Raw genomic sequence first — 57,671 nt, forward strand, 5'->3', positions numbered from 1 at the left:
CGGGATGCTGTTGCCAACAGAACATGAGCGGCTGGCGAAGATTAACGACACCACCGTGGAGATCCCGTCCACTACGCTGAGCGCGCTGGTGGCGCAGCAGGCTGATAAAACGCCGGATGCCCCGGCGCTGGCCGATGCCCGTTATCAGTTTAGCTATCGCGAAATGCGCCAGCAGGTCGTGGCGCTGGCGCAGCTTCTGCGCGAGCGTGGCGTCCGCCCTGGCGACAGCGTAGCCGTGGCATTACCGCGTTCCGTGTTCCTGACGCTGGCATTGCACGGCATTGTTGAGGCGGGAGCCGCCTGGCTGCCATTGGATACCGGATACCCGGACGATCGCCTGCGGATGATGCTCGAAGACGCAAAACCGAAATTGCTGATCGCGACCGAAGAGCAACTGGCGCGCTTTAGCGATATTCCGGCGCTGGAAAGTCTGTGCTACAACGCGCCGCTGCCAGCAGAAGATGCAGCTCCGCTGGCGCTATCTCAACCCAATCATACGGCCTATATCATTTTTACTTCCGGTTCTACCGGCAGACCAAAAGGGGTAATGGTTGGGCAAACCGCCATCGTTAACCGTTTGCTGTGGATGCAAAATCACTACCCGCTGGCCGCAGATGATGTGGTGGCGCAAAAAACGCCATGCAGTTTTGACGTCTCGGTATGGGAGTTTTTCTGGCCGTTTATTGCCGGGGCAAAACTGGTAATGGCGGAACCTGAGGCGCACCGCGATCCGCTGGCGATGCAGCAATTCTTTGCCCAATACGGGGTGACGACCACGCACTTCGTTCCTTCGATGCTGGCCGCTTTTGTCGCTTCACTGACGCCGGAAACCGCGCGGGAGAGTTGCGCCTCGCTGAAACGGGTATTCTGCAGCGGTGAAGCCTTGCCTGCAGATTTATGTCGCGAGTGGGAGCAGTTGACTCGTGCGCCACTGCACAATTTATACGGGCCAACGGAAGCGGCGGTCGATGTGAGCTGGTATCCGGCCTGTGGGGATGAACTTGCCGCCGTAACCGGCAACAGCGTGCCGATTGGTTATCCGGTATGGAATACAGGTTTACGCATCCTGGATGCCATGATGCGCCCGGTGCCTTTCGGCGTGGCGGGTGACCTGTATCTGACGGGGATCCAACTGGCGCAAGGATACCTGGGGCGAGCGGATCTGACCGCAAGCCGCTTTATCGCCGATCCGTTTAACGCCGGCGAACGCATGTACCGTACCGGGGATGTGGCGCGCTGGCTGGAAAATGGCGCGGTGGAATACCTTGGGCGCAGCGATGACCAGCTTAAAATTCGCGGACAACGCATTGAGCTTGGTGAGATTGATCGGGTGATGCAGCAGTTGCCTGATGTCGAGCATGCCGTTGCCCATGCCTGCGTATTCAACCAGGCGGCGGCGACAGGCGGCGATGCGCGTCAACTGGTGGGGTATCTGGTGTCGCAATCGGGGTTACCGCTGGATACGTCCGCATTGCGGGACAGTCTGCGTGAAAAACTGCCTGCGCATATGGTGCCAACGGTATTGTTGCAACTGGCGGAGCTACCGCTTAGCGCGAACGGTAAACTGGATCGTAAAGCGCTGCCGATGCCGCAGTTGACGTCGCGTACTTCCGGGCGCGCGCCGCGTACAGGGACTGAAACTACCATCGCACAGTCTTTTGCGGCTTTGCTGAGTTGCGAGGTGAATGACGTGGAGGCGGACTTCTTTGCGCTTGGTGGTCATTCGTTGCTGGCGATGAAGCTGGCAGCGCAGTTGAGCCGGGCTTTTGAGCGTCAGGTGACGCCTGGGCAGATAATGGTGGCTTCTACCGTTGAACAACTGAGCGCACTGCTGGAGAGCAATGATGATGAGCAGTCGCAGCGTCTGGGATTTGAGACGCTGCTGCCGCTGCGCCAAAGTCACGGGCCAACGCTGTTTTGCTTCCATCCGGCGTCGGGTTTTGCCTGGCAGTTTAGCGTGCTGTCGCGCTACCTCAGCCCGCAATGGTCGATTACCGGCATTCAGTCTCCACGGCCGGATGGCCCTATGCAAACGGCGGAGAACCTTGATGCGGTATGTGAACATCATTTGGCAACGCTGCTCAGCCAGCAGCCTCATGGTCCCTACTATTTATTAGGTTACTCGCTGGGAGGCACGCTGGCGCAGGGGATTGCCGCGCGCTTACATGCCAGAGGAGAGACAGTTGCATTCCTGGGACTGCTCGATACCTGGCCGCCGGAAACGCAAAACTGGCAGGATAAAGAGGCCAATGGGTTAGATCCAGCGGTACTGGCGGAGATCGCGCGCGAGCGTGAAGCGTTTCTGGCTGCGCAGCAGGGTAATGCGTCAGAGACCTTATTTAACGCAATCGAAGGTAACTACGCCGATGCGGTTCGCCTGCTCACCACGGCACACAGCGTACCGTTTGCTGGTCACGCCACGCTGTTCGTCGCTGAGCGTACCTTAGTGCCGGGAGTCAGTCCGGAGCGCAGCTGGTCGCCGTGGATATCCAGTCTGGATGTCTATCGTCAGGACTGCGCGCACGTTGATATCATAACCCCTGAGGCGTTTGAGAAGATTGGGCCAGTCATGTGTGACCTGCTCAAAGACATTCAGTAAATGGTCTCGCCACCTCTGCGGAGGTGGCGGTGTTTACCTGTTCGCCGTACGTCCTAATGGCACCACTAACGGCGTTCCGGCAACCGGATCGTCGATAATCATACAGCGCAGACCGTAGATTTTTTCAATAAGCTGCGCGGTGACTATCTCCTTTGGCGCACCCTCGGCAATAATTTTTCCGTCACGCAGCGCAATCAGATGCGTCGCATAGCGACAGGCCTGATTGAGGTCGTGCAAAACGGCGGCCAGCGTATAACCTTTCTCCCGATTGAGCTCACTCAGCAGCTCCAGCAGATCAATCTGATGGCTGATATCCAGCCAGGTGGTGGGTTCATCAAGCAGCATAATCGACGTTTCCTGCGCCAGCACCATCGCAATCCATGCGCGCTGGCGTTGTCCACCGGAAAGGGTATCCACACTTTGTGATGCAAGATGTGTGATACCTGTCGCCTGCATTGCGTTGGAGACCGCGATTTCATCTTCATTGCGCCAGCGGGTAAACAATGGCTGGTGCGGGTAGCGCCCGCGGGCAACCAGTTCCTGTACCGTAATATCACCCGGCGTGGTGGCGTTTTGCGCCAGCAAACCTATTCTGCGGGCAACCTCTTTGCTGGCATAGTGCTGAATATGCTCGCCGTCGAGCCAGACCTTGCCATGCGCGGGCGTCATCAAACGACTCAGCGTGCGCAGTAGCGTTGATTTCCCGCAGCCGTTTGGCCCGATGATTGCGGTGAAGTGACCGTCGGGAATCGACACATTGAGGTTTTCCGCCACGGTAAACTTGCCATAACCCAGCGTTAACTGGTCGCCACGCAAACGGGCTACTGATTCGATCATTTTTTGCGGGACTCCTGAATTAACAAGACGATAAGATAAATACCGCCGAGGCTTACGGTGACAACGCCCACCGGAAGCTGATAAGGCATAAAGAGCTGTTGGGCGCATAAATCAGCCATCAGCAGCAGCAACGCGCCGCACAACGCCGACAGGGTTAATCCCCAGCGCGATGTGCCGCTAATCCGCCGCGCGATATGCGGGGCGACAAGGGCAATAAACGAGATTGGACCTGCCAGCGCGGTGGCGGAAGCGGTCAGTACAACCGCTACCAGCATCATCATCAGACGTGAACGTTCTACACTGACGCCAAGCGCGCAGGCGCTGTCATCACCCATTTCCAGCAAACGCATCCGGCGTACCAGCAGTGTGGCGCACACCAGCATGATGATAATCAGTGGGGCAGAAGGCCAGGTCTTGGCCCAGGTCAGGCCATTGAGCGAACCGGCGTTCCACAGCCCGGCCGTCAGCGCGGTTTCTAATGATGCTTTCAGCAATAGCCAGGTGTTGAACGCGACCAGCATAGCGCGTATGCCGATACCAATAATAATCAGCCGGAAGGTGTCGATACCATTGCGCCAGGCGAGCGCCCAGACTACCAGAGAGGTCAGGACCCCACCCAGCATGGCTGCCAGCGCGATAGCGGTAAGATGCTGTCCGAACAGTACCATCGCCACCAGCACGCCGCTCCAGGCCCCGGTATTGAAACCCATCACATCCGGGCTACCCAGCGGGTTGCGCATCAGCGACTGAAATATTGCGCCGCTCACGCCGAGCGCCGCGCCAATCAATAGCGCCATGAGCACGCGTGGCAAACGCCATTCGGTCACCACCAGTGTAATGCTACGCGGCGCATCGCCGAGCAGGGCAGCAATAATTTGCTGGGTTTCCAGCGTAACGACGCCGCTACGCAGGCTCCACAAGCCAACGGCGAGACATCCTACAACCAGCAGCAGGCTGCTGATTATCAGGCGGCGAGGGAGATGCGTCATGCGCCACCTCCACGCGGTTTCCGCCGTACCAGAAAGATAAGCACCGGCGCGCCGATGAAGGCGCTGACTACCGAAACGCGCAGCTCACCGGGGACAATCAGGCGACCGATGATATCGGCAATCAGTAACAGAGAAGGGGTTGCCAGCAGGGTTACGGGCAGTGACCAGCGGTGATCCGCCCCCACCAACCAGCGCGCCATATGCGGCATCATCAGGCCAATAAAAGCGATAGGGCCGACAATCGCGGTTGCACTGCCGCACAATACGGTAATCACCAGCAGGCCAATAAACTGCGTGCGAGCGACTTTACTGCCAAGCGCGGTAGCGGTGTCGCTGCCAAGGCTCAGACTATTCAGTGCCCGGCTGAGGAATAACGCGACAGCCGCAGCAATCAGTACCGGTACCAGAACAACCTTTAGCGTTTGCAGGCTACGGATATCCAGTGAACCGGCCTGCCAGAAACGCAACTGGTCGTAGACGTCCGGATTGAGCAGGGCGATGCCGGTAGATAATCCTTCCAGCACCGCGCCCAGCGCTACGCCCGCCAGCGTCAGACGTACCGGGCTTAACTGTCCGCCGCCCTGGCTACCGGTAAATGCCACGATCAGTGATGCGGCCAGCGCACCGCAAAAGGCCATCAGCAGTTGCTCTTGCGCAGAGGAAAAGCCGAACAGCGCGGCTCCCAGCACAATAGCGAAGCTGGCGCCAGAGTTGACGCCCAGAATACCGGGATCGGCGAGAGGGTTACGCGTGAGCGTTTGCATTAATGCGCCAGCCAGGCCCAGCGCGCCACCCGCGAGCAGCCCCGCCAGCGTGCGCGGCAGGCGCGCGTCCAGCACGATGGTGCAATCAGCGCTTTGACAACTGCCTGTGAGCGCATCCAGCACCACGGAGGCAGGTAGCGACTTGGCGCCAATAACCAGACTTAATACCGTGGTGAGAACAAGTAATAACAATAGTCCGGGCACGGCGAAGGCGCGTGTCGCGGAAACAGAGCATGACATATCAACTTCCCTGATAATGATAGTAATTATCGTTATCGATCTTATTTGGATATGTTAGCATGTGCAGCCATCGAATGGATATTGAAAAAGTACCTGGTAAGGCTCTGTAATGAATCGACAATCCTGGCTGCTCAATCTCAGCCTGTTAAAGACCCACCCTGCATTTCGCGCCGTCTTCCTCGCCCGTTTTATTTCCATTGTCTCTCTGGGGCTACTCGGCGTGGCGGTTCCGGTACAGATCCAGATGATGACTCAGTCGACCTGGCAGGTAGGTTTATCGGTGACGCTGACCGGCAGCGCAATGTTTATTGGCCTGATGGTGGGCGGGGTGCTGGCCGATCGCTATGAGCGTAAAAAAGTGATCCTGCTGGCGCGTGGAACCTGCGGCGTCGGCTTTATTGGTCTATGTCTGAATGCGCTGCTGCCCGAACCATCGTTACTGGCCATTTATCTGCTTGGCTTATGGGACGGTTTCTTTGCCTCGTTGGGCGTAACCGCTTTGCTGGCGGCAACGCCGGCACTGGTCGGGCGCGAGAATTTGATGCAGGCCGGGGCAATTACCATGCTGACGGTACGCCTGGGTTCGGTAATTTCGCCGATGCTTGGCGGGGTGCTGCTCGCGACCGGCGGCGTGGCCTGGAACTACGGGCTGGCGGCGGCGGGTACTTTCATTACCTTGCTGCCGTTGTTGAGTCTTCCCGCGTTGCCGCCTCCGCCACAGCCGCGTGAGCATCCGCTGAAATCGCTGCTGGCAGCATTTCGCTTTCTGCTTGCCAGCCCGTTAATTGGCGGCATTGCGCTGCTCGGCGGTCTGCTGACTATGGCGAGCGCCGTGCGCGTGCTGTATCCGGCGTTGGCAATTAACTGGCACATGTCGAGCGCGCAAATTGGTCTGCTGTATGCCGCCATTCCTCTTGGCGCGGCAGTGGGGGCATTGACCAGCGGACAGTTGGCGCACAGCGTTCGTCCGGGACTGATCATGCTGGCATCAACCGTAGCGTCGTTCCTGGCAATTGGTCTGTTTGGCTTGATGCCGGTCTGGCAGCTTGGGGTTGTCTGCCTGGCGCTGTTCGGCTGGTTGAGTGCGGTCAGCTCTTTGTTGCAATACACCCTGTTACAGACGCAGACGCCGGAAGCAATGCTTGGGCGAATTAACGGTTTGTGGACGGCGCAGAACGTTACCGGCGATGCGATTGGCGCGGCGCTGTTAGGTGGTCTGGGCGCGATAATGACGCCGGTCGCTTCGGCAAGCGTGAGTGGCTTTGGGCTGGTGATTATCGGTCTGCTACTGCTGCTGCTGTTGGGTGAAGTGCGCCGATTCCGACAAATGCCCGTGAATGCCAGCTAACGTTATGCCCAGGGGAGGCCGGATAAGGCATTAGCCGTATCCGGCGCGGGCGATTAAAACAGAGCCGACAGACGCTGCAGCAGCAACGTCGCGCTGTAGTAGTCGAGACGGAAGGTTTCCGTACCCAGAGCATAAACACGTTTATTCTGCACGGCTGGCAGATGCGCCAGAAGCGGATTGGCATAAATGGCATCGGCATCTTTGCTGTCGCCAGCAAACAGGAACAGCGCTTCGCCGTTCAGGCCAGCCGCCAGGTTCTCACCGCCAAGCTGGATGATATCGTGGCGTTTGCCCTGACTCTGGCTGGTGTGCAAACCGGCAGGCAGCGGGGCCAGAGTGAAACCTAATTGCTCCATCAGTTTGCCCTGCGCCGACTCAGGGGTCCACAGGTTGGCGCTGTGCGCGGCGGCGGTATACACCAGCGCGCTGACCGGTTGCGGCGGCAGGGTGATACGTTGCTTAACCGCCTGCAGTTGCTTATCAAACTCGGCAATACGGGATGCCGCCTGTTGTTCCTGACCGGTAATTTCACCTAACTGGGTCAGCAGCGACTGCCAGCTTTTATCGTCGTAATTAATGATGAGCGTTGGCGCAATGGTGGACAGCTGATCGTAAAGCGCGAGGGCTGAATCGCCCCCAGTGGCGCTTATCAGAATCAGATCCGGCATTTGTGCCGCTACGGCCTCAGCGCTCGGTTCCCCGATGTACAAACGGCTCAGTTTGCGCGCCTTTGCCACTTCGCTCCACTGGCGTAAAAAGCCCTGTGCATCGCCGATGCGGTTGTTCGGCGTAGTGGCACCGCTGGCGATGACCGGAGCATCAATCGCCAGCAGCGAGCCGGTGAGGGTGACGCTGGTGGAGACAATTCGCTGTGGCTTATGCTCCAGCGTATGCGTGCCGCGACTGTCGGTAACCTGACGCGGCCAGTCGGCGGCGTGCCCTGAAGAAATTCCTGAAATAGATAAACCAGCCAGTAAGAGCACGGTGCGACAAAAAGAGGGGAGACTCACGTATCAGCATCCTGTTATCAGTATAAGTAATGCTTCTCATTTTCATTGTTAGTGGGCAAGGATGCAAGCCAAAGTCGCACATTGTGCTACCACAAGAGTTGACATACCGGCGCTTTGCTTTTAGGTTAGCGACCGAAAATATAAATGATAATCATTATTAGAGCCTTTATCATTTTTGGAGGATGATATGGATACGTCACTGGCCGAGGAAAAAACGCAGACTATGCCGACGCTCGCTCCCGACAGTTTTTTCTTTATGTCGCCGTATCGTAGTTTTACGACGTCAGGATGCTTCGCCCGCTACGCGGAACCGGCAATTGATGGCGATTCGCCAGACAGCCCATTCCAACAAAAAATGCATGCACTGTTTGCGGATGCCAAATCGCAGGGCATCGCGAACCCCATCATGGTAGGGGCGATTCCTTTTGATACCCGCCAGCCGTCATCGCTGTTTATTCCCCGCTCGTGGCAGACGTTCTCCCGAACGGCTAAGCAGCAGTCATCACGTTACTTTAACGCGCATCAGTCGCTGAACGTTGTTGAACGTCAATCGATCCCGGAACAGGATTTCTTTGAAGATATGGTCAGCCGGGCGGCTGCGCTGACGGCAACCCCGGAAGTCGACAAAGTGGTGTTGTCACGCCTGATCGATATCACCACCGATGCCAACATTGACAGTGGCGCGCTGCTGGAGCGCCTGGTGGCGCAAAATCCGGCCAGCTACAACTTCCATGTGCCTCTGGAAGACGGCGGCGTATTGATTGGCGCCAGCCCGGAACTGCTGTTGCGCAAAGAAGGCGATCGTTTTAGCTCACTGCCGCTGGCCGGTTCGGCACGTCGTCAGCCAGATGATGTGCTGGATCGAGAGGCGGGGATCCGCCTGCTGGCCTCCGAGAAGGATCGCCATGAGCACGACCTGGTGACGCAGGCGATGAAAACCGTCCTGCGCGATCGCAGTCGTGAACTGCAATTGCCTTCTTCACCGCAACTGGTTACCACGCCAACGCTCTGGCACCTTGGCACACCGTTTGAAGGTAAAGCCAACGCGCAGGAAAACGCCCTGACGCTGGCGTGTCTGCTGCATCCGACGCCTGCGCTGAGCGGTTTCCCACATCAGGTTGCACGCAACATTATCGCCGAGCTGGAGCCGTTCGATCGCGAACTGTTCGGCGGCATTGTTGGCTGGTGCGATGCCGAAGGTAACGGTGAATGGGTGGTGACGATCCGCTGCGCGAAGCTGCTGCGTAATCAGGTTCGTTTCTTTGCTGGCGCCGGGATTGTTCCGGCCTCTTCCCCGGTTGCGGAATGGCGTGAAACGGGGGCCAAGCTCTCCACGATGTTGAATGTTTTTGGACTGCATTAAGAGCCTTATTGACCAGGCTTCTGAGGAGCGATAATGAGTATTCCTTTCACCCGCTGGCCGGAGGAGTTTGCCCGCCGCTATCGTGAAAAAGGTTACTGGCAGGATTTGCCGCTGACCGACATTCTGACCCGTCACGCAGAAAGCGATCATACGGCGGTAATTGATGGTGAACGCCATCTGAGCTATCGCCAGCTAAATCAGGCCGCTGACAATCTCGCCTGCAGCCTGCGCCGTCAGGGACTCAAACCCGGTGAAACCGCGCTGGTGCAACTGGGCAATGTGGCTGAGCTGTATATCACCTTCTTTGCGCTGCTCAAGCTGGGCGTAGCCCCGGTGCTGGCGTTATTCAGCCATCAGCGTAACGAACTAAACGCCTATGCCAAACAGATTGAACCGGCGCTGCTGATTGCCGATCGCCAGCATGCGCTGTTTAGCGGGGACGATTTTCTAAACGCTTTTGTGGCTGAACATAATTCAGTGCGCGTGGTGCAACTGCGTAATGATGAAGGTGAACACAATCTACAAACGGCGATAAGCCAACCTGCGACTGATTTTACCGCCACGCCGTCGCCCGCTGATGAGGTGGCGTACTTCCAGCTTTCCGGCGGGACGACCGGGACGCCAAAGCTAATACCTCGTACCCATAACGATTACTACTACAGTGTGCGTCGCAGCAATGAGATTTGCCGCTTCACCGGGGAAACGCGTTATCTGTGCGCGATCCCGGCGGCGCATAACTACGCCATGAGTTCGCCTGGCGCACTGGGCGTATTCCTGGCCGGCGGCACCGTGGTGCTGGCGGATGACCCGAGCGCAACCCTCTGTTTCCCGCTAATAGAACGGCATCAGGTTAACGTCACGGCGCTGGTACCGCCTGCGGTGAGCCTGTGGTTGCAGGCCATTGCGGAATGGGGCAGCAATGCGCAATTGGCTTCGCTGACGCTGTTGCAGGTTGGTGGGGCACGTCTTTCCGCCACGCTTGCGGCGCGTATTCCTGCAGAGATTGGCTGCCAGCTGCAGCAGGTCTTCGGCATGGCGGAAGGGCTGGTGAACTACACCCGTCTGGATGATAGCCCGGAGCGCATCATCAATACCCAGGGTCGCCCAATGTGTCCCGATGATGAAGTCTGGGTGGCGGACGCTGATGGCAATCCATTAGCCCAGGGTGAAACCGGACGCCTGATGACGCGTGGCCCTTACACCTTCCGCGGCTACTTCAAAAGTCCAGAGCACAATGCCAGCGCCTTTGACGCCAACGGTTTTTATTGTTCCGGCGATCTGATCGCTATCGATCCGGATGGTTATATCACCGTTCAGGGACGCGAGAAGGATCAGATCAACCGTGGTGGGGAGAAGATCGCTGCTGAAGAGATTGAAAACCTGCTGCTGCGCCATCCATCGGTGATCCATGCCGCGTTGGTCAGTATGGATGACGAACTGATGGGCGAGAAAAGCTGTGCCTGGCTGGTGGTAAAAGAGCCGCTGCGCGCGGTGCAGGTGCGTCGTTTTCTACGTGAACAGGGCGTGGCGGAATTCAAATTACCTGACCGCGTTGAATGCGTTGAGTCATTACCGCTGACCCCGGTTGGGAAAGTGGATAAAAAACAATTACGTCAGTGGCTGGCAGCACGTTCACTGGCCTGAAGGAGAAAAAGAGATGGCAATTCCTAAACTGCAGGCTTATGCGCTACCCACGGCGCTTGATGTTCCGGTGAACAAGGTCGACTGGGCGTTTGACCCTGAACGCGCCGCGCTGCTGATCCACGACATGCAGGATTATTTTATCGGCTTTTGGGGTGATAACTGCCCGATGATGGAGCAGGTTGTCGCTAACATCGCCGCACTGCGTCAGTACTGTAAAGAACATAACATTCCAGTGTATTACACCGCTCAGCCGAAAGAACAGAGTGATGAAGACCGCGCTCTGCTCAATGATATGTGGGGACCGGGTCTGACGCGTTCACCAGAACAGCAAAAGATTGTTGAGGCGCTGGCCCCGGATGAAGCGGATACCATTCTGGTGAAATGGCGTTACAGCGCATTTCATCGCTCCCCGCTGGAACAGATGCTCAAGGAAACCGGTCGTAATCAACTGATCATTACCGGGGTGTATGCGCATATCGGCTGTATGACCACCGCAACGGACGCTTTTATGCGTGATATCAAGCCGTTTATGGTTGCCGATGCGCTGGCGGACTTTAGCCGTGACGAGCACCTGATGTCGCTGAAATACGTGGCAGGGCGTTCCGGGCGCGTAGTGATGACTCAGGAATTATTACCGACCCCGGTCCCGGCCACTAAGGATGCGTTGCGCAGCGTTATTCTGCCGCTGCTGGACGAGTCTGAAGAGCCGATGGATGATGAAAACCTGATCGACTACGGGCTGGATTCTGTGCGCATGATGGCGTTGGCGGCGCGCTGGCGTAAAGTTCATGGCGACATTGATTTCGTGATGTTGGCGAAAAATCCGACCATTGACGCCTGGTGGACGCTGCTCTCCCGCGAGGTGAAGTAATGGCCGGATTTGATTTTGCAGGGAAAACCGTCTGGGTAACCGGGGCGGGAAAAGGGATTGGCTATACCACGGCGCTGGCATTTGCGCATGCTGGCGCTGAGGTGACAGGATTCGATCGCGAGTTTCCTCAGGATAACTACCCGTTTACGACCGAAGTACTGGATGTGGCGAATGCCGGACAGGTGGCTGAGGTGTGCCAGCGCGTCCTTCAAGCGCGCGAGCGTTTGGATGTGTTGGTCAATGCCGCAGGTATTTTGCGTATGGGGGCCACCGATGCGCTGAGCGCTGAGGAGTGGCAGCAGACGTTTGCGGTAAACGTTGGCGGGGCGTTCAATCTGTTTCAGCAGACGATGGCGCAGTTTCGTCGCCAGCAGGGCGGGGCGATCGTGACCGTCGCGTCGGATGCGGCGCACACACCGCGTATCGGCATGAGCGCCTACGGCGCGTCAAAAGCCGCGTTGAAAAGCCTGGCGCTGACCGTCGGACTTGAGCTGGCGGGTAGCGGTGTGCGTTGTAATGTGGTTTCACCAGGCTCGACCGACACTGACATGCAGCGTACGTTGTGGGTTAGTGATGACGCGGAGCAACAGCGCATTCGTGGGTTTGGCGAGCAGTTTAAGCTCGGTATTCCGCTGGGGAAAATCGCCCGGCCGCAGGAAATCACCAACACCATTTTATTTCTCGCCTCTGACCTTGCCAGCCACATTACGCTGCAGGATATCGTGGTGGACGGCGGCTCTACGCTGGGGGCATGACCATGATCTGGAAACGTCATTTAACGCTGGATGAACTGAATGCTACCAGTCAGAACACGATGGTGGCGCATCTTGGCATGGTTTATACCCGACTGGGGGATGATGTGCTGGAAGCCGAAATGCCGGTGGATAGCCGCACGCATCAGCCGTTTGGCCTACTGCACGGCGGCGCGTCGGCGGCTCTGGCGGAAACGCTGGGTTCGATGGCGGGTTATCTGATGACGCGCGACGGGCAGTGCGTGGTGGGGACGGAACTGAACGCTACCCATCATCGGGCGGTTGCGCAGGGGAAAGTGCGCGGTGTCTGCCAGCCGCTGTACCTCGGGCGTCAGAGCCAAAGCTGGGAAATCGTTATCTTTGATGAACAGGGACGACGCTGTTGCACCTGTCGTTTAGGCACTGCAGTGATGGGGTGAAGATAAGCGCGTCGTTTAGACGCGCTTCGTAACACCAGTTACCAGCTATAGCGCAGATTAAAACTCCCGTTGAGATCGCGGTAGTCGTTATTACCTTTCTGACCTGCCGCCTGGACGCTGACGTTCCACTGGCTATTGAGATTCGCCTGAATTCCCACTTTTAGCTCGCTGCGATCGGCAGGAAGATCCTGTTTTACCGTTGCGTTATCAAATGATACGGCCAGATCGTCGGTGGAGTGTAGCCAGTTAATCTCTGCGAATGGCCGGACGGTTGCATCGACGAATGAAAGCTGGCTATCAATTCGCAGACCAAGACGTGTGGTCCAGCTATCGCCATTTTGCCCGTCTATGCGTGTACCATTTGTCTCAACGCTATCTGCCTCGTAGCGTTGCCAGATAACCTGCGCCTGTGGCGTCAGGCTTACTGTGTTAGCGCTGCTCATATTCATGTCGTAGCGATAACCGCTTTCCAGCGAAATCGCGTGAGCCAGGGAGTCGTAATGCGTTGAACCGGCATTGCCATTCTCGACGCTGTTATTGTAGAAGCCATACTGATACCACGTATCAACATACCAGCCGCGATGTTGCCGGGCATCAGAGAACCAGGTGGCATACGCGCCAAGATTGTAACCGTCGATATCGCCTGTGGCTGTAAACTGACTGCCATCCGCGCCACGATTTCCGGTGCTGTCGGTACTGCCGTCAAGGTAACTGGCCATCAGGCCAAACGTGATGCTTTGCTGATCATCGCGCCAGGTTGCAAGGTCGCTGCCAAGCTGAAACTGGGTGTAATCGCTGTCCATGTCGATATTGCCATTTACAGCCGATGTGTCCGTTTTTCCGCCTTTCATTCGCGCCCAGACGCTTCCTTCGGCCGAGCGGTACTGGCTCCCTTCACGATCGAACAGCGTTTGCATCTGCAGGCTACGCGCCAGCCACTGGTTGCCCAGATAAGCGCCTATATCGGCGCGATATTGTGGATTTGACGGGGTGACGTCGCTACCGCCGTCGTCAGGATCAACTGGCGTGACGTCGCTGCCGCCATCGTCAGGATCGACCGGTGTGACGTCGCTGTCATCAGGATCGATCGGAGTGACGTCATCATCCGGGTCGTCGGGTGTTTCTGCTTTGGAACGCAAATACCAGCTTTCGTTATCTTCATACAGACGATACTCATACAGGCCGATTTGAATCTGATTGCCAAGAGAAAACGCGTTATCTGATGACACCCCACCGACGTCAACAATCTCGATACCTTGATCGGTATATGCACCCACGCCATCCACATTATTGATGTAGAGCGTGGTGCTGCCGTTAACATTACCCGAGACAATGAGCTGGTCGGTTGGTGAATTATCATCGCCTAAACTGGCGTTAAGTGAGAGCTGACCGCCGTTGCCCGTGTAGTCGCCGTTGATGATTAACGCATTCCAGGGAGTCGAACCACTGCTGCGGATTACGCCCTGGTTGGTCACATTGCCATTAACGATCAACTGGCTGTCTGGCGTTGTGCTATCGCCAAAACTTAGCAGGCCGAGGTTATTTACCGCGCCGTTGATTACCCCGTTGCCGCCGAGGGTGGCTCCGACTTTGACATTGACGCTCTGCTTGCTGCCTTCAGCGCCGATAGCGCCCGATTCAGTCAACCACAGCGCTCCCTGCTGAATGTCTGTGACTCCGCTCCAGGTATTCTTTGCGGTAAGGGTGAGCGTGCCGTCTCCTTTTTTGGTCAGACTTTTACCGTCCCATCCAGTGGTGGCGTTGGGTGAGGTATCTGCCAGCAACCCATTGACGGTAAATGTATGGCCCGCGTCAAGGGTAAACGTACCGTGTGCAGGCGTAGAGACCGCGGCGGAGTCTCCGGCGTACCAACTGAGCCCCACACCCAATTCATATTGGGTATTATCAAGGGCGTTAATCTGACCAGAAATCGCGATATAGTCGGGCAGGGTATCCGGATCGGTTGAGATCGAAGCGAAATCGCTCACGATTGCGGAGTCGGCATCAATTAGCGTAACCGTGTCGATGTCTGCCAGTTGATTGTCTGAGGTCAGCGCGTTGAGATCCAGCGCATTACCCGAATTGCTGATGTGTAGATCTCCGCCGGGATTAACCTGTCCGCCGGTAATTAGCGGGTTAGCGGACCGACTGGCCAGCGCCGCGGCGCTTAAATCGACGCTGAGAATACTGCTTTCTTTCAGCGTGACCTCGTCAGCATGCACGGTGCTGTAAGTTCCGGCTGCGTGGTCTGCCGCCAGCTCAAGGGTTCCTGCGTTAGTCAGCGTCGTGAGCGTGGAATCATCGGTAACCCGCCACAGGCTCTGGTCGGCAAGGTTAAGGTTGAGGATTGAATCAATACCCTGGTCGTTGAAGCTTTCATTAACCGAGGTTGCCCCGGCGAAATAAGAACCCGCGTCCATATTGAGGTTGATATATCCCCAGCCGCTGTTAACGATGTCGCCGGCTATGGTCATTTTCCCTGAGCCATTTACCGTCCCGCCAGGTAGAACATTCCCGCCCGAAGAAACTTTCGGATTCCAGATGGCAACGCCGCCGTCGGCGATAATGGTGGTATCGCCCGTCAGATTCACGATACCGCCTTCTTGCACTATCACGCCGTAACCACTGCCGTTAGCGCCGGTCATATCAATAGTCAGGTTCTCGCCATTGATGATGCCTGCATGGGTAAAATCCCCATCGCCGATGGCCCAAAGACCGTAAGGATCGTTACCGCTCATGATGATATCCGTATTGGATATATTGATCGTCGCGCCGCTGTATTGGGCTGATGCGCCATAGCCGTTCACCGCGTAGATAGTGTTTCGCTGCTCTGCTGAACCGTTGAAATTTATGGTTGTCGGGGCGCTGTAGGGGGTGTTGGCCACAATACCGTTGGTCGTGTGGCCTGTGGAATTTCTTCCATCAATAGTGCTGCCTTCGCCAATGTTGGCGACGGCGGCATGCATGCTGCTCATTAGTGTAAGGGCGGTGGACTGCGCGGTCGTGACGGTCAGATTTTTGGCATTGAATTCACTGTATCCTCGGCCGGTCAGGTAAATTGTTGATGCAGTCCCGTTTGCGCTAATGGCGCTGTCTGACCCTAAATCAACCACGCCGCCTTCTATTCGAAGCCCTTCCGTCTTCTGGCCGGTGACGTCAATGGTGAGATTGTTGGCCTTTACTGTCCCGATGGCATCATCTTTGCTGGTTGCTGAATAATCATCAACAATCATCCCGTATCCTTCGGAGAAACCGTGCACGGTAATGGTGGAATCATTGCCAAAATCCACGTTGCCGCTGATGTCCGCGCCCGTACCTTTTGCGCGCTCGGTAGAGGTTGTGGAAAGGGTGATATCAAGGCTATCTGCCGTAAAATAACTTTGTGAACCAGAAACGAGTCCATATGCCGTACCTCCAGGCATTGAGAGCGTAATTGCGCTGTTCTTGCCCAGATCAATTTGGCTGTATTGCCCCTCCTGGATACCATAAATCGTGGTGCCTGTTCCTGCCTCTGATACGGTGAAATCAATGTTCAGCCCGTTCGCGTTAACCTGGGTGTTTTTTCCAAGATAGAGCGCGCTGCCGCCGGCTGTGCCGCTGGTTAATTCTATGCGGCTGTCATCCCCAAAATTGAGCGTGGTACCGTTTGCCCAGTATGTGTCGATACCGACAGCCTTACCGGTTGCTTCGGTGTTAACCTGGATTAATCCAGCATTCATGGTTAACGTATTATTGTCGTCATAGAAATAGACGCCCGTCGCATTACCATTTTGGGATTCGGTGATAATTTTACTCTTGTTGCCGAAGTTCAGCGTGGCGTTTTCTGTATGAACGTTAATTCCGTAAGCATCTTTTTTACTAATGGTATTAATTGATATATTCTCGGCGTCTATATTTGTGCCTGGACTGGTGTTGTTAATATAAAGACCTGTGGTTGATGCTGTTTTCGCCGTTCCTGTGTCCGTAACGTTAATCTGTGTGCCGTTACCTAAATTATTACTGGCGCTGTTATCAAGCTTTACCCCAACAGAACCACTATCACCAGTAACGTTAATGGTGGCTTTACCATTAATTTGTACGCCTTGCCCCCCTGAGGACAGGCTTTCGATACCCGTGGTGCCATCAACAGACGTCACTGTATCGCCATCATTTAAACTGATGGTTTCACCGCTAAGCGGACCGTAGTCGCTGGCATGAACGCAGTTTGCCGTTAATCCAACCGCCGATAACACCAGGCCCGCGACGGTTGCGCGGACCCGATGATCGCCCTGCGAGAGTTCTGAAGTCACCACAAACATATTTCTGGCGATATTCCAGACGATGCGATAGCATTTATTCATAATTTATATCCTTATACGGCCATCCTGAACAACCTGGCGTTGAAAAAATTCTGCTTAATTAATTTTATTTTTTTTATATGGATGATTTTGTCATTAAAACTGGTGATGCGGCTATATTCTTTGCTTTGAAATCGGTGATTAAAATGAAATAAAGCACTAACTGCATACAAAATCAGGATAGTCTTAATCCATGAGTGCATTAATCGTATAAGTTGAGAGATTCAGGTTAATATTGTTAATTAATATTCTTATTAATAATAAAAATATTAAGTGACACGCTCTGCATCATGCCGGGAAGAGATGTGGACAAAACATTGAGGGGTTGGCACATAGCGCGCAATTTTTTCAGTTGTCTCTGCGTTGATAGTGATCAAGTTAACAATACAATGTAAAAAATCAGTGATATATCCGCTTTACATGGTTGTCAGGTTGTTAAATCAAGAAAAGATGTTATAGAAACAAAATGTAACATCTCTCTGACCAGGATAACGGATACAACTATGAACAAATCAGGGAAGTACCTCGTCTGGACATTGCTCTCCGTAGTGGGAGCATTTGCCCTCGGCTATATCGCATTAAACCGTGGTGAACAGATCAACGCGTTGTGGATAGTCGTGGCGTCGGTCTGTGTCTACCTAATCGCTTATCGTTTCTATGGCCTGTACATTGCGAAAAATGTACTGGCGCTGGACCCGACGCGTATGACGCCAGCCGTGCGTCATAACGATGGTCTGGACTATGTTCCTACCGATAAAAAAGTGCTGTTTGGTCACCATTTTGCGGCGATTGCCGGAGCGGGTCCGTTAGTTGGACCCGTACTGGCGGCGCAAATGGGCTATCTGCCAGGTATGATCTGGCTGCTCGCCGGGGTAGTGCTGGCGGGGGCGGTACAGGATTTCATGGTGCTGTTTGTTTCTACCCGTCGCGATGGTCGTTCCCTTGGCGAACTGGTGAAAGAAGAGATGGGCCCTACGGCGGGTGTCATTGCGCTGGTGGCCTGTTTTATGATCATGGTGATTATCCTTGCGGTACTGGCGATGATCGTCGTGAAAGCGCTGACCCACAGCCCGTGGGGCACTTACACCGTCGCGTTTACCATCCCGCTGGCGATCTTCATGGGGATTTACCTGCGTTATCTGCGCCCGGGCCGCATTGGTGAAGTGTCGGTCATCGGTCTGGTATTCCTGGTGTTTGCTATTATTTCCGGCGGCTGGGTCGCTGAAAGCCCGACCTGGGCGCCGTACTTTGATTTTACCGGGGTACAGCTGACGTGGATGCTGGTGGGCTACGGCTTTGTCGCTGCCGTGCTGCCGGTGTGGCTGCTGCTGGCGCCGCGTGATTATCTTTCTACTTTCCTGAAAATCGGCACCATTGTTGGTCTGGCGGTAGGGATTCTGATCATGCGTCCGACGCTGACCATGCCTGCGCTGACTAAGTTTGTTGATGGTACTGGCCCGGTCTGGACCGGTAACCTGTTCCCGTTCCTGTTTATTACCATTGCCTGTGGCGCGGTATCGGGCTTCCATGCGCTGATCGCTTCCGGTACCACGCCGAAGATGCTGGCGAATGAAGGGCAGGCCTGCTTTATCGGCTACGGCGGGATGCTGATGGAATCCTTTGTCGCCATCATGGCGCTGGTTTCTGCGTGTATCATCGATCCGGGCGTGTACTTTGCGATGAACAGCCCGATGGCGGTGCTGGCTCCGGCGGGGACGGTTGACGTAGTCGCTTCTGCGGCGCAGGTGGTCAGCAGTTGGGGCTTTGCCATTACGCCGGACACCCTGCATCAAATCGCCAATGAAGTCGGTGAACAATCCATTATCTCCCGCGCAGGCGGAGCGCCGACGCTGGCTGTAGGGATGGCGTACATTCTGCACGGCGCGCTGGGCGGTATGATGGATGTGGCGTTCTGGTATCACTTCGCCATTCTGTTTGAAGCGCTGTTTATTCTGACGGCGGTAGATGCTGGTACACGTGCCGCGCGCTTTATGCTGCAGGATCTGCTGGGCGTGGTGTCACCGAGTCTGAAACGTACCGATTCGCTGCCTGCGAACCTGCTGGCTACAGCGCTGTGCGTGTTGGCCTGGGGTTACTTCTTGCACCAGGGGGTGGTGGATCCACTGGGCGGTATTAATACTCTGTGGCCGCTGTTCGGTATTGCCAACCAGATGCTGGCCGGTATGGCGCTGATGCTCTGTGCTGTGGTGTTGTTCAAGATGAAACGTCAGCGCTACGCATGGGTGGCGCTGGTGCCAACGGCATGGCTGCTGATTTGTACCCTGACCGCTGGCTGGCAGAAAGCGTTTAGCCCGGATGCGAAAATCGGCTTCCTGGCTATCGCCAACAAGTTCCAGGCGATGATCGACAGCGGCAACATTCCGGCGCAGTACACCCAGTCGCAGCTGACGCAACTGGTATTTAATAACCGACTGGATGCGGGACTGACCATCTTTTTCATGGTGGTCGTTGTGGTGCTGGGTCTGTTCTCCATCAGAACTGCGCTGGCAGCGCTGAAAGATGACAAACCGACGTCGAAAGAAACGCCGTACGAACCGATGCCTGATAATGTCGAAGAGATCGTGGCGCAAGCGAAAGGCGCGCACTAATATTCTCTTAACCAACGAGCCCTCTCCTGAACGGGGAGGGCGTTTGTACGACAGGGAAACACTATGTTTGAAACGCTCTCCAAAGCTGGGAAATATTTAGGTCAAACCGCCCGATTAATGATAGGTGTGCCGGATTACGACAACTATGTTGAACATATGCGCGTCACGCATCCGGACCAGATGCCAATGACCTATGAAGAATTTTTCCGCGAGCGTCAGGATGCGCGCTATGGGGGGAAAGGCGGCGCGAAGTGCTGTTAATTTTTTGCCGGATGCGCTGACGCTTATCCGGCCTACAACAATGCTTTGACCGTAGGCCTGATAAGGCGAAGCCGTCATCAGGCAACCTGCACCATAGTCACACCGTAAACGACTCTACCTTTTCGAACGCTGCGCGCAGGGTCTGCGGCGTTAACGTTACCGGCAGCGCGTGAATGGACTCCACAGGGCGCAGAGTGTGCGCGATAACCTTATCGAGTTCGACGCGGTTATTGATGTTCACTTCCAGTTGAGCTAATCGGGTTGGTAGGTTGAAGCGCTGATAAGCGGTAATCAACTGCGCCAGCACATCATCTTGTCCCAGCAGCGCGCTCTGCACCAGTATGCCGTACGCCACTTTGGTGCCGTGTAAAAACTTCTCCGTTTGCGGGAGGACGGTCAGGCCATTGTGTACCGAATGCGCGGCCGCCACGCGGGTATAGCGCTCGCCCAGACCGCCGACCATGCCGCCTCCGGCTATAATCGCATCCACCACATCACAAAACGTTCGGCTTAACGTGCCTTGCTGTTTGTCTGCCAGCGCCTGCTCGCTGCTTTCCAGCAGGACGTCGCGAATCGTCTGTGCCGCATCAATACCCAGACGCACGGTAAGCGGCAGGGTTTCCGGTTGAGGTGCGAGCACGACGGCCTCGTACCATTTCGCCAGCGTGTCGCCGATCCCCGCCAGTAAGTATTCTTCTGGCGCATGGAGAACGATCTCGGGTTCTACCAGTACGAGGAAGTTTGCATCCGCGAAAATTTCAAAATGCAGCGCCTGTCCTGCATCGTTATACCAGACGGAGAGTGGTGTCCAGGCCGCGCAGGTCGCCGCGATAGTAGGAATACCGACAAAAGGCAGTTCCAGACGACGGGCCAGCGCTTTGGCCGTGTCGAGCAATGTCCCGCCGCCCACGCCAATCACCACGCTGCGATTCTCCCCTGACTCTTTTGCCAGCTGAGCAACATCGGTTTCACTGCAATGGCCCGTAAACAGCAGGCGTTTAGCCTCGGCAAGATGAAAGGTCTCTGGCAGATAAGGTCGGGCTGCATCGATGGCACGCTCACCATATACCCAGACGGCGCGTGAGAGTTGATCCCCGGTGAAAAAATCGTTGAGTCTCGACAGGCTGCCGGGATGGGAAAAATAGTTGGCCGGGCCGGTGACGACGCGAATCTCGGTATTACTCATGTTGTGTTGTCCTTTTGGCTGTCCTGTCCAGGCAGGTTATTTTTATTTAGACGTCTGAACGTCTTGATTGCCAAATACTAGCATCGTGCTATAGTGGCTTCAACCACAACATCACATGCTGGGATAACTATAATGAGTAATAACCCGCTGATTCCGCAAAGCAAACTGCCTAATCTGGGCACCACTATTTTCACGCAAATGAGCGCGCTGGCGCAGCAGCACCAGGCCATTAACCTCTCGCAGGGATTTCCTGATTTTGATGGTCCGCTCTTTTTACAAGAACGTCTGGCGTATCACGTCGCGCATGGCGCAAACCAGTATGCGCCGATGACGGGCGTACAGCCGCTGCGCGAAGCTATTGCGGATAAAACCGCGCAGCTGTACGGCTATAAACCTGATGCGAATAGCGAAGTGACCGTCACTGCGGGGGCTACAGAAGCATTGTACGCCGCGATTACGGCACTGGTACGGCCTGGCGATGAGGTGATTTGTTTTGACCCGAGCTACGACAGCTATGCGCCCGCGATCGAATTATCCGGCGGCGTGGTCAAACGCATCGCGCTGCAACCGCCGTCTTTTCGCGTCGACTGGCAGGAATTTAGCGCGTTACTTAGCGAACGGACCCGGCTGGTGATCCTTAACACTCCGCACAACCCTTCCGCCAGCGTGTGGCATCACGCTGATTTTGATGCCCTGTGGCAGGCGATTAAAGAACGCGATATTTTTGTCATCAGCGATGAAGTGTATGAACATATCTGCTTCGCCGGACAGGGGCATGCCAGCGTGCTGGCGCATCCGCAGCTGCGTGAACGTGCCGTTGCCGTTTCATCGTTTGGTAAGACTTATCATATGACCGGCTGGAAAGTCGGCTACTGCGTAGCGCCTGCCGCCATTAGCACGGAATTGCGCAAGGTACACCAGTATCTGACGTTTTCCGTCAATACGCCGGCACAGCTGGCGCTGGCGGATATGCTGCGCGAAGATCCAACGCATTATCGTGAGTTGCCAGCCTTTTATCAGAAAAAACGCGATGTACTGGTAAATGCGCTGCGTGAAAGCCGACTGGAAATTCTGCCGTGTGAAGGCACGTATTTTCTGCTGGTCGATTACAGCGCCGTCTCCACGCTTGGCGACGTTGAGTTTTGCCAGTGGCTGACCAAAGAAGTGGGCGTCGCGGCGATCCCGCTATCGGTTTTCTGCGCCGATCCTTTCCCGCATAAGCTGATTCGCCTATGTTTTGCCAAGCAGGAATCGACGCTGATAGCGGCAGCCGAACGTCTGGTTTCGCTGTAGCTATTTAACCGTCCAGGCTTTGGAGAAGCGACGGTCGGCAAATAATTCTTGCAGGCCGTTAATTTGTTTCAGGCGTAAAACCTCGTCACTATCCATGCCGAGATCTTTGCCAATTTTTTCTTCACTCCAGCCCAACAATGATAATTCACGGACGATTTCGGACATGGCATGAATTTGGTGACGTCCGCGAGCGCGGTTATGGCGGATGGTCGCAGCCATACGCTCATGACGCTCACGTTCTAAACAGGAGACCGGCAAATATCCTTTTAGCCTTGTGCGCAGCGAGGCTTTGGCTTTCCCTAGTTCATGGCGGTGGAAACCATCGACAATTTCGTATTCTTCAGCCGTGGAGTGGACCACCACGATGGGTTGCGTGAATCCGTCAGCTTCCAGAGATTTCAGCAGCAGCTTTTTCTCCGGTGGCGCAACGTTGTTGGGATTGTAGTCATTGGGTGAGATGTGATCATTTTTAACCCACAGCACGCAGTCTACAGGCTCTTCGCGAAAAGGACTGACGCTGTGTATCGCCTGTCTGAATTCATTGATGGCTTCAATTCTCTCTTTTTCTGACAGATCAGAAAGAAAGCCAACGAGTTCCTGAGTTAATCGTTGTTGCATAAGATCCCCCATTCCTGGCGTTTGGTTTTCATGCGTTCGTTATAACGTTGGTAGTTTTTGGGTTTTGTTGGGCTGAATGACAGCGCCCGACACCAGTAGTCGTTATTCAGCAGGACTTTACAGATACGCCGCCACGACGGAATATCCGCTGAGCCAATATCTCGTTCCTGAGTTTGCGGAATATTTTCCATGCCCTTTTTCTTATACCACTGCAAATAGACGGCGATTTTATTGCGATAATGTTCGGCGGTCGTTTCCGGCATGCTGTTGAGCAGCAGCATGGCATATTCCTGCCAGCTTAAATGTTCGGGTTTCAATATTTTGCGATGACCATAAAAATGGTTATCGAGACCTGCATAAATCCCGCCGCTTTTTACGCCGCTGACGCGCGCGCACATTGTCGCCCAGCGTTCAGGCTCAATAACATGGTAGAGCCAAAGTCCCTGACGCTGCTCTGGTCCAAAGGGTTCGCAGATGCGCATATATCGTGTAGGAACACCGGCCTGATACATCAGGTTATACAAGGGGTTACATGGCAACTGGGTTTTAGCAAACCAGGTCCAGATGTCGGCGGTTTTCCAGTCATAAAGTGGGTAAATATACCAGGTATGTCCGCCGGGGGCGCTGGTGGTCCAGGGCTTATCATCGGCAAAGCGTTGTTTTTGCGAATTAGCAATGGCGACAAAACGATTATATGACTCATCGGCGCGGATCCCGACCATCATCGCGGCTGGTCGTTTCTCTGAATACCAGTCAGCGAACTCGCGAACAAATTGTTCAAACGTCATGCCGGGCTGGTAAAAAGAGAAATACTCAGGATCGGTTATGGCATCTTCCGGAGGCTGGCGAACCCACGGCGTGCCCGGTTCCCAACATTGCCATTCAGGTTGAAATTGGGAGAGGGAATTTTGCGTAGTGAGCGGTAATGCGACCCAATAAAAACGTTCGATGACATCGGAATAACGTTCGCGAAGCGCCTGTACATAGTCGATAGTGCAGGAAAACTGGGCTTCCCAGTCGATAAATAACACGTCAATTTTTTTACCTGACTGGCGGGCACTTATGGCCGTCAGATGTAACATCAACCCAGAATCTTTACCCCCAGAGAAAGAAACGCAAATGCGTGGCAGAGCCTCAAGCGTCCAGGCAATACGTTCCTGTGCGGCTTCGAGAACGTTTTGATTCAGTGGTATTTTATAAACAGACATATCAAGTCCATATCCAGATTTTATTATTTACAGCTATAGTAAATACTTTCAATAAGATATGCTAATTTCACCAGGATGCAATACTTAAACATATTCACGGTTTAAATATTGCCGTCTAATTTATAAGAAATATATATTGTTGTATTGTTATTTACAGAACCTATGGGGTGATTGTTTTAATGTACTCAGCAAATGATTTGTTATTAAGTGAGGAGCGATTATACATTAAAAATAGTTTAACTGACGGTAATTTGAAATCAACACTGATCTCTTTCAGGTTAAGCGCTACCGCGTTTTGCTCATATATTATTTTGGGAAGGAGACCAATAATATCTGTGCTGGCAATAATATTGGTAATAGAAGTCAACGAATCACTACTAAAACCTATTTTACGGTTGAGAAAGAGATTATTAGCTGCTGACTGTTGCTCCTGGACGCCAGATTGAGTTGTGATAAACAGTGTAAACTGCTCGCGCATGATGTCTTCAAGCGTACTGTGTTCAACCATTCTGGGATGATTCCTGCTGCATACTAAAACACTTTCAACTGTTTTAAACAGGGTACATACGATAGAGCGGTTGTGCACAGGTACTGTCGAGATGATTAGATCAGCCTTGCGGTACGCCAGAATATTTTCTGCGGTTTCTGTCGACATTAATATATCGTGGTGTTCTATTTCGACATCGGAGTTTTTTCTTAATGAGTTTATTAATTCCGTTACGCCCAGCGTGGTGGTGATTTGTGGACTGTAGATTACGAATTTATTTTTCAGACTGGAACCGTGCATAATATTAATGGTTTGTTCCAGTTTATTTAGATTCTGCTCAAGGTGCTGATGAAGATTGGCTCCTGTCACCGTAGGCGTAATGCCTTTGCCGGAGCGAATAAACAAAGGGTCGTTAAACTGCGTACGTAGTCGTTGTAATGACTGGCTTACGGCTGATGGTGTGATGTACAACGTTTCTGCAGCTTTGCTGATGCTCAAATGTTGATATATGCATTCAAATATAACCAGCAGGTTGAGATCGAACTTTTTGAGGTCATAGAGGTTAGCCATGCATACCTTCCTGTGATGGTAATGTATTGAAAAATTCAATTATGGAATAGTTTAAATGCTAGTTATTCTTGAAATTTATGTTTCTGTGCTTAATGAATAATTAACTTTAGCTAAAATAGCACAGATTGCGTAATTTTCACCAGGAAAGTTAATTCTAATGAGTGATTGAAATGAGAACGATAACAATCACTCATCTTGTTACCTTTATTTATTTCCCATGATAATGTTTAATTTTTCTTTATCCGGTAAGCCTACTTCCTGTTGTAACGTATCGTCTTTACTCATGTAATAGATTGCCGGCGTTACGTTGGCCCCCAAATCATCCATCAACTTTTGGTTGATATTCAGTACCTTCATTTGCTCCGCAGGGACCGAAGCCGGGATTTCCAGCTTCATTTTCCCACCGGATACCTCATAGTCATGCCAGGTTTTGGCCGGATCTTTGGCTGCCAGAATTGCAGCAGCGGTGGCCGGACTTTCAGGTTTAATTACGCCAACCAATAATGTACGCAACTGAACTTTACCGGCGTCCACCCACGGACGCGCCTGCTGCCAGAACTGTTTGCAATAGGGACAGAAAGGATCGGCAAACACGTAGACGATGACCGGGGCCTCTTTTTTCCCGTCCAGAATCCATGCTGCTTTTTCCATTCGCTGCCACATCTCTCGTCCGGCAGGAGCATAGATCTCTTTTTCGATTAGCGCATTGCTGAGATTTTCGCCTTTTTCGTTATACATGTAGCCGGAGATGGCATGTTTACCGTCAGGCGTGACATAGATAGTGACCCCCATGTCCTGGTATTTTCCCAGATAGCCTTTCATTCCTCCCGGCGCGTCGAAGGGTTTCAGGATAGTAATACCCTGTTTCTCAATAGCTTTAACGGGAGCAGGCAGTTCTTCGGCATGCACCACGGCAGGGAGCAGGGTTAACAGTAAGGTACGTTTAAACATTGATTTTCCTTATAAAATCAGAAGGAAAGGGGACTTAGTTGCAAAACCTATCGCAGCCATAGGTAAGATCGACTGTTCGTCGATTGCCCTTTCTTGAGTTGGGTGATGTAATCCCAATCGCTGTTACGACCTTTGTTAAGGTAATGTAGAGCGCAACACATAGCCAGCCCTGCTGGCACTGACGTTACCTGCGGGTAGCTCGGGTAATGAGGCTCCCTGCAAAGGGGGCCTTTTTTACTTTCACCTTTAGGTTCACAACATGTGTTTGAGTGGGTTGTTAGTTATCGCTTATTGATTTGATAAAGGAAACGCATTAGCCCTGCGAAGAGATTTTCGTTAACTTATCTCTCAACGAAAACACGGAGGAAGTACAGATGTCTTTGATTAATACCAAAATTAAACCTTTCAAAAACCAGGCGTTCAAAAACGGTGAGTTCATCGAAGTAACCGAGAAAGATACCGAAGGTCGCTGGAGCGTCTTCTTCTTCTACCCGGCTGACTTCACTTTCGTATGCCCGACCGAACTGGGCGACGTTGCAGACCATTACGAAGAACTGCAGAAACTGGGCGTAGATGTGTATTCCGTATCTACTGACACCCACTTCACCCACAAAGCATGGCACAGCAGCTCTGACACTATCGCGAAAATCAAATACGCGATGATCGGCGACCCGACTGGCGCTCTGACCCGTAACTTCGACAACATGCGTGAAGATGAAGGTCTGGCTGACCGCGCAACCTTCGTTGTTGACCCGCAGGGTATCATCCAGGCAATCGAAGTTACCGCTGAAGGTATCGGCCGTGATGCGTCTGACCTGCTGCGCAAAATCAAAGCGGCTCAGTACGTCGCTTCTCACCCAGGTGAAGTTTGCCCGGCAAAATGGAAAGAAGGTGAAGCCACGTTAGCCCCATCTCTGGACCTGGTCGGTAAAATCTAAAATTCGCTACGCCTTTCGCGCTACAGGTGCGTTGGCTACGCTTAATCACCCCGGTCACTTACTTATGTAAGCTCCCGGGGATTCATAAGCTTGCCGCCTGCCTGTAACACGAAATTCTTGCGAATTAATTCTTAAGCGGGTGCGTCGTGCCCGTTTTATTCCAACACCATGATGCAAACGTATTCAGACTGCCTGAACGAGGCCGCTTGCATGATGATGTTTTCAGAGAGGGAAGAAGAATGCTCGACACAAATATGAAAACCCAGCTCAGGGCTTACCTTGAGAAACTGACCAAACCTGTTGAGCTGATTGCTACGCTGGATGACAGCGCTAAATCGGCAGAAATCAAGGAACTGCTGACTGAAATTGCTGAACTGTCAGAAAAAGTCACCTTTAAAGAAGACAATACTCTGGCGGTACGTAAGCCATCGTTCCTGATTACCAATCCCGGTTCTCACCAGGGGCCGCGCTTTGCCGGTTCTCCGCTGGGCCATGAGTTTACCTCTCTGGTACTGGCGCTGTTGTGGACTGGCGGTCATCCGTCAAAAGAGGCGCAGGCGCTGCTGGAGCAGATCCGCGATCTCGACGGTGATTTTGAATTTGAAACCTATTATTCGCTCTCCTGCCATAACTGTCCGGATGTGGTACAGGCGCTGAACCTGATGTCGGTATTGAACCCACGCATCAAGCATACGGCGATTGACGGCGGTACATTCCAGAACGAAATCACCGATCGCAATGTGATGGGCGTTCCGGCGGTATATATGAACGGCAAAGAGTTTGGCCAGGGTCGTATGACGCTGACTGAGATTGTCGCGAAAGTGGATACTGGCGCAGAAAAACGTGCGGCCGAAGAGCTGAATAAGCGCGATGCCTACGATGTGCTGATTGTTGGCTCCGGTCCTGCGGGAGCGGCTGCGGCGGTGTACTCTGCACGTAAAGGTATTCGCACCGGTCTGATGGGCGAACGCTTTGGCGGTCAGGTTCTTGATACCGTTGATATTGAAAACTACATCTCGGTACCGAAAACCGAAGGCCAGAAACTGGCGGGCGCGCTGAAAGCACACGTTGATGATTATGATGTTGATGTGATCGACAGCCAGAGCGCAAGCAAACTGGTTCCGGCGGCGCAGGAAGGCGGTTTGCACCAGATTGAAACGGCATCCGGCGCGGTGCTGAAAGCGCGCAGCATTATCATCGCCACCGGCGCGAAATGGCGCAACATGAACGTTCCGGGCGAAGATCAGTATCGCACCAAAGGCGTAACTTACTGCCCGCACTGCGACGGCCCGCTGTTTAAGGGTAAGCGCGTGGCGGTGATTGGCGGCGGTAACTCTGGTGTTGAAGCAGCTATTGACCTCGCAGGCATTGTTGAACATGTGACGTTGCTGGAGTTTGCTCCTGAAATGAAGGCTGATCAGGTGCTGCAGAATAAGCTTCGCAGCCTGAAAAACGTCGACATCATTCTGAATGCGCAAACGACAGAAGTGAAAGGCGATGGCAGCAAAGTCACTGGTCTGGAGTATCGCGACCGCGTGAGTGGCGATGTTCACAGCGTGGAACTGGCAGGTATCTTTGTACAGATTGGTCTGTTGCCAAACACCAACTGGCTGGAAGGTGCCGTTGAACGTAATCGCATGGGTGAAATCATCATCGATGCCAAATGTGAAACCAGCGTGAAGGGCGTTTTCGCCGCCGGTGACTGCACCACCGTACCGTATAAGCAGATCATCATCGCGACCGGTGAAGGCGCGAAGGCCTCGTTGAGTTCGTTTGATTATCTGATTCGCACGACAGTAGCATAAAAAAAGTAAGACTCACCTGCAATCTCAAAACCGCCAGTCATCCGCTGGCGGTTTTTTATTTCCGCGCTCTCATATTGTCAATTCTTGAAACAATTAACCGCATAAAACATTCACTTAATTAGTCTGATCATTAGTTTTATCAAAGAAAGATTAGACGTTTTCTTTATTATATTAACCTGCATTATGTTTTCATTTGTTGTATGAATAAATGGTTGGTTAATTCATGGGTGAAATATATGAAACCCTGACGATCTTTGAATCGACAGGGTTGTTGTTGCGTGATTTTTTTATTTCTCACGATAGTCACACGCTGAAAGCGGCTTATTCAGCTTTGGATACAAATGCCTCGCTGCTAACAGAGCAGGAGTGGCTGGAAGCGGAGTATGACTTCAATGCGCTATTTGTCGGGCCGCAGACGCTAAAGGCCGCGCCATTCGCTTCGGTTTATCTCGAAGAAGATGCCCTCGTAATGGGTAAATCAACGCTGAGCATGCGGGAATTTATGGCAAACATAGGTTTGTCTATAAGTCATGTAAATAACATTCCGGATGATCATATTTCCTGTGTATTGGAATTAGCGGTTTTATTATCGGCTAATGCCAGAACATCAGCAGAATACCAGGTCGCCCTTACTCGATATGTAATTGAGTATATAGCGATGTGGGTGCCCGAGTATATAGAAAAAATAAATATAAATGCACAGACCGCCACGCTGAAAACCGTCGCGGAAAGGTTGTCTTCTTGGCTTGATGAATTAAACACGAGAGTATCAATATGAGTAATGAACCGGGAATTCTGAACAGACGTTCATTTTTGAAAGGCTTAATTGCCCTTGGAACAGTGGCTGCCCTGCCTGGGGGATTGCTGACTTCACGCTGCGCATTGGCGCAACCGCCCATTCCGTTTAACCCCAAAACCTACAAAATTTCTCGCAACGCCTGTCCGCGTAACTGCTATGACACCTGTAGCCTGAAAACCTGGGTCAAGGATGACGTTATCACCTTTGTGGAAGGCGCGCCTGAGTCAACGTTTACGCACGGAACACCGTGTGTAAAAGGTCTGACTTATCCTCGCCGGGTATATAGCCCGGATCGCATTAAATATCCGATGATTCAGGATGTTCGTGGCAGCGGTAACTGGCGTCGTATCTCCTGGGACGAAGCAATGCAGCGCATTGCAACCAAGATGCTGGAGATCAAAAAGAAAGACGGCTCAATGCTTGGGCTGGCGCTGTCAAAATACTCAGGCAATCTTGGGGTGATGGGCTATGCCGTTGAAGGGATGATGTCTTCGCTGGGTTACACCACCCGTTTTGCCGGGACGCCTTGCTGGCCAGCGGGTATCGATGCCCAGAACTACGACATGGGCGACATGTGGTGTAACGACCCGGAAGATTTTGTTAAAGCAAAATACATCATCATCTGGGGCGCTAACCCGGCATGGTGCTCTATGCACACCATGAAGTACATCTATCAGGCGCGGGAGAAAGGCGCAAAAGTGGTCGTTATCGATCCGCTGTTAACGCAAACCGCCGCGAAAGCCGATCTCTATTTACGTGTTCGTCCAGGCTCTGATGGCGCCCTGGCGCTGGGCATGGCGCGCCACCTGGTGGATAAAGGTTTGGTGGATCAGAATTTCGTCACTCACTATTCCCACGGATACCCGGAATTCGAAGCGTATCTACGCAACAGTGTGACTGTAGAGTGGGCTGCTGAAATTTGCGGTCTGTCGGCGGATGTGATTCGCCAGTTGGCGGAAGAGTTTACGGCGGTTAATCCTGCCACCGTGTGGATTGGCTACGGCATGCAGCGCCATGTTAACGGCGGCGCTAACGTACGTGCGATCGATGCCTTTGTGGCGATGACCGGCAATATTGGTATTGAGGGCGGCGGCGCTCGCTACGGCCATCTGCAGACATGGGGCTATAACTACCACGGAATGATGCAAAAGCCTCCTGCAGGTTCTGTCGGCATGAAAGGCGCTGGTGGTCCGGTGGGCGAGTTTGTTAGCGATAGCGGTGAGAAGAGCGAATACTCCGATCGTGCACTGAACATCAACCAAACGGCGCAGGGGATCCTCGACGCCAGTGAACCGCCGGTACGTATGCTGTGGGTGGCCTCTAAAAACCCATTTGCTCAGGATTTCGACCGCAACAAGATGATCAAAGCGTTTGATAAACTGGAAATGGTGGTTTGTGTCGACCAGTTCTTCAACGAAACCGTCCAGCATGCGGATATCGTGCTGCCCGTCACAACAACTTTTGAGCAATGGGATGTCTCTTCGTCTTATTGGCACTATTGGTTATCCGTCAACGAACCGGCTATTAAACCGCTGTATGAGTGCAAGAGCGATCCTGAAATAGCGGCGCTGTTGTCCAAAACCATCAATAAACTGGAACCCGGTTCATGTACCTTCCCGCAGGAGTTTGATGCTAAACGTTGGTTGGATCAGGAATTCAATGAGGGAATGGGCAAACAGTTCGGCATAGCGGGCTGGAATGACCTGCTGGAAGGACCCCGCAAAGCAAAAATGGTCAGCAGCGCGGCCTGGTTCGATCGCAAATTCAAAACGCCGTCAGGCAAGTATGAGTTTAAATCAGAACGCTGCGCGGAAAACGGTCACACGGCTTTGCCTGAATATAAAGCGGGTGCGCAGGGAGCGCTGCCGTTCCACCTGTTTACACCTCACCTGCAGTACGGTCTGCACTCGCAGTTTGTCAATCTGGACTGGATGCAGGTTTTCTGGCCAGAACCCTTTGTCTATATCCACCCGCTTGCTGCGCAGAAAAAGGGCATCACAGAGGGCGCTCACGTCAAAGTTTTCAACGAGGCGGGTCATGTTGAGCTGCGCGCCAAAATCACCACCAACGTGCCGGAAGATTTTCTTGTGATGTACGAGTCCTGGTTCAATAAGCTTAGTTACAACGTACAGAATGTGGTTAAAGATACGCCAGCCGATATGGGGAAAATGGCGACAGGCGCACCTGGTGCGGCCATTCACAGTCAATTTGTAGATATTACTCTGTCAGGAAATGAAGGAGCAGCGGCATGAGACGCGCGTTTTTAGTTAATAGCGATAAGTGCATCGGCTGCCGTGGCTGTGCGATGGCGTGTAAAAGTTTTAACCAGCTGGAGCCAGAACGTTTCTGGCGCTATGTCTACCCGCTGGATAAAGAAATTTATCCGCATGAGGAGCGAGCGTTCTACTCGCTGGCCTGTAACCACTGCGAAAATCCGGCCTGCCTGGCAGCTTGTCCGGTAGAGGCGTACACCAAACGTGAGGATGGCGTTGTCGTGCATAACCCGGAACGTTGTATCGGATGCAAAAACTGTATCCGCAACTGTCCATACGGTGCGCCGCGCTTTAATGAAGAAACGAAAAAAGCGGAAAAATGCAGCATGTGCTACGAGCGTCTTGATGTTGGCATGCAGCCGGCGTGCGTGAATGCCTGTCCGGTAGGTGCGCTGACGCTTATTGACCTCGATGTCGATCCGATACCTGACAATGCGGTGCAGTATCCGCCGGGATTCCCGCGTATGCCGCAGCTTAATCCTGGCACGCGTTTTATCCTCGCGCGTCAACCGAAGCAACCGGAGGGCAAGTAATGGAAAAGTATGAACTTCCTCTGGTTATTTTTACCGTCTTGAGCCAGATGTCGGTCGGTATAACGCTCATTCTGACGCTGCGCGCGTTGCAAGGAAAACTGGAAAGCAAACGCCTGTACTGGTTGGTTAGCGGGCTGATTCTGGCGGCTGCTTCCGTGGCGGCGGTATTGCACCTTGCGCATCCGGATCGCGCTTACAACGCCCTGATCAACCTGCAGCACGCCTGGCTTAGCCGTGAAATTCTCGGCGCAACGTTATACGGCGCGGCGGTGGGCGTGACGTTTTTGGCAAAAGGGCATAAAGTGTCGGCGGTTCTGGCTTCTGTTCTCGGGATCGCACTGGTGGCGGTTCAGGGGATGACCTATGCCGCCCCGGCAATGGTGGCGATCGCCAACGGTCTGACAATGCTGCTGTTTTTCATTACGGTGTGGGTGATGGGCTGCGCGGCGATTCCGCTGCTTAACCTCGCGCCTGCCGTTGCCGCATTGCGCCAGGGAATTATCGTTTGTATGGCGGTTATGTTTGCCGCGCCTGTTATCTGGCTAAGCGGCGGCACTATCATGCAGATGACGGCGCATGCCTGGCTGACGTCGCCGCTTTATCTCGCAAGCCTGGTGTGTCTGGCGGTGGCCTTTGCGCTCAGCCGCCAGGGCGAGCGTCGTGCAAAAGCGCTCTTTGTCCTGCTGTTTGTTGGCGTATTCCTGAGTCGTCTGACGTTCTTTGGCGATACGGTCAGCACTATCGTCAATATCGGTCATTTGTACTGATCGTGAGGTAATAAAAACCCCTGTCAGGCGTTAACCTGGCAGGGGTTTTCTTTAGTAACGGTGAGGCTGTTAACGCACGACCAGCACCGGCAGCGTCGCGTGGCGAACTACGCTGGAAGCATTTGAGCCGAGCAGATGGGTGCTGATTGATGGGTTACGCGATCCAATGACGACCACATCCGCATTCAACTCTTCACCCAACTCGTTGACCACGTCACGGACGCTGCCAAAGCGGACGTGTTGTTTAATACGGGAAGGATCGATGCTGAAGTGACCAACCATCGTTTGCAGACGGGTTTCCGCTTCGTGTTGCAGATGCTCTTCAAAACGACGGACATCGGCCGCAAAGCGGTGCAGGCTTAAGCTCGCTGAGCCTGGCAGCACATGCAGCAGATGGATAACCCCTTTATCCTGGGCCAGAAATTCTGCATGGCGAATAGCCTTGTCGCTCAGTTCCATTTCGAATACATCAACAGGCATTATGATTGTGTTGTACATAAACATTCTCCTTGTCATTACATGAACACATAACAGCATAGTATTAAAAATGATTCTGTCAGTCACGACACAGATTTATGTTTTGCGAACAGGAAAGAAAGCGAGGAGCAGGGAAATCTAACCGGAAAGAGGATGCGGATGCATCCCCTGTAAGATAAAGCGCGTGGCTTTGATAAGACAGAGTTAGCGCAGGTAGTCGCCTGCAGCTTCAGGCTGGTACTCAAGCTCGATGACTTCGAGGTGCGTTGAGGTCCCGCCAGGCAGTTCCCAGTGAATAGTGTCGCCAACGCGCAGGCCCAGAAGTGCAGCGCCGACAGGAGCCATTACCGAAAGCTGTGTGCTGCTGTCAGTCATATTGGCCGGATACACCAGGGTACGCACACGGACTTCGCCATCACTCAGATTGCGGAATTTCACGCGGCTGTTCATGGTTACGACATCGTGCGGCATGGTTTCTGGAGAACACATTTGGGCACGATCCAGCTCGGCGTTCAGGGCGTCGGCAATCGGTAAACCAGCAAACGCAGGTTGCTCCAACAGGCGGTCAATGCGTTCCGCATCGAGGTCGTTAATGATGATAGTTGGTCTGGACATTTATTACTCCATGTCGTCGAAACTGCGGGTGCGCAGGTAAATAATCCCAAAAGAAAACCCTCACCGTCAGGCGGCAAGGGTTTAGCTTTTATGATGATACTGAGACTTACCCCATGTTTGAAGTGATTTAGTTCACATTCAGGTAAATCATCAATTTTGTCGCATATAGTGTGATTTTAGCCGAAAAACGTGATCGTTCTCCAATTTGCATTATGCTTTTTAAGCGCTCGCTACGGGCGCGTCAAACAACTCAGTGTTCCGCGACAGGAGATCTCATGAGCGAGTACGACAAACTTACCTTGAAAGACGGCAGCTATTTGCATTTTAAAGACTGGGGAAGTGGACAGCCTATCGTCTTCAGCCATGGTTGGCCGTTGACGGCAGATGCGTTTGAAGATCAGATGCTGTTCCTCGGGTCGAAAGGATTTCGTGTAATCGCCCATGACAGGCGCGGCCATGGGCGTTCGGCCCAACCCTGGGATGGCCACAATATGGATCAGTATGCTGACGATCTGGCTGAACTGACCGCGCATCTCAATCTTAAAGATGCTGTTCATGTCGGACACTCTACCGGCGGTGGGGAAGTGGCGCGCTACATAGGTCGCCATGGAACGCAGCGGGTGGCAAAAGCGGTGTTAATCGGCGCGGTGACGCCCATTATGATCAAGACCGACTTTAATCCAAATGGCGTGCCGAAAGAGGTGTTTGATGGCATCCGTGAAGGGGTGATAAACGATCGCGCTGCCTTTTTCTATGAACTGACCGCAGCATTCTATGGCTACAACCGCCCGGGTGCGAACGAGTCAAAAGCCGTTCGCGAAAGCTTTGTTGAACAGGGCTTACAAGGTTCCATCAAAGCGTTGTACGACTGTATTCACGCGTTTTCAGAAACCGACCTGCGTGAGGACCTCAAAAAAATGACCATTCCGACGCTGGTTATCCACGGTGATGACGATCAGATTGTCCCGTTTGAAACCTGCGGAAAGGTCGCGGCGGAAATACTGCCGGACTCACAGCTGAAGGTGTATGTCGGCGGCTCGCATGGTATTTGCACCACCCATAAACAACAGATCAACGGCGATCTGCTCAACTTTATTCAATCGTAATCTTTTGAGAACGTATAACGCTGATCCGCCCGATGGGGGTCAGCGTTATGCCCGGTCGCGAGTTTCAGTATCCCACTTTATCGATAATAAACTGTTTACCGCAGTTACCCGGATGCGGCTGCGGTAAGAATGACTGTGGGGATAACGTCTGGTTGATGGTGTCGGCCTTCAGGGACAACTGGATCTCGGTGAGATACGCCGGATTGCCGTGGCAGCTTAGCTTCACGGCTTTGATGCTCTCTTGGCCCCAGCTTTTGGCGATGGCGGCGTCAAATGCGCTACGGCTGACGGTTTTGCCGTAGTTTTCCGCCAGGAACTTGCCCGCGTCACTGTTCTTAACCTCGTTATTCAGCCGTACCATCGTGCCGAAATACTCGTCGGGATCAAAGCCGAAACAGGCGCCATGTTTGGCATACTCGTAACGTTCCAGACAAGTTCTCCCGCCTGCGCCGGGCATTACGGCGCTGAGTTTTGCCGCGCTTTCCAGCGACAGCCCGGTTTCGGGGGCCGCGCATTTACGGCTGGCGCGTGCTTCAGGCAGGTTGGGAATAGGGCGAGTCGCGCAGCCAAAGCGCATCCAGCGGCGGTTGTCTACTCCACGGGCGGCGATGGATTTTGGCAGGCTGGGCCATAAACCGTGAACGGTCAGGAAATCTGCTTTGTTCGCGCTCTCTTTTTGCAGACGACATTCGTCAGGCTCCTGACGATTACGCTCGTGTTGACTCTGACAAAATCCGGTTTGCCAGGAGAGGGCCAGCACGTAGCTGTCAAAATCAGCGTACTGTTTTGCCAGAAGTTCATCGGCCTGAGCCGCAGAAACGGGCAGCAGGAGTGCTGCCAGCAACGAAGAATAACGCCATGTTGATGTCATGATGATTTCGGATACTTATATAAATTATGAATATCATCTATTTAATCATAAAAAATGCCAGTCAGGTTTAGCTGACTGGCATCATTTTCATCAGGCGTGAACCAGGATGATTAGCTCCACATTGCCAGAATCGGCCAGCCGACCAGCAGAAGCATAGAGATGTAGATAACGCCGAAGATAGCACCCAGACGCCAGTAGTCTTTGGACTTCACATAACCACAGCCGTAGATGATAACGCCAGGGCCCGTTGCATACGGAGTCAGACAGCCCATGATACCGATAGACAGTACCAGCAGGATACACAGGTGTTCCATTGGAACGCCCGGGATGCCTTTACCGACGGCCAGAATAACCGGCAGCATGGTGGCAGTGTGTGCGGAAAGGCTGGCAAACAGGTAGTGAGCAAAATAGAACACCAGCACCAGAACGATCACGGTCGCGTTAGGCGAGAAGCCTTCCAGGTGCGTGCTCATGGTGTTGGCGAACCAGTCGATGAAGCCTGAACGGGTTAAACCATTCGCCATAACGACCAGCGTGGCGAGGTTGACCAGGGTGTTCCATGCGCTGTTATAGCGGGTAATGTCTTTCCACGGTACCACGTGCAGCGCCAGCATCAGGGAAACGGCGAGCAGGCCTACTGCGGTTGCATCAATCAGTTTACCACCGAAAACCCACAGACCAAGGCTGAGCAGAACCAGACCGATCAGGGTCAGCTCTTTGCGCGTCAGTTTACCCATGGTTTTCAGTTCATCACCGGCCCATGCGGCAACTTCAGCACTGTGAGTGACTTCTGGCTTGTACAGAACATAGGACAGCCACGGAGCAACGATCAGCAAAATAATACCCACCGGCAGGAAGCTGAGGAACCATTGCAGCCAACTGATTTGAATACCGGCAATTTTGTTGACGAATTCCAGACCCAGCACGTTAGGCGCAGCGCCGGTAACGAACATAGAGGAGCTCAGGCTGGTACTGATGACCATCATCCACATCAAATATCCACCGATACGGCGCGCGGAAGGATCGTTCGGGAATGACTTAAACAGCGGCGGCAGGTTTTTAATTACCGGGAATACGGTGCCACCGGTACGCGCGGTGTTGGACGGTGTAAACGGCGCCAGCAGAATGTCGATGATAACAATCGCATAGCCCAGCGTCAGGGTACGTTTACCCATGAATTTCACCAGGAACAGTGCGATACGACGACCCAGACCGGTGACTTCATAACCCAGTGCGAAGATAAACGCACCGAACACCAACCACACGGTGGTGCTGGAGAAGCCTGCCAGACCCCATTTCAGCGCTTGCTTACCCGCTTTAAACGCCGGGTCGGCCAGTTCGGAAGCATCAAACAGCAGATAGTTGCTGCCGATAACGCAGATCGTGACGGCGATAAAGCTGATCGCTGTTGCCGGAATTGGCTCAAGGATCATACCGACGATCATCGCCACAAATACAGCAAAGTAGTGCCAGGCCTGTGGGGGCATTCCATCGGGTACAGGGATAAGAAACATGACGCCCATTACAACCAGCGGGGCCAATAACTTCCATATTTTATCTTTTGCTAAAGACATGTGTGTGATTCTCCGGAAAGGATCTTTAATTGTGATAATGATGAACTTGTGAAATCTGAGCTAAGAACCAGGTGACGATCAGCAGATCGGCGCAGCCTCCAGGACTGAGGTTGCGTTCAATGCACTGTTGGTCGAACTGGCGCAGGTATTCGAGATCGGCAGGGGTGCGAACTCCCCCTTGCTGCAACAGGGAGGTGGCCTGCTGCTGTAGCCAACGCAGACCTTCTGCGCCGCCACGTGAAGCCACGTTGGTGTCGCCGTTGATAGACATCAGCAGCAATAATGTGTCGAGTAACGCCAGTTCAGGGTCGCGGCCCTGAGTCAGCAGTGCGCGGTAGTGCGGCAGGGCATGCTGGATGACTAGCGGGTACCCCGCTTCGGCTTCGCCCCGTGCGCCAGTTAATCCCAATTGCTGATAAAGACGTTGGCCAGCCGTGAGTTGTTGATTGTTCTGGCGCAGTTCGCGCTCGGTCAGGCCACGGCAAAATGTTGCTGCCGTAGAGCAAATGGTTTCAGCGGTGACAGTCAGTTGGAGCTGGTGTAGGCGGCCAATGGCGGCGCACAGCAGCCCCAGTGAAAAGATGCTCCCTTTATGGGTGTTTACCCCGGCGGTGGCGCGAAACATATCGGCTTCGCAGGCCATGCCCAGCGGACGCAGTCCTTTCAGCACATCTTCAGGCGACAGCTGCGCGCTAAACGCCCCATATTCAATAAAACGTGGTAGCCATGCCTGAATCGCTTCAGCACTGCGATGAAAATCTTCCAGCGCCATATCTTTATGCGCGCCGTTGTTAATACGATCCACCAGACCGGGTTTGGGCGACAGGTTGACTTCAGTCAACATAGCCCGCCACGCAAGCGTTGCGTAAGCATCAGGCAGATCCAGAGGAAGGACAGCGTTATTGGTTGATGTTGCGGGAATCGGCATCATGCAGCAGTGCCTCCATCTGAGAAAGTAAGTCGGAAAGCGCGTGGGTTTTACCCCGCGCACAGTCGGCAGCACTTTGCTCGCACAACAGACAGCGGCGGGCAGGGAGTGCGAAATGACGCCGGGACAGAATTTCCCCCTCAGGGGTCAGGACATCGATGTCCCATAACCGTCCCAGCGGGTGTGAATGCTCAAGTTCAATCGTGGCGAGCTTGAGGTCGTGGGCCGGAGCCTCAACAGACAAAAGACCTTCCGGACCGCTGGCAGAAACCAGCGCCGTTTGCTCCCTGATAATCCAGGCGGATTTTTCCGCCAGCGCGAGCAGGGCGGTGACGCCGTGATTAAAGATGCGACGAGTTAATTCGCTGTCTTTAATCGGACCCGGTGCGACCACGGTAAACGAGACCAGCGCCGCGTGGTGGCGGGTCAGCCAGGCATGTTGCCTTGCTTGCCTCTCATCACGGCTGGCGAGCAGCTCGGGAATAGAAACCGCGTGTTGGGTGGCGTGTTCAGGGAGCAGGTGCATGGCTTATTCCTTCACCTGATGCACAACGTCAATCACCGAGCCATCGCGGTAACGCACAACGGCAATCACGCGGTCGGTAAAGTCGATAGCGCGTGGCTGACCGGTGAGCTGCTGTGCGCGTTCGCGCAGCCATTCAATGGAAACCACTTTCATACCGGCTTCTTTCAGACGTTCTGCCAGTTCCGGACGCGCAGGGTTAACGGCGATACCGTGGTCAGTGACCAGAATGTCAACACTGGAGCCTGGCGTTACGCAGGTCAGCACGTTATCAACCAGCGTCGGGATGCGCCCACGAACCAGCGGAGCGACGATGATGGAAAGCGCAGCCGCAACCGCGGTATCGCAGTGACCACCGGATGCGCCGCGCAGTACGCCGTCAGAACCGGTCAGTACGTTCACGTTGAAGCTGGTATCAACTTCCAGCGCGCTCAGCACCACGACGTCCAGACGATCGACAGATGCGCCTTTCGAGCCCCAGTTGGCATACTGGTTAGCGCTGATCTCAATGTGGTTTGGGTTGCGGGCCAGAGACTCCGCCGCGTTACGGTCAAAGCTCTGTACGTCCAGCAGTTTGCGGATCAGGCCTTTTTCGTGCAGATCAACGATGGTCGCGGTGATGCCGCCCAGCGCAAAGTCAGCGCGGATATCGCGGCTGCGCATTTTGTCTTCCAGGAAACGTGTAACGGCCAGAGAAGCGCCGCCGGTTCCTGTCTGCAGTGAAAAGCCTTCATTGAAGTAACCGGAGTTAGCAATGACGTCTGCCGCACTTCGGGCGATTAACAGTTCACGCGGGTTGGTGGTCATGCGGGTCGCATCGGCACCGATTTTGTCCGCATCGCCGACCTGGTCGATCTGCACGATCAGATCCACCTGATCTTGTGTAATGCTGGCCGGGTTATGCGGATAGGTCAGCAGCTGTTCAGTCAGCAGGACAACCTGTTTCGCGTTTTCGGCATCGACGCGGGCATAGCCCAGTGAGCCGCAGCACGCTTTACCGGTATAACCGTTGGCGTTGCCAAACGGGTCGCAGGACGGTACGCCGAGGAACGCCACATCAATGCTGAGTTCGCCGCTTTGTACCAGGTGTACACGGCCGCCGTGGGAGTGAATCTGTACCGGCTCGGCCAGCAGGCCACGTGAGATCTCTTCCGCCAGCGGACCACGCAGGCCGGAGGTATAAATACGGCTAACCACGCCCTGGCGGATGTGCTCAACCAGCGGAGCATGGCAGTCGCTCAGGGAGCTGGAGGCCAGCGTCAGATTTTTAAAGCCCATACTGGCGATGGCGTCCATCACCAGGTTAATCGTCAGATCGCCGCCGCGGAAAGCGTGGTGAAAAGAGATGGTCATGCCGTCCTGTAAACCGGAACGGCGAATGGCGTCTTCCAGGTTAGCGCACAGCTTTTTGTCGCGCGGTTTTTGCGCCTGCAGTTCTGTTTTTGCGGTGCTCTGATAAGCGGAAAGCTCACTTTCTGCATGACGGCTCCAGGTCGCCACGCGATCCTGGCGTTGAGACTGTTCGATTTTCTGCGTCATTTTTTTGCCTTATTCTTCGCGAATGCCGGAAAGTTCTGCACGGGAGATAACCAGAAGGGCGCGCTCGATAACCGGGCTGTCGACCATTTTGCCGTTCAGGGAAACTACGCCACGGCCTTCGCGAGCGGCGGCTTCAGCGGCTTCTACCACCAGGCGCGCGTGAGCCAGCTCTTTACGCGTCGGGGCGTACAGGTTGTGCAGTAGTTCGATCTGGCGCGGGTTGATGAGCGACTTGCCGTCAAAACCCAACTGCTTGATGTGTGAGGCTTCGTGCAGGAAACCTGCTTCGTTGTTGGCATCGGAATACACGGTGTCGAACGCCTGAATGCCGGCAGAGCGTGCCGCCTGCAAAATAGAGCAGCGGGCAAACAGCAGTTCAGTCCCTTCCGGGGAGCGTTCAGTACGCAGGTTACGCACATAATCTTCCGCGCCCAGGGCAATACCGATCAGGCGCTCGGAAGCGTGGGCAATTTCTACCGCACGGGTAATGCCTAACGGCGATTCAATAGCGGCTAACAGACCAGTGCTGCCGGGTTCACGGCCACAGGCTTTCTCGATACGCAGGATTTCGCTTTCGATGTCGATAACATCCTGCGCGGTATCGGTCTTCGGTAAACGCACGATGTCTGCGCCGCCACGTACCACGGCTTCGAGATCGTTAATGCCCCATTCGGAGTCGAGGGCGTTTACGCGCACGATAGTTTCAACGTCGTGATACAGCGGATGCTGCAGCGCGTGGTACACCATACGACGAGCAGTATCTTTCTCGCGCAACGCGACGGAGTCTTCGAGGTCGAACATCAGCGCATCTGCCGGGTAGATGAACGAGTTGCTGACCATGGCGGCATTGGCACCCGGTACGAACAGCATGCTGCGGCGGGTACGGGTTTTACGTTGCTGCAAAGATTCGCTAATCACTGGCAATCCTCCCATGGCAGTGCCGGAATACCGCCAGCGCGGGCCAGTAGTGCTTCCAGTCGCGCACGTAAAATGCAGTCCAGTGCGCCTTTATCATCAACATTTAATTGCACGCCGCGTACGTTGTAGCGGGACAGAACGTCCAGGATGGTGGCCCGAATGGCATCACCGAACTGCTTTTCGACGCTACTGTTAACCTGCAGGTCAATATCCTGCGAATCGAGCGGGGCGATGCGAATCATCACATCACCGGACTCGAGTGTGCCTGCGACGGCTGCCTGGTTTATTTTCATTTTTCACCTGTTGCTAATGCGGGGGTATTTTGGCGGACTGCCGCACCCGATGAGGCTCGCTCAACCATGCTTTGCAGATAATGCAGCGTGGCGTCAGGGACCAGGGATGCGATAGCCGTGAGATCTTTTTTAACCAGCAGCTTGCGCACCCAGGAGGCGGAAATCGGCATCTCCTGGAAGCACAGCCGCTCAATTTCCACCAGTTCAATCGGTGGGGCGGGAAGCGTTGGGGTCTCCAGCCAGTAGCGCATATCATTGTTGTACTGGGAGGTGACGGTGCAATACGGCTCCGTACCGACGAAGCGGTGCGTAACGCCGAGAGCCGGGGCCAGATACTGGCGGAAGATTTTCAGGTCTATTTCGGTGTAGCAGTGGTTAATAACGCTCTGCTCTTTGATGAAGTAGCACGGGAACGTGGCGCGGGAAATGATGTATTCCGAACCGCGATGTACGGTTAAACGTGGAATGTCTTTGGTCCCTTTAAGCACCAGATCCAGTCGGTCTTCATACGGAAAACGCGAGGTATCTTCTTTCACCAAAAACAGATGCAGCCAGTCGCATTGCGCGGCCGCCTGTTGGATCAGAAAACGGTGTCCGTTGGTGAAGGGGTTGGCGTTCATGACGATACAACCAATTTTTTTCCCTTCACGACGCTGTTTCGCCAGTGATTCTGCATAGCGTTTCAGACGTGTGGTGCTGTTTTCCATGAGCACCATAATGCCGGGGACGCTGGTCAGAGTAGAAAAACCACACTGCTTAAACAGCGACTCGTACTCGGTTTTTGTATAGATGAAGAGGTGCGTACAGTGGCGCTCATAGGCGAGGTTGATTAACTCGGTCGCCAGCGTCAGCGCTAAGCCTTCACCCCTTACGGATTCGCAGATGGCGACGCATTTTATGATATTGCCGGCAATGCCGCCGCAGGCGATCAGGCGGTCATCACGGGTAACGGTGATAAATACTTCGACGGTGGTATCAACGCTCAAATCATTCTCTTTCAGAAATTGCGCGATAGCCGCCATCTTTTTATTTTCTGAGCGTTTAACTTGCGTGAATATATTATTACCGAACATAGTAAATAGAGCCCCGATGCTATATTTGTTACTGGGTTTCTGTTTTTGTTGCCCTGTTTAGCAACCTGATAACGTTTTGTTTGCAATTGAAGGGGGTGTTTTTTTATTACGACGTATTTCTTTTTTCCCCTGCTGCATACATCGTAAGGAGTATTTTGGAGGTAATTTTTGATTTATTTCACAATAAGTTAGAAGGTTTTAATGTGTTTTATGGTTTTAAGTTTTTTAATTAATTTAACTCCGAAATAGCGTGTGGTTTTAATTTGTTTAATTGATTTAAGGTGGGGAATCTGCAACGATCCTGTTTTATACCGTGACTTGTAAATAAAACATTTTCATTACAACTACAATAAAAAATAAGTTTCGGATAACGTCGCTGAGGAAGAAATATGGCAAAGCAGAAAAATAAAACACGGTTTCCTTTTTTTCGCAGTCTGGCGTTTCCACTGCGTATCTTTCTGCTTATTTTGGTCGTTTCTGTTTTTATTATCGCCGCGTTAGCACAATACTTCACCGCCAGCTTTGAAGATTATCTGGCAACGCATGTCCGCGATATGGCGATGAATCAGGCCAAAATCATCGCCTCTAACGACAGTATCATCACGGCGGTGAAGCATCGTGATTACAAGCGTCTGGCGACCATTGCCGATAAACTGCAGAGCGGGACAGACTTCGACTATGTGGTTATCGGAGATACTCACTCTATCCGTCTTTATCATCCGAATCCGGAAAAAATTGGCTACCCGATGCAGTTCACGAAACCCGGCGCGCTGGAAAAAGGGGAGAGTTACTTTATTACCGGCAAAGGGTCAATCGGGATGGCGATGCGTGCCAAAACGCCCATCTTTGATGACGATGGCAAAATCATTGGCGTGGTCTCAATTGGCTATCTGATCAGTAAAATTGATAGCTGGCGCTCTGACTTCTTACTCCCAATGGCAGGCGTGTTTATCCTGCTGTTGCTGGTACTTATGCTGCTCTCCTGGTTTTTTGCCGCCCATATTCGACGGCAGATGCTGGGGATGGAGCCCAAACAAATCGCGCGGGTGGTGCGTCAGCAGGAAGCGCTATTTAGCTCGGTGTATGAAGGATTGATCGCCGTGGATCCTGATGGGTATATCACCGCCATAAACCGCAGCGCGAGGAAAATGCTGGGGCTGTCTTCGCCTGGGCGAAAGTGGCTGGGAAAACCGGTGAGTGAGGTGGTTCAGCCGGCTGACTTTTTCATCCAGCAGATTGCGGAACAACGACAGGACGCGATGGTGAACTTTAATGGCCTGAGCGTTATCGCTAACCGTGAGGCGATTCGCTCCGGCGATGACCTGCTTGGGGCAATCATCAGTTTTCGTAGTAAAGATGAAATTGCTACCCTTAATGCGCAATTAACGCAGATCAAACAGTATGTAGAGAGCCTGAGGACGCTGCGTCATGAGCACCTGAACTGGATGTCGACCATTAACGGCCTGCTGCAAATGAAAGAATATGATCGGGTACTGGCAATGGTGCAGGGGGAGTCACAGGCACAGCAGCAACTGATTGACAGCCTGCGCGGCGCGTTTGCCGATCGTCAGGTAGCCGGTCTGTTATTTGGCAAGGTGCAGCGCGCGCGGGAGTTGGGCCTTACCATGACCATCGTTCCAGGCAGCCAACTGCATCAACTTCCCGAGGGGCTGGACAGCACAGAGTTTGCAGCAATTGTTGGCAATCTGCTTGATAATGCATTTGAAGCGAGCTTGCGCACCCAGCAAGGCAACAAGGTCGTCGAGCTCTATTTAAGCGATGAAGGAGATGACGTGATCATCGAAGTTGCCGATCAGGGATGCGGTGTACCGGAAGCATTGCGTGAAAAAATATTTGAGCAGGGTGTGAGCACCCGTACCGATGAACCCGGTGAACATGGCATCGGTTTGTATCTGATTGCAAGTTATGTGAGGCGCTGTAACGGGGTGATTACGCTCGAAGATAACTCCCCTTGCGGCACCTTATTTTCTTTATTTCTTCCGAAAGTGAAAAAAAATAATGACGGAACCATTAACGCTGTTGATCGTTGAGGATGAAACGCTACTGGCGGAAATGCATGCTGAATATATCCGCCATATACCGGGCTTTAGCCAGATATGGCTGGCGGGTAATCTTGCGCAGGCGAGGATGATGATTGAGCGTTTTAAGCCCGGTCTGATACTGCTCGACAACTACTTGCCGGACGGCAAGGGAATTACGTTGTTGCATGAGCTAACCCAGGCGCGATATCCGGGTGGCGTGGTGTTTACCACGGCGGCCAGCGACATGGAAACGGTCTCCGAGGCCGTGCGCAGCGGCGCGTTTGATTATCTGGTCAAACCTATCGCTTACGAGCGGTTGGGGCAGACGCTTACGCGGTATCAACAGCGCAGACGCATGCTGGCAGGCAATGACAGCGCCAGTCAAAAGCAGATTGATGAAATGTTCAATGCCTACGCGCGCGGCGAGCCGAAGGGCGATTTGCCGACCGGGATTGACGCCTTAACGCTGAATGCGGTATTGAAATTATTTGCCGATCCGACGGTACATCATACTGCGGAAACGATCGCTCAGGCGCTCACTATCAGCCGTACAACTTCCAGGCGTTACCTGGAATACTGCGCCAGCCGTCATTTGATTATTGCGGAGATTATTCACGGTAAGGTAGGCAGGCCGCAGCGTATTTATCACGGCGGCTAAATGCTGATTTCTGACGTAGGCCGGATAAGATGCTTTAGCATCGCCATCCGGCAACGGGTTGAAATGCCGGATGCGGCGTAAACGCCTTATCCGGCCTACATTTAGCTGAGTGTCAGCCGCCAACGACGGCCGAAGAAGAGCCCGGTACCATCACTTCAGTGGCGATAATCACAACCAGTAGTCCAACTAGGACCGGAACCGAGGTACGTTTCACCACTTCGAACGGAGAAATCTTCGCCATGCCTGCGACAGCCACAACCACGCCGGAAACCGGGGAGATTGTGCGCCCAAGGTTTGATGCCTGCAGCATCGGGATAACAAGATAAGCCGGGTTAATGCCGGAAGAATGTGCCAGCTTAGGGATCATCTCAACGAAGGCATAGAACGGGGCGTTACCGGAGCCTGTAGTCATTGCTGCCAGCATCGTCAGGATCACCAGCACCATCATCAGAATAATGCTTGCTGAGCCAAACGAGGTAGCGATAGAGATCAGACTCTGGATAAAGCCGATTGTGCTCAGACCCTGGGCAAAAACCCCCGCCGCGACTAACAGCATTACCACGTTAGCAAAGGCATCCGCCATGCCACGGTAGGCGACTTCCAGGCCAGAGAAAACCTTCTGGGTGTTGAATCCGCGAACGAACTCCAGGACCGCAGCGATGAGCATGCACAGCACCAGAATTGTAATAATATGCAGCTGTGGACCCCATTTACCATCGAAAATCAGGACGCCAACGATCGGGGTAAACGGCAGGATTGCGTAAAACGAAGGGGCGGTAGTGGTGATTTCAGCCACATCTAACATTTCATGAGAAATGTTCTCTTTTTTATCCAGATAACGCTGCCAGAAAAAGTGGGCAATCGCCATAGCAATGATGGCGGCAATGGAAATGGGCAGCGTGGTTTTAAACGCGAAATCGATCAGCGGCATTTCCGCAGCTTTGGCAGCCAGCACCACATCACCGGATGTAGGAGAAAGGATGATTGCAGCGGGAGAGGCACAAATGGCCGCCGCGGCGCCACGGCTGATCCCAACGTTAACCATCACCGGGAACAGCGTTGCCATCAGCAATACGCCCAGGCCGGTAGCTGACGAGACTGCCAGCGACATCAGGCAGGCGACAAAATAGGCGGCAATCATCAACAGATAAGGTGAGTTGATATATTGCAGCGGTTTGGAGGCCAGCTTAACTACCATATCGTTCGCGCCAATATGGGTCATATAGGCGGCAAAACCACACAGCATCATAATCATCATGCCGAGATCGCCACCGCGGCTCATCAGCAAAATTTTAATATATTCAACAATGTCTGTAGCAGTATAGCCCGTCGTTGCTGCGCTGGACGGCAAAACTTTATGACCCATCAGCGCACTGATAATCAGTAAAACCAGACCGCCAACAAACAGTACGCCTGTCGCGGAATAACCTTTAATGATGTAGCGCGCTACACCCACAATAACCACAACTCCAATAAGGAGTTCAATAAATGTCAACATTGTTTCCCCTGTCGCATTGCTGCCCAGAAAGTAAAAAAACTAAAAAAAGTAAAAAGTGGTGACAGAATGTGCCTAATAAAACGATAACTCTTGCTGATTGAAATCAATAAAAATACGGATTCAAGCGATGGCTAAGCCATTTTTTCAGCATCGTGGTTAAAAAAGAATCTCACAATAAAAAACTGTGAAGCGCGGCGTTGGTGTGTCTGTTTTGTGGTAATATTGATAATTAATTGTTATTTTGTTGTTGTCTTATTTGACGTTTTCTGGAGGGAAGAGCTATTTATTGGCAATAAAGAGAAAATTGTTCCTATGAAATGACTCAATAAATAAAGGGATAATTATCTTGAAATTTATAAGCTGAGGAATATTCTGATTTTTTATCTGCGTTTTTTTGTTAAGCTAACATTAAGGTTGGGTTTGCTATAATTAATAATAAATCCCAGGATGGTAATTAAGTTGTGATTGTCGCTAAACGATATTTTCTCATTTTTTCATTTCTTTTTATTCAGTTAGCTTTCATTCCCCAGGGTGCTGCTGAAGACAAAGGCTGGTTCGCTACTTTTAAAGATAATGTTAGTGAGACCTGGCAGCAGCCGGAACATTATGATCTGTATGTACCTGCTATTACCTGGCATGCACGTTTTGCCTACGATAAAGACAAAACGGATCGCTACAATGAACGCCCATGGGGGGCTGGATTTGGCCAATCCCGTTGGGATGATAAAGGTAACTGGCACGGGCTCTATATAATGGCCTTTAAGGATTCCTACAATAAATGGGAACCGATCGGCGGCTATGGCTGGGAAAAAACCTGGCGGCCGCTGGCCGATGAAAACTTCCATACAGGTCTCGGTTTTACCGCCGGTTTTACCGCGCGTGATAACTGGAACTACATTCCTGTACCCGTGCTGTTACCGCTGGCATCAATTGGCTATGGTCCGGCAACGTTTCAGATGACCTACATTCCAGGAACGTATAACAACGGCAACGTCTACTTTGCCTGGATGCGTTTCCAGTTTTGATAGACTACCTGTATTGTCAGGTGGTTTATTAAAAATGCTTTTAAAAACATATTGTTATGAAGTTTAACTGAAAAATAACGCGACATTTATCACTTTTTGATAAAGTTCGACTGGACAAAGTGCACCACAATTGTTGTACTGATACCCGACACAGCATTTGTGTCTATTTTTCATGTAAAGGTAATTTTGATGTCTAAGATTAAAGGTAACGTTAAGTGGTTTAATGAGTCCAAAGGATTCGGTTTCATTACTCCGGAAGATGGCAGCAAAGACGTGTTCGTACACTTCTCTGCAATCCAGACCAATGGTTTTAAAACTCTGGCTGAAGGTCAGCGTGTAGAGTTCGAAATCACTAACGGTGCCAAAGGCCCTTCTGCTGCAAACGTAATCGCTCTGTAAGCATACGACAGCAAGCATTCAAAACCCGCTTAATTGCGGGTTTTTTTCGCTCTAATGTGCGGGCGAGGCAGAAACCAGCCAGAATGCGAGGGCGGTCATCGCGAATGACCCCAATAGATTCACCAGCACATTCACCATAGCCCAACCAAAGCGTCCTTCCTGTAGCAAAAACACCACTTCTGCAGAGAAAGTGGAAAATGTTGTTAGTCCCCCGCAAAAGCCAGTGGTAATCAGTACCTTCCACATTGGGTCAATGTTTGTCATGCGATTAAACCATGCCAGGCCCATACCAATGATAAATGCCCCAATTAAGTTTGCAGCCAGCGTACCGAATGGAATGGCCTGATGCAGCGGGTTAAACCGCATGCTCAGCATCCATCTTGCTACGCTACCTGTACCACCACCAATAAAAACCGCTAAAAGGAGTTGTAACACTGCGTAATCCTGCTATTTGATTGTATAGAGAGTGAGTGTAACGCTGAATAATCGTTGTTGGCGAGCTTAACAAAGTTTTCTGGAGGGAATATGTTCGTTGCTGCAGGGCAATTTGCCGTGGGTCCTTCATGGGAGAAAAATGCAGAAACCTGTGCCTTACTGATGTCTCAGGCAGCAGGCGAGGGAGCATCGCTACTGGTATTACCGGAGGCATTGCTGGCGCGTGACGATTTTGACCCTGACATGTCAGTGAAATCAGCCCAACTGTTAGAAGGTGGGTTTCTGACGCGTTTGTTGCGAGAAAGTGCGCAAAATGAGATGACAACAATCCTGACCATTCATGTTCCCTCTGTGCCTGGTCGTGCCTATAACATGCTGGTGGCATTACGGGCAGGGCAGGTTGTGGCCCATTACGCGAAATTACATCTCTATGACGCCTTTTCCATTCAGGAATCACGTAATGTGGATGCAGGGGACGCCATCGCGCCGCTGCTGGACGTAGACGGATTAAAAGTAGGGCTAATGACCTGCTATGACCTGCGCTTCCCCGAGCTGGCGCTGGCGCACGCACTGCAGGGGGCTGAAATCCTCGTTTTACCCGCGGCCTGGGTGCGGGGATCGTTAAAAGAGCATCACTGGGCTACACTTTTGGCAGCAAGAGCGCTGGATGCCACGTGTTATCTGGTGGCAGCTGGAGAGTGCGGTAACAAGAATATTGGCCAAAGTCGGATTATCGATCCTTTAGGCGTGACCATTGCAGCAGCGGCAGAAACGCCCGCGCTAATCATAGCCGAGGTTTCCGGCGAGCGGGTGAGGCAGGTCAGGGCGCAACTTCCGGTATTAAGTAACCGACGCTTTGCGCCACCGCAATTATTATGACGTTTTTTTAAACAAGGCTTGATTCACCTTGTTACAGATTGCTATTGTGTGCGCGCGTCGAAAGGCCGTTAATATTCTCAGGTTAATATGGCGCTTTATGCAGCCTGGTTTAAGTCAAGAAGGTATCTATGGGTGAGATTAGTATTACCAAACTGCTGGTGGTTGCCGCACTGGTTGTTCTGCTGTTTGGTACCAAGAAGTTACGTACACTGGGTGGAGACCTGGGGACGGCAATCAAGGGCTTCAAGAAAGCGATGAACGACGATAATACCGATGCCAAGAAAGAGGCTGATGGTAGCGTTCAGGCTGAGAAGCTTTCTCATAAAGAGTAATGTCAGGAGCATGATGCTCATACTGCAAACTCTGAATGAAAAAAAACCGGCGATTTGCCGGTTTTTTTATTGCTGATATGTAAGTGATTATTACACGATTACTTCACTTCCAGCCCTTTGGCCTGCATGTCAGCATGGTATGAAGAGCGAACGAATGGACCACACGCAGCATGGGTAAAGCCCATAGCCATAGCTTCTGCTTTCATCTCATCGAACTCATCCGGGCTTACATAGCGTTGCACCGGCAGGTGATGGCGGCTTGGCTGTAAATACTGCCCCAGCGTCAGCATAGTCACGCCATGGCTGCGCAGGTCGCGCATGACCTCAATGATTTCAGCATTGGTTTCGCCCAGACCCACCATCAGACCCGACTTGGTCGGAATCTCCGGGTGTGCTTCCTTGAAACGTTCCAGAAGCTTCAGCGACCAGTTATAGTCAGCCCCAGGGCGTACATTGCGATAAATACGCGGTACGTTTTCGAGGTTGTGGTTAAACACGTCCGGCGGTGTGGCGGTGAGGATATCCAGCGCGCGATCCATACGACCACGGAAGTCAGGCACCAGCGTTTCGATTTTAATCGACGGGCTTTTCTCACGAATAGCGGTGATGCAGTCAGCAAAGTGCTGGGCGCCGCCGTCACGCAGATCGTCTCGGTCAACGGAGGTAATGACCACATAGCGCAGCGCCATGTCCGCAATTGTCTGAGCCAGTTTTAACGGCTCGTTAGCATCAGGAGCAACCGGACGGCCATGGGCAACGTCGCAGAATGGGCAACGGCGGGTACAGATTGCGCCGAGGATCATAAAGGTTGCAGTGCCGTGATTGAAACATTCAGCCAGGTTAGGGCAGGAAGCTTCTTCGCAGACAGAGTGCAGGCCATTTTTGCGCATTGCCGCTTTGATGCCCTGGATGCGAGTGGAGTCCGCTGGCAGTTTTATTTTCATCCATTCCGGTTTACGCAGCAGGGCTTCACGCTCTGTTGCCACATTTTTTACCGGGATAAGAGCCATCTTATCGGCATCGCGGTATTTAACACCGCGTTCCATCACAATGGGTTTACTCATAGCTTGCGTGTTCCAGTTGCGAATTACGAAGGAAAGCGTTTCAATTCAAGGGAATGTTGCATTTATCAACTATTTTTGAATTAGTGATACGCAGTATATCATTGAAACGGGCCAGAAAGCAGCCTGACAGGCTGGCAAAATGTAAAATAGTTGTTGTTTTGTGCCATTTGCCACAACATATGCCGTGGCAAAGTATGAGCGTATTTTCAGTCCACGATGTACTCGTGCGGTGGGTTACCTAACAGCGTCAGAATGTTGGCCAGCAGGCGTGGGCGAATGCTCTCAGTCGTGGCGGCGCTATCCCACTGCGATACCTTCGCCATCTCCATTCCGGCATAGCCACAAGGATTGATACGCAGGAAAGGCGACAAGTCCATATCCACGTTAAGCGCTAAGCCGTGAAATGAACATCCTTTACGAATACGTAACCCCAAAGAGCAGATTTTCTTCTCTCCAACGTAAACGCCAGGCGCATCGGCTCGCGGGTGAGCGTCAATGCCGATTTCCGCCAGGGTATTGACGACGGTTTGCTCTAACAGCGTAACCAGTTCGCGAACGCCAAGTTTACGACGCTTCAGGTTTAACAGCACATACATGACCTGCTGGCCCGGCCCGTGGTAGGTCACCTGGCCGCCACGATCGCTCTGGATCACCGGAATATCTCCGGGCATCAGTACGTGTTCTGCTTTACCTGCCTGACCCTGGGTAAAGACAGGATAATGCTCTACCAGCCAGATTTCATCATGGCTGTTTTCATCGCGGGTATCGGTAAATTCGTGCATGGCCAGAGAGACTGGCTCGTAAGGTTGAAGACCGAGCTGGCGGACCAGAATTTTATCCTGATACAAAACGGCATCTCCGTAAATACTCACACAGAGTAGAGAATGTTAAAGAGGGGAAAAGTATATCACAGGAGGGAGGGGTTACCCGAGCGGGGATGCAGCGGGTAACCGACAGGTTTTTACAGCACCATGCGTACGATATCGATGTTACCTAATTCTTCGTACAGCGTTTCAACCTGCTCAATGTGTGTAGCAGTGATGGTGATAGAGACCGAGTGGTAGTTGCCTTTGCTGCTCGGTTTTACCGTCGGAGAGTAATCACCTGGCGCATGGCGCTGTACCACTTCAACCACCTGATCAACCAGCTCAGGCAACGCCTGCCCCATTACTTTGTAAGTAAATGGAGTAGGGAATTCAAGCAGTTCGTTAAGTTTGGTTTTCATGTCAGCTCCGGCGTTACATCAAAAAATAATAACTCCCACAGTGCGTGGGAGTTATCAGGATACCTAGTATATGGGGACGTAAATCACACTTTCAAGTGTTCGATTTTTAGCCAAACCAGTGATGGAACATTAATTTAATGTAATCAATGATTTTCCCAAAGAAGTTGCCTTCAGGGATTTCCTGCAGCACGACCAGCGGGCGCTGCTCAATGGTTTTGCCATCCAACTGGAAGTTGATAGTACCGACAACCTGATTTTTCTGCAGCGGTGCGTGCAGTTCAGTGGTGTTCAGCACATAGCTTGCTTTCAGATCTTTCATGCGACCGCGTGGAATGGTCAGATAGACGTCTTTATCAACACCTAACGACGCACGATCGGTGTTACCAAACCAGGCCGGTTCTGAGGCAAATTCTTTACCTACTTTCAGCGGGTTGACGGTTTCGAAGAAACGGAAGCCCCAGGTCAGCAGTTTTTTACTTTCGGTTTCGCGGCCTTTATAGGTGCGACCACCCATGACGGCGGAGATCAGACGCATCTGGCCTTCAGTTGCGGATGCAACGAGGTTATAGCCAGCCTTATCGGTGTGACCGGTTTTGATACCGTCGACATTCAGGCTGTTATCCCACAGCAGGCCGTTGCGGTTTAGCTGACGAATGCCGTTAAAGGTGAACTCTTTTTCTTTATAGATAGAGTATTCGTTAGGCACGTCACGAATTAGCGCCTGACCAATCATCGCCATGTCGCGAGCCGAGCTGTACTGGCCGTCAGCATCAAGACCATGGACGGTCTGGAAGTGGGTGTTTTTCAGGCCCAGCGCATTCACATAGCTGTTCATCAGTCCGACGAAAGCATCCTGGCTACCGGCGGCGAAGTCCGCCATCGCCACGCACGCGTCGTTTCCGGATTGCAGGTTAATGCCACGGATCAGCTGAGAAACAGGAACCTGCATGCCTGGCTTAAGGAACATCAGCGATGAACCTTTGAAGACCGGGTTGCCCGTAGCCCATGCGTCATTACCGACGGTAACCAGATCGGTTTCTTTGAATTTCCCGGCTTTCATCGCCTGGCCGATGACGTAGCTGGTCATCATTTTGGTCAGGCTGGCGGGATCGCGGCGAGTATCGGCGTTCTGTTCTGCGAGAACCTTACCTGAATTGTAATCAATCAGGATATACGACTCCGCATCGATCTGCGGAACGCCCGGGATCATGGTTTTAATATTCAGGTCATCGGCATGGGCAGCAGAGAGAGAGGCTGCGCAGAGAGCCGCGGTGAGCGCCATACGCTGCACGAAACGAGCGGAAAAAGTGGTCTTCATGGTCTGAACTACGACGTCCGTGATGAAATTAAAAAAAGTGCCCTACTATAGCAAATGCATAACTGGCAGGCATCTGACTTTCCGCGTGACTTTGTTAATGTCATTTACAGAAACTGACAGTTCAGATACCTGATTTACGTTATTACACGCCGGTGATGAAGGACTGTAATTGCGCCTCGGATTGAAGACGCTGCTGCAATGCGGAAGCTTCAGTTTTGCTGGCGAACGGCCCCATCTGGATACGCCAGACTGCGCCGTTTTGTACTACCCGGCCAGGGACGCCAAACTGCTGGCTTAAACGCTTTTGATACTGCTGTGCGCGCGACTGCTCGCTGACAGCGCCAACCTGCACCACGTAGCGTCCGTTAGCGGTTGCCGCTGGAGCAGGTGCAGCGACGGCTGCTGGTGTCGCTGCCGGCGCGGTTGACGATACCGGTGCGGTGGTAGTCGGTTGTGGCGCCGGGGTCGGCTCGCTGCCTTCCAGCACACCTGCTGCGAGCGTGGTCGGCGCGCCGAGGAATCCACCGCTGTTGACTGGCGCGCCGGTTGGATCATCGCTTTTCAGCGTGGAATTGCTGATTGGACGAATATCACCTTGCGGCTGACCTGCATCCGATGGCGAAGGCATGCTTCCCATATTGCCGCCACCGCTTAAATCTGGACGTGCCGGCAGGGCATAAGTTTGTTTCGCGACCGTAGTACAAGCCATTCCCGGCCCCGACAAGGAACCATCCTGGGCGACGATGATCGGATCGATACGTACTTTGGTGTTGTTGGAGGTGTTCAGACGATCGGCAGCGGCACGCGAAAGTGAAATCACGCGATCGTTGCCATAAGGGCCGCGATCGTTAATGCGTACGACGATCATCCTGCCGTTTGCCAGGTTGGTAATTCTGGCATAGCTTGGGACTGGCAACGTCGGATGCGCAGCGGTCAGTTGCATCGGGTCGAACGCTTCGCCAGACGCGGTTAAGTTGCTTCCGGGTTCCGCATCATAAATAGCGGCGAGCCCGGCCTGACTAAAGCGGGAGGGATCCTGGACGATTTTGTAGCTTTTACCATCACGCTGGTAGTCCTGATTCGCCGTTGGGTTCAGGGGTTCAAAGCGCGGATCGGCCCCGCTGATTTCAACAATCGGACCATTACACACCGCAGGCTGCGGCGCGACAGCAACCTGTTGCTGTCCATCATCACTCGAACACGCCGCGAGCATTCCTGCTGCGATGCAGATACCAAGCCACTGCTTACGCATTGCGTACCCCTTACACGCTTTTCGACAACATTTTTCTATGGGTGTGGATCGACATAACAATCCCGAACCCGGCCATCAGCACGATAAGTGCCGAGCCTCCGTAACTGACCAGTGGGAGTGGAACCCCAACCACGGGCAGAATACCGCTCACCATACCAATATTTACGAAGACATAAACGAATAATATCAACATTAAGCCACCCGCCATGACGCGACCAAAGGTGGTTTGCGCGCGAGCAGCGATCCATAATCCGCGCATAATCAGCAAAATGTACAGCGTCAGCAGAATCAATATCCCCACCAGACCCAGTTCTTCCGCCAGGACTGCGAAGATAAAGTCCGTGTGGCGCTCCGGTAAAAACTCAAGCTGCGACTGCGTACCATGCAGCCAGCCCTTGCCGCGTAGCCCGCCAGAGCCAATAGCAATTTTTGACTGAATGATGTGGTAGCCCGCGCCCAGCGGGTCGGTTTCCGGGTCGAGCAGCATCATGACGCGTTGACGCTGATAATCATGCATCAGGAAGAACCACAGTATCGGAATAAACGCTGCGACCAGAACCACCGCAACGCCGATTAAGCGCCAGCTCAAACCAGAAAGGAACAGGACAAACAGACCTGAAAGGGCAACCAGAATTGAGGTGCCGAGGTCAGGCTGGGCTGCGACCAGCAGCGTGGGCATAAAAATCAGCACCAGCGCAATGGCGGTATTTTTTAGCGATGGCGGGCAAACGTCTCGGTTAATAAAGCGCGCGACCATCAGTGGCACGGCGATTTTGGCGATTTCTGAGGGCTGAAAACGCACAATACCTAAATCCAGCCAGCGCTGCGCGCCTTTGGAAATGGCGCCGAAGGCGTCTACCGCCACCAACAGAATAATGCAGAATATATAGAGATAGGGTGCCCACCCCTCATAAACCCGGGGCGGAATTTGCGCCATCACGACCATGATGACCAGACCCATTGCGATTTGGCCGACCTTGCGCTCCATCATGCCAATATCCTGGCCGCTGGCGCTCCAGATGACCAGTGAGCTGTAGACCAGCAGAGCCAGCAAAATCAGTAACATGGTGGGATCGATGTGGATTTTGTCCCAGAATGTTTTTTTGTTCGGATTATCCGTCACGATTATTGGTCCTCCGCTGCTGCAACCGCGGGGTTTTCTGCAGGCAGATTGGTGTTGTTGTCGCCTAACATAATGTGGTCAAGGATTTGGCGCATAATAGTGCCCACCGCCGGACCCGCACCGCCGTTTTCAAGGATCATGGCGACAGCGACCTGGGGTTTATCATAGGGGGCGAAGGCCGTCATCAGCTTGTGGTCACGTAAACGCTCGGCGATCTTATGTGCGTTATAGGTTTCATTGGCTTTCAGGCCAAAGACCTGTGCGGTACCGGATTTCGCCGCAATTTTGTAAGGCGCGCCAGCAAAATACTTGTGCGCAGTCCCGTTAGGGCGGTTCGCGACACCATACATACCGTCTTTCGCGATTTCCCAATAACCGGAATGAATATCGCCAACGGGCGGTTCGTGCGGCTGTACCCACGGCACCTGCTTGCCGTCTTCTGCCGTACTCATCAGCAGATGCGGGACTTTTACCAAACCGTCGTTGATAAGGATCATCAGCGCTTTACTCATCTGGATAGGGGTTGCAGTCCAGTAACCCTGACCGATGCCGACCGGAATGGTATCACCCTGGTACCATGGTTTTTTAAACCGTTTTTGCTTCCACTCGCGGGTTGGCATATTGCCGGAACGTTCTTCGGCAAGATCGATACCCGTGTATTGGCCGTAGCCAAACTTGCTCATCCACTCTGAAAGCCGGTCTATCCCCATATCATAGGCGATTTGATAGAAAAACGTATCTGCGGACTCTTCCAGAGAACGGGTGATGTTCAGATGACCGTGCCCCCACTTTTTCCAGTCGCGGTAACGTTTCTCAGAGCCCGGTAGCTGCCACCAGCCCGGATCGAACAGGCCGGTGTTGCGGGTAATGACGCCTGCGCTTAACGCAGAAACAGCGACGTAAGGTTTTACCGTCGAAGCAGGGGGGTAAACGCCCTGCGTGGCGCGGTTAACTAATGGGGTATTCGGGTCATTCAGCAACCCGGAGTAATCTTTGCTGGAGATGCCATCCACAAACAGGTTCGGGTCGTAGC

General features: G+C 52.9%; 52 protein-coding genes (2 of these 52 cut by a window edge). 23 read left to right on the forward strand and 29 right to left on the reverse strand.

Annotated elements, in window-relative coordinates:
* A protein-coding gene (gene entF / locus OGV94_RS16370) for an enterobactin non-ribosomal peptide synthetase EntF (RefSeq protein ID WP_213732216.1) crosses the window boundary here: on the forward strand, nt 1–2,599 show its 3' portion. 1,292 nt of this gene lie to the left of the window's left edge; 2,599 of the gene's 3,891 nt are visible here — the last part of the coding sequence; its start codon lies off the left edge, out of view; the stop codon is at nt 2,597–2,599.
* 33 nt (nt 2,600–2,632) lie between these two features.
* Here entF and fepC read toward each other — a convergent pair whose 3' ends face one another.
* Genes fepC through fepD form a run of 3 tightly spaced genes read right to left on the reverse strand, consistent with a single transcriptional unit; the run spans nt 2,633 to nt 5,429 of the window.
* The gene (gene fepC, locus OGV94_RS16375; protein ID WP_075145017.1) at nt 2,633–3,436 is read right to left on the reverse strand and encodes an iron-enterobactin ABC transporter ATP-binding protein; all 804 of its coding nucleotides are present in this window, start codon (nt 3,434–3,436) and stop codon (nt 2,633–2,635) included.
* Entirely contained in the window at nt 3,433–4,425 is a 993-nt protein-coding gene (gene fepG / locus OGV94_RS16380) for an iron-enterobactin ABC transporter permease (protein WP_075145016.1), read from the reverse strand. Before fepG ends, fepC begins: the two co-directional genes overlap by 4 nt.
* Nucleotides 4,422–5,429: a Fe(3+)-siderophore ABC transporter permease gene (fepD, locus tag OGV94_RS16385; RefSeq protein WP_043015534.1), complete on the reverse strand. Its 1,008-nt coding sequence runs from the start codon at nt 5,427–5,429 to the stop codon at nt 4,422–4,424. Before fepD ends, fepG begins: the two co-directional genes overlap by 4 nt.
* Nucleotides 5,430–5,538: 109 nt before the next feature.
* Here fepD and entS point away from each other — a divergent pair, with 109 nt between their 5' ends.
* Nucleotides 5,539–6,777 (forward strand): enterobactin transporter EntS, encoded by a 1,239-nt coding sequence (entS, locus tag OGV94_RS16390; protein ID WP_043015535.1) that lies wholly within the window; start codon nt 5,539–5,541, stop codon nt 6,775–6,777.
* Between the two features lie 53 nt (nt 6,778–6,830).
* On the opposite strand, the gene fepB is transcribed toward entS, so the two are convergent.
* A complete protein-coding gene (fepB, locus tag OGV94_RS16395; RefSeq protein ID WP_043015536.1) occupies nt 6,831–7,787 on the reverse strand; it encodes a Fe2+-enterobactin ABC transporter substrate-binding protein in 957 nt (318 codons plus the stop codon).
* Nucleotides 7,788–7,974: 187 nt separating this feature from the next.
* On the opposite strand from fepB, the gene entC reads away from it, so the two are divergent.
* The 5 genes from entC to entH are packed head-to-tail and all read left to right on the forward strand — an operon-like array spanning nt 7,975 to nt 12,836.
* Nucleotides 7,975–9,150: an isochorismate synthase EntC gene (gene entC / locus OGV94_RS16400; RefSeq protein ID WP_286523790.1), complete on the forward strand. Its 1,176-nt coding sequence runs from the start codon at nt 7,975–7,977 to the stop codon at nt 9,148–9,150.
* 33 nt (nt 9,151–9,183) lie between these two features.
* Complete coding sequence (gene entE, locus OGV94_RS16405) at nt 9,184–10,794, forward strand: (2,3-dihydroxybenzoyl)adenylate synthase EntE (RefSeq protein ID WP_100194083.1); 1,611 nt, start codon at nt 9,184–9,186, stop codon at nt 10,792–10,794.
* Nucleotides 10,795–10,807: 13 nt separating this feature from the next.
* A complete protein-coding gene (locus tag OGV94_RS16410; protein ID WP_043015539.1) occupies nt 10,808–11,665 on the forward strand; it encodes an isochorismatase in 858 nt (285 codons plus the stop codon).
* Nucleotides 11,665–12,420, forward strand: coding sequence for a 2,3-dihydro-2,3-dihydroxybenzoate dehydrogenase EntA (gene entA / locus OGV94_RS16415; protein WP_043015540.1), 756 nt, complete (start codon nt 11,665–11,667; stop codon nt 12,418–12,420). The genes OGV94_RS16410 and entA overlap by 1 nt, the downstream gene beginning before the upstream one ends.
* 2 nt (nt 12,421–12,422) lie before the next feature.
* Nucleotides 12,423–12,836: a proofreading thioesterase EntH gene (gene entH, locus OGV94_RS16420; RefSeq protein WP_286523792.1), complete on the forward strand. Its 414-nt coding sequence runs from the start codon at nt 12,423–12,425 to the stop codon at nt 12,834–12,836.
* Between the two features lie 38 nt (nt 12,837–12,874).
* On the opposite strand, the gene OGV94_RS16425 is transcribed toward entH, so the two are convergent.
* On the reverse strand, nt 12,875–17,176 hold the full coding sequence (locus OGV94_RS16425) for an autotransporter outer membrane beta-barrel domain-containing protein (protein WP_286523794.1): 4,302 nt from the start codon (nt 17,174–17,176) through the stop codon (nt 12,875–12,877).
* Nucleotides 17,177–17,676: 500 nt separating this feature from the next.
* Here OGV94_RS16425 and cstA point away from each other — a divergent pair, with 500 nt between their 5' ends.
* On the forward strand, nt 17,677–19,782 hold the full coding sequence (gene cstA, locus OGV94_RS16430; protein WP_286523796.1) for a pyruvate/proton symporter CstA: 2,106 nt from the start codon (nt 17,677–17,679) through the stop codon (nt 19,780–19,782).
* Nucleotides 19,783–19,845: 63 nt separating this feature from the next.
* Nucleotides 19,846–20,043: a YbdD/YjiX family protein gene (locus OGV94_RS16435; RefSeq protein WP_043015543.1), complete on the forward strand. Its 198-nt coding sequence runs from the start codon at nt 19,846–19,848 to the stop codon at nt 20,041–20,043.
* Nucleotides 20,044–20,140: 97 nt separating this feature from the next.
* Here the strand turns inward: OGV94_RS16435 and OGV94_RS16440 are convergent, their stop codons facing one another.
* Nucleotides 20,141–21,229 (reverse strand): oxidoreductase, encoded by a 1,089-nt coding sequence (locus tag OGV94_RS16440; protein ID WP_286523798.1) that lies wholly within the window; start codon nt 21,227–21,229, stop codon nt 20,141–20,143.
* A gap of 132 nt (nt 21,230–21,361) precedes the next feature.
* Here OGV94_RS16440 and OGV94_RS16445 point away from each other — a divergent pair, with 132 nt between their 5' ends.
* Nucleotides 21,362–22,522, forward strand: a complete 1,161-nt coding sequence (locus OGV94_RS16445; RefSeq protein ID WP_075145010.1) for a pyridoxal phosphate-dependent aminotransferase — start codon at nt 21,362–21,364, stop codon at nt 22,520–22,522.
* Here the strand turns inward: OGV94_RS16445 and OGV94_RS16450 are convergent, their stop codons facing one another.
* The 4 genes from OGV94_RS16450 to dsbG all read right to left on the reverse strand — a co-directional run bounded on the left by OGV94_RS16450 (nt 22,523) and on the right by dsbG (nt 26,356).
* The gene (locus OGV94_RS16450) at nt 22,523–23,140 is read right to left on the reverse strand and encodes an IbrB-like domain-containing protein (protein WP_043015546.1); all 618 of its coding nucleotides are present in this window, start codon (nt 23,138–23,140) and stop codon (nt 22,523–22,525) included.
* Nucleotides 23,125–24,348 carry a phosphoadenosine phosphosulfate reductase gene (locus OGV94_RS16455; protein WP_043015547.1) on the reverse strand — a complete coding sequence of 408 codons (1,224 nt, stop codon included), beginning with the start codon at nt 24,346–24,348 and terminating at the stop codon, nt 23,125–23,127. The genes OGV94_RS16450 and OGV94_RS16455 overlap by 16 nt, the downstream gene beginning before the upstream one ends.
* 160 nt (nt 24,349–24,508) lie before the next feature.
* Nucleotides 24,509–25,405 carry a DNA-binding transcriptional repressor CitR gene (gene citR / locus OGV94_RS16460; RefSeq protein WP_181633987.1) on the reverse strand — a complete coding sequence of 299 codons (897 nt, stop codon included), beginning with the start codon at nt 25,403–25,405 and terminating at the stop codon, nt 24,509–24,511.
* 204 nt (nt 25,406–25,609) lie between these two features.
* A complete protein-coding gene (dsbG, locus tag OGV94_RS16465; protein ID WP_286523801.1) occupies nt 25,610–26,356 on the reverse strand; it encodes a thiol:disulfide interchange protein DsbG in 747 nt (248 codons plus the stop codon).
* A 374-nt stretch (nt 26,357–26,730) separates the two neighbouring features.
* Between dsbG and ahpC the strand changes: the two genes are divergently transcribed.
* The 6 genes from ahpC to OGV94_RS16495 all read left to right on the forward strand — a co-directional run bounded on the left by ahpC (nt 26,731) and on the right by OGV94_RS16495 (nt 33,471).
* Nucleotides 26,731–27,294 carry an alkyl hydroperoxide reductase subunit C gene (gene ahpC, locus OGV94_RS16470; protein ID WP_004859485.1) on the forward strand — a complete coding sequence of 188 codons (564 nt, stop codon included), beginning with the start codon at nt 26,731–26,733 and terminating at the stop codon, nt 27,292–27,294.
* A 239-nt stretch (nt 27,295–27,533) separates the two neighbouring features.
* Nucleotides 27,534–29,099 carry an alkyl hydroperoxide reductase subunit F gene (ahpF, locus tag OGV94_RS16475; RefSeq protein ID WP_043015550.1) on the forward strand — a complete coding sequence of 522 codons (1,566 nt, stop codon included), beginning with the start codon at nt 27,534–27,536 and terminating at the stop codon, nt 29,097–29,099.
* Nucleotides 29,100–29,322: 223 nt separating this feature from the next.
* Nucleotides 29,323–29,877, forward strand: coding sequence for a TorD/DmsD family molecular chaperone (locus OGV94_RS16480; RefSeq protein ID WP_043015551.1), 555 nt, complete (start codon nt 29,323–29,325; stop codon nt 29,875–29,877).
* Entirely contained in the window at nt 29,874–32,150 is a 2,277-nt protein-coding gene (locus tag OGV94_RS16485) for a molybdopterin-dependent oxidoreductase (protein WP_047412742.1), read from the forward strand. The genes OGV94_RS16480 and OGV94_RS16485 overlap by 4 nt, the downstream gene beginning before the upstream one ends.
* Nucleotides 32,147–32,704 (forward strand): 4Fe-4S dicluster domain-containing protein, encoded by a 558-nt coding sequence (locus OGV94_RS16490; RefSeq protein ID WP_279273951.1) that lies wholly within the window; start codon nt 32,147–32,149, stop codon nt 32,702–32,704. The genes OGV94_RS16485 and OGV94_RS16490 overlap by 4 nt, the downstream gene beginning before the upstream one ends.
* Nucleotides 32,704–33,471, forward strand: a complete 768-nt coding sequence (locus OGV94_RS16495; protein ID WP_080625565.1) for a dimethyl sulfoxide reductase anchor subunit family protein — start codon at nt 32,704–32,706, stop codon at nt 33,469–33,471. The genes OGV94_RS16490 and OGV94_RS16495 overlap by 1 nt, the downstream gene beginning before the upstream one ends.
* A gap of 69 nt (nt 33,472–33,540) precedes the next feature.
* Here OGV94_RS16495 and uspG read toward each other — a convergent pair whose 3' ends face one another.
* Together uspG and rnk are read right to left on the reverse strand one after the other, a co-directional pair.
* Nucleotides 33,541–33,969: a universal stress protein UspG gene (gene uspG / locus OGV94_RS16500; RefSeq protein WP_003022101.1), complete on the reverse strand. Its 429-nt coding sequence runs from the start codon at nt 33,967–33,969 to the stop codon at nt 33,541–33,543.
* 183 nt (nt 33,970–34,152) lie between these two features.
* A complete protein-coding gene (gene rnk, locus OGV94_RS16505; RefSeq protein WP_005120853.1) occupies nt 34,153–34,563 on the reverse strand; it encodes a nucleoside diphosphate kinase regulator in 411 nt (136 codons plus the stop codon).
* Between the two features lie 275 nt (nt 34,564–34,838).
* Between rnk and OGV94_RS16510 the strand changes: the two genes are divergently transcribed.
* Nucleotides 34,839–35,669 (forward strand): alpha/beta fold hydrolase, encoded by an 831-nt coding sequence (locus OGV94_RS16510; protein ID WP_043015554.1) that lies wholly within the window; start codon nt 34,839–34,841, stop codon nt 35,667–35,669.
* A 64-nt stretch (nt 35,670–35,733) separates the two neighbouring features.
* On the opposite strand, the gene rna is transcribed toward OGV94_RS16510, so the two are convergent.
* The 8 genes from rna to citC all read right to left on the reverse strand — a co-directional run bounded on the left by rna (nt 35,734) and on the right by citC (nt 43,388).
* Nucleotides 35,734–36,540 carry a ribonuclease I gene (gene rna / locus OGV94_RS16515; protein WP_043015555.1) on the reverse strand — a complete coding sequence of 269 codons (807 nt, stop codon included), beginning with the start codon at nt 36,538–36,540 and terminating at the stop codon, nt 35,734–35,736.
* Between the two features lie 110 nt (nt 36,541–36,650).
* Nucleotides 36,651–38,114 carry a citrate/succinate antiporter CitT gene (citT, locus tag OGV94_RS16520; protein WP_043015556.1) on the reverse strand — a complete coding sequence of 488 codons (1,464 nt, stop codon included), beginning with the start codon at nt 38,112–38,114 and terminating at the stop codon, nt 36,651–36,653.
* 25 nt (nt 38,115–38,139) lie between these two features.
* Nucleotides 38,140–39,045, reverse strand: a complete 906-nt coding sequence (citG, locus tag OGV94_RS16525; protein ID WP_043015557.1) for a triphosphoribosyl-dephospho-CoA synthase CitG — start codon at nt 39,043–39,045, stop codon at nt 38,140–38,142.
* Entirely contained in the window at nt 39,014–39,568 is a 555-nt protein-coding gene (citX, locus tag OGV94_RS16530) for a citrate lyase holo-[acyl-carrier protein] synthase (RefSeq protein ID WP_047412719.1), read from the reverse strand. The genes citG and citX overlap by 32 nt, the downstream gene beginning before the upstream one ends.
* Before the next feature lie 3 nt (nt 39,569–39,571).
* On the reverse strand, nt 39,572–41,104 hold the full coding sequence (gene citF, locus OGV94_RS16535) for a citrate lyase subunit alpha (RefSeq protein WP_100194089.1): 1,533 nt from the start codon (nt 41,102–41,104) through the stop codon (nt 39,572–39,574).
* A gap of 9 nt (nt 41,105–41,113) precedes the next feature.
* Entirely contained in the window at nt 41,114–42,022 is a 909-nt protein-coding gene (locus OGV94_RS16540; RefSeq protein WP_043015560.1) for an aldolase/citrate lyase family protein, read from the reverse strand.
* Nucleotides 42,019–42,315 carry a citrate lyase acyl carrier protein gene (citD, locus tag OGV94_RS16545; protein WP_003831276.1) on the reverse strand — a complete coding sequence of 99 codons (297 nt, stop codon included), beginning with the start codon at nt 42,313–42,315 and terminating at the stop codon, nt 42,019–42,021. Before citD ends, OGV94_RS16540 begins: the two co-directional genes overlap by 4 nt.
* Nucleotides 42,312–43,388, reverse strand: coding sequence for a [citrate (pro-3S)-lyase] ligase (gene citC, locus OGV94_RS16550; RefSeq protein ID WP_047412710.1), 1,077 nt, complete (start codon nt 43,386–43,388; stop codon nt 42,312–42,314). Before citC ends, citD begins: the two co-directional genes overlap by 4 nt.
* Nucleotides 43,389–43,777: 389 nt before the next feature.
* On the opposite strand from citC, the gene dpiB reads away from it, so the two are divergent.
* Entirely contained in the window at nt 43,778–45,439 is a 1,662-nt protein-coding gene (gene dpiB, locus OGV94_RS16555) for a sensor histidine kinase DpiB (protein WP_286523807.1), read from the forward strand.
* Nucleotides 45,408–46,088 (forward strand): two-component response regulator DpiA, encoded by a 681-nt coding sequence (gene dpiA, locus OGV94_RS16560; protein ID WP_003831279.1) that lies wholly within the window; start codon nt 45,408–45,410, stop codon nt 46,086–46,088. The genes dpiB and dpiA overlap by 32 nt, the downstream gene beginning before the upstream one ends.
* A 112-nt stretch (nt 46,089–46,200) precedes the next feature.
* Here the strand turns inward: dpiA and dcuC are convergent, their stop codons facing one another.
* Nucleotides 46,201–47,586, reverse strand: coding sequence for an anaerobic C4-dicarboxylate transporter DcuC (gene dcuC, locus OGV94_RS16565; RefSeq protein WP_043015564.1), 1,386 nt, complete (start codon nt 47,584–47,586; stop codon nt 46,201–46,203).
* A gap of 461 nt (nt 47,587–48,047) precedes the next feature.
* Between dcuC and pagP the strand changes: the two genes are divergently transcribed.
* On the forward strand, nt 48,048–48,611 hold the full coding sequence (gene pagP / locus OGV94_RS16570) for a lipid IV(A) palmitoyltransferase PagP (protein WP_043015565.1): 564 nt from the start codon (nt 48,048–48,050) through the stop codon (nt 48,609–48,611).
* A 189-nt stretch (nt 48,612–48,800) separates the two neighbouring features.
* Complete coding sequence (gene cspE, locus OGV94_RS16575) at nt 48,801–49,010, forward strand: transcription antiterminator/RNA stability regulator CspE (RefSeq protein WP_000034825.1); 210 nt, start codon at nt 48,801–48,803, stop codon at nt 49,008–49,010.
* A gap of 51 nt (nt 49,011–49,061) precedes the next feature.
* Here the strand turns inward: cspE and crcB are convergent, their stop codons facing one another.
* Nucleotides 49,062–49,445, reverse strand: coding sequence for a fluoride efflux transporter CrcB (gene crcB, locus OGV94_RS16580; RefSeq protein ID WP_043015566.1), 384 nt, complete (start codon nt 49,443–49,445; stop codon nt 49,062–49,064).
* Between the two features lie 90 nt (nt 49,446–49,535).
* On the opposite strand from crcB, the gene OGV94_RS16585 reads away from it, so the two are divergent.
* The gene (locus OGV94_RS16585; protein ID WP_043015567.1) at nt 49,536–50,324 is read left to right on the forward strand and encodes a deaminated glutathione amidase; all 789 of its coding nucleotides are present in this window, start codon (nt 49,536–49,538) and stop codon (nt 50,322–50,324) included.
* A 128-nt stretch (nt 50,325–50,452) separates the two neighbouring features.
* Nucleotides 50,453–50,656, forward strand: a complete 204-nt coding sequence (gene tatE, locus OGV94_RS16590; protein WP_075145002.1) for a twin-arginine translocase subunit TatE — start codon at nt 50,453–50,455, stop codon at nt 50,654–50,656.
* Nucleotides 50,657–50,754: 98 nt separating this feature from the next.
* On the opposite strand, the gene lipA is transcribed toward tatE, so the two are convergent.
* From lipA to mrdA, 7 genes are all read right to left on the reverse strand, one after another.
* Entirely contained in the window at nt 50,755–51,720 is a 966-nt protein-coding gene (lipA, locus tag OGV94_RS16595; RefSeq protein ID WP_003022702.1) for a lipoyl synthase, read from the reverse strand.
* A 206-nt stretch (nt 51,721–51,926) separates the two neighbouring features.
* Nucleotides 51,927–52,568: a lipoyl(octanoyl) transferase LipB gene (gene lipB, locus OGV94_RS16600; RefSeq protein ID WP_080625562.1), complete on the reverse strand. Its 642-nt coding sequence runs from the start codon at nt 52,566–52,568 to the stop codon at nt 51,927–51,929.
* 113 nt (nt 52,569–52,681) lie between these two features.
* On the reverse strand, nt 52,682–52,945 hold the full coding sequence (ybeD, locus tag OGV94_RS16605) for a DUF493 family protein YbeD (protein ID WP_003022706.1): 264 nt from the start codon (nt 52,943–52,945) through the stop codon (nt 52,682–52,684).
* Nucleotides 52,946–53,051: 106 nt separating this feature from the next.
* Nucleotides 53,052–54,263: a D-alanyl-D-alanine carboxypeptidase DacA gene (gene dacA / locus OGV94_RS16610; RefSeq protein WP_003022711.1), complete on the reverse strand. Its 1,212-nt coding sequence runs from the start codon at nt 54,261–54,263 to the stop codon at nt 53,052–53,054.
* A 142-nt stretch (nt 54,264–54,405) separates the two neighbouring features.
* The gene (gene rlpA, locus OGV94_RS16615) at nt 54,406–55,515 is read right to left on the reverse strand and encodes an endolytic peptidoglycan transglycosylase RlpA (RefSeq protein WP_043015569.1); all 1,110 of its coding nucleotides are present in this window, start codon (nt 55,513–55,515) and stop codon (nt 54,406–54,408) included.
* Between the two features lie 10 nt (nt 55,516–55,525).
* Nucleotides 55,526–56,638 carry a peptidoglycan glycosyltransferase MrdB gene (gene mrdB / locus OGV94_RS16620; RefSeq protein ID WP_006685529.1) on the reverse strand — a complete coding sequence of 371 codons (1,113 nt, stop codon included), beginning with the start codon at nt 56,636–56,638 and terminating at the stop codon, nt 55,526–55,528.
* A 2-nt stretch (nt 56,639–56,640) separates the two neighbouring features.
* A protein-coding gene (gene mrdA, locus OGV94_RS16625; RefSeq protein ID WP_043015570.1) for a peptidoglycan DD-transpeptidase MrdA crosses the window boundary here: on the reverse strand, nt 56,641–57,671 show its 3' portion. The gene runs 871 nt beyond the window's last position; only the last 1,031 of its 1,902 coding nucleotides appear in the window; its start codon lies off the right edge, out of view — the gene reads right to left on this strand; its stop codon occupies nt 56,641–56,643.

Source organism: Citrobacter sp. Ce006, assembly GCF_030336535.1.
Lineage (GTDB): Bacteria > Pseudomonadota > Gammaproteobacteria > Enterobacterales > Enterobacteriaceae > Citrobacter > Citrobacter europaeus.

What these genes read in the sequence shown, in the direction of transcription:
- fepC (WP_075145017.1), bottom strand. Translation starts at nt 3,436, where the DNA reads ATGATCGAATCAGTAGCCCGTTTGCGTGGCGACCAGTTAACGCTGGGT.
- fepG (WP_075145016.1), bottom strand. Translation starts at nt 4,425, where the DNA reads ATGACGCATCTCCCTCGCCGCCTGATAATCAGCAGCCTGCTGCTGGTT.
- fepD (WP_043015534.1), bottom strand. Translation starts at nt 5,429, where the DNA reads ATGTCATGCTCTGTTTCCGCGACACGCGCCTTCGCCGTGCCCGGACTA.
- entS (WP_043015535.1), top strand. Translation starts at nt 5,539, where the DNA reads ATGAATCGACAATCCTGGCTGCTCAATCTCAGCCTGTTAAAGACCCAC.
- entC (WP_286523790.1), top strand. Translation starts at nt 7,975, where the DNA reads ATGGATACGTCACTGGCCGAGGAAAAAACGCAGACTATGCCGACGCTC.
- entE (WP_100194083.1), top strand. Translation starts at nt 9,184, where the DNA reads ATGAGTATTCCTTTCACCCGCTGGCCGGAGGAGTTTGCCCGCCGCTAT.
- OGV94_RS16410 (WP_043015539.1), top strand. Translation starts at nt 10,808, where the DNA reads ATGGCAATTCCTAAACTGCAGGCTTATGCGCTACCCACGGCGCTTGAT.
- entA (WP_043015540.1), top strand. Translation starts at nt 11,665, where the DNA reads ATGGCCGGATTTGATTTTGCAGGGAAAACCGTCTGGGTAACCGGGGCG.
- entH (WP_286523792.1), top strand. Translation starts at nt 12,423, where the DNA reads ATGATCTGGAAACGTCATTTAACGCTGGATGAACTGAATGCTACCAGT.
- OGV94_RS16425 (WP_286523794.1), bottom strand. Translation starts at nt 17,176, where the DNA reads ATGAATAAATGCTATCGCATCGTCTGGAATATCGCCAGAAATATGTTT.
- cstA (WP_286523796.1), top strand. Translation starts at nt 17,677, where the DNA reads ATGAACAAATCAGGGAAGTACCTCGTCTGGACATTGCTCTCCGTAGTG.
- OGV94_RS16435 (WP_043015543.1), top strand. Translation starts at nt 19,846, where the DNA reads ATGTTTGAAACGCTCTCCAAAGCTGGGAAATATTTAGGTCAAACCGCC.
- OGV94_RS16440 (WP_286523798.1), bottom strand. Translation starts at nt 21,229, where the DNA reads ATGAGTAATACCGAGATTCGCGTCGTCACCGGCCCGGCCAACTATTTT.
- OGV94_RS16445 (WP_075145010.1), top strand. Translation starts at nt 21,362, where the DNA reads ATGAGTAATAACCCGCTGATTCCGCAAAGCAAACTGCCTAATCTGGGC.
- OGV94_RS16450 (WP_043015546.1), bottom strand. Translation starts at nt 23,140, where the DNA reads ATGCAACAACGATTAACTCAGGAACTCGTTGGCTTTCTTTCTGATCTG.
- OGV94_RS16455 (WP_043015547.1), bottom strand. Translation starts at nt 24,348, where the DNA reads ATGTCTGTTTATAAAATACCACTGAATCAAAACGTTCTCGAAGCCGCA.
- citR (WP_181633987.1), bottom strand. Translation starts at nt 25,405, where the DNA reads ATGGCTAACCTCTATGACCTCAAAAAGTTCGATCTCAACCTGCTGGTT.
- dsbG (WP_286523801.1), bottom strand. Translation starts at nt 26,356, where the DNA reads ATGTTTAAACGTACCTTACTGTTAACCCTGCTCCCTGCCGTGGTGCAT.
- ahpC (WP_004859485.1), top strand. Translation starts at nt 26,731, where the DNA reads ATGTCTTTGATTAATACCAAAATTAAACCTTTCAAAAACCAGGCGTTC.
- ahpF (WP_043015550.1), top strand. Translation starts at nt 27,534, where the DNA reads ATGCTCGACACAAATATGAAAACCCAGCTCAGGGCTTACCTTGAGAAA.
- OGV94_RS16480 (WP_043015551.1), top strand. Translation starts at nt 29,323, where the DNA reads ATGGGTGAAATATATGAAACCCTGACGATCTTTGAATCGACAGGGTTG.
- OGV94_RS16485 (WP_047412742.1), top strand. Translation starts at nt 29,874, where the DNA reads ATGAGTAATGAACCGGGAATTCTGAACAGACGTTCATTTTTGAAAGGC.
- OGV94_RS16490 (WP_279273951.1), top strand. Translation starts at nt 32,147, where the DNA reads ATGAGACGCGCGTTTTTAGTTAATAGCGATAAGTGCATCGGCTGCCGT.
- OGV94_RS16495 (WP_080625565.1), top strand. Translation starts at nt 32,704, where the DNA reads ATGGAAAAGTATGAACTTCCTCTGGTTATTTTTACCGTCTTGAGCCAG.
- uspG (WP_003022101.1), bottom strand. Translation starts at nt 33,969, where the DNA reads ATGTACAACACAATCATAATGCCTGTTGATGTATTCGAAATGGAACTG.
- rnk (WP_005120853.1), bottom strand. Translation starts at nt 34,563, where the DNA reads ATGTCCAGACCAACTATCATCATTAACGACCTCGATGCGGAACGCATT.
- OGV94_RS16510 (WP_043015554.1), top strand. Translation starts at nt 34,839, where the DNA reads ATGAGCGAGTACGACAAACTTACCTTGAAAGACGGCAGCTATTTGCAT.
- rna (WP_043015555.1), bottom strand. Translation starts at nt 36,540, where the DNA reads ATGACATCAACATGGCGTTATTCTTCGTTGCTGGCAGCACTCCTGCTG.
- citT (WP_043015556.1), bottom strand. Translation starts at nt 38,114, where the DNA reads ATGTCTTTAGCAAAAGATAAAATATGGAAGTTATTGGCCCCGCTGGTT.
- citG (WP_043015557.1), bottom strand. Translation starts at nt 39,045, where the DNA reads ATGATGCCGATTCCCGCAACATCAACCAATAACGCTGTCCTTCCTCTG.
- citX (WP_047412719.1), bottom strand. Translation starts at nt 39,568, where the DNA reads ATGCACCTGCTCCCTGAACACGCCACCCAACACGCGGTTTCTATTCCC.
- citF (WP_100194089.1), bottom strand. Translation starts at nt 41,104, where the DNA reads ATGACGCAGAAAATCGAACAGTCTCAACGCCAGGATCGCGTGGCGACC.
- citD (WP_003831276.1), bottom strand. Translation starts at nt 42,315, where the DNA reads ATGAAAATAAACCAGGCAGCCGTCGCAGGCACACTCGAGTCCGGTGAT.
- citC (WP_047412710.1), bottom strand. Translation starts at nt 43,388, where the DNA reads ATGTTCGGTAATAATATATTCACGCAAGTTAAACGCTCAGAAAATAAA.
- dpiB (WP_286523807.1), top strand. Translation starts at nt 43,778, where the DNA reads ATGGCAAAGCAGAAAAATAAAACACGGTTTCCTTTTTTTCGCAGTCTG.
- dpiA (WP_003831279.1), top strand. Translation starts at nt 45,408, where the DNA reads ATGACGGAACCATTAACGCTGTTGATCGTTGAGGATGAAACGCTACTG.
- dcuC (WP_043015564.1), bottom strand. Translation starts at nt 47,586, where the DNA reads ATGTTGACATTTATTGAACTCCTTATTGGAGTTGTGGTTATTGTGGGT.
- cspE (WP_000034825.1), top strand. Translation starts at nt 48,801, where the DNA reads ATGTCTAAGATTAAAGGTAACGTTAAGTGGTTTAATGAGTCCAAAGGA.
- OGV94_RS16585 (WP_043015567.1), top strand. Translation starts at nt 49,536, where the DNA reads ATGTTCGTTGCTGCAGGGCAATTTGCCGTGGGTCCTTCATGGGAGAAA.
- tatE (WP_075145002.1), top strand. Translation starts at nt 50,453, where the DNA reads ATGGGTGAGATTAGTATTACCAAACTGCTGGTGGTTGCCGCACTGGTT.
- lipA (WP_003022702.1), bottom strand. Translation starts at nt 51,720, where the DNA reads ATGAGTAAACCCATTGTGATGGAACGCGGTGTTAAATACCGCGATGCC.
- ybeD (WP_003022706.1), bottom strand. Translation starts at nt 52,945, where the DNA reads ATGAAAACCAAACTTAACGAACTGCTTGAATTCCCTACTCCATTTACT.
- dacA (WP_003022711.1), bottom strand. Translation starts at nt 54,263, where the DNA reads ATGAAGACCACTTTTTCCGCTCGTTTCGTGCAGCGTATGGCGCTCACC.
- rlpA (WP_043015569.1), bottom strand. Translation starts at nt 55,515, where the DNA reads ATGCGTAAGCAGTGGCTTGGTATCTGCATCGCAGCAGGAATGCTCGCG.